Origin of the sequence: Streptosporangium sp. NPDC002544 (assembly GCF_040295965.1) — a bacterium.
Taxonomy (GTDB): domain Bacteria; phylum Actinomycetota; class Actinomycetes; order Streptosporangiales; family Streptosporangiaceae; genus Streptosporangium.
Genome location: NZ_JBEOWJ010000024.1, coordinates 1 through 57,671 on the forward strand (window position 1 = coordinate 1; position 57,671 = coordinate 57,671).

General features: G+C 71.2%; 47 protein-coding genes (1 of these 47 running past the window's edge). 30 read left to right on the forward strand and 17 right to left on the reverse strand.

Going from position 1 to position 57,671, the window contains the following annotated elements:
- Positions 1-130 precede the first annotated feature (130 nt).
- The 6 genes from ABT061_RS30935 to ABT061_RS30960 all read right to left on the reverse strand — a co-directional run bounded on the left by ABT061_RS30935 (position 131) and on the right by ABT061_RS30960 (position 6,374).
- Positions 131-493: a hypothetical protein gene (locus ABT061_RS30935; protein WP_350924586.1), complete on the reverse strand. Its 363-nt coding sequence runs from the start codon at positions 491-493 to the stop codon at positions 131-133.
- A gap of 100 nt (positions 494-593) precedes the next feature.
- Complete coding sequence (locus ABT061_RS30940) at positions 594-1,271, reverse strand: uracil-DNA glycosylase (protein WP_350924588.1); 678 nt, start codon at positions 1,269-1,271, stop codon at positions 594-596.
- Positions 1,272-1,353: 82 nt separating this feature from the next.
- On the reverse strand, positions 1,354-2,229 hold the full coding sequence (locus ABT061_RS30945) for a carbohydrate ABC transporter permease (protein ID WP_350924590.1): 876 nt from the start codon (positions 2,227-2,229) through the stop codon (positions 1,354-1,356).
- On the reverse strand, positions 2,226-3,677 hold the full coding sequence (locus tag ABT061_RS30950; protein WP_350924592.1) for an ABC transporter permease subunit: 1,452 nt from the start codon (positions 3,675-3,677) through the stop codon (positions 2,226-2,228). The genes ABT061_RS30945 and ABT061_RS30950 overlap by 4 nt, the downstream gene beginning before the upstream one ends.
- Before the next feature lie 12 nt (positions 3,678-3,689).
- Positions 3,690-5,009 (reverse strand): ABC transporter substrate-binding protein, encoded by a 1,320-nt coding sequence (locus ABT061_RS30955; protein WP_350924594.1) that lies wholly within the window; start codon positions 5,007-5,009, stop codon positions 3,690-3,692.
- A 108-nt stretch (positions 5,010-5,117) separates the two neighbouring features.
- Positions 5,118-6,374 carry an ABC transporter substrate-binding protein gene (locus ABT061_RS30960; protein WP_350924596.1) on the reverse strand — a complete coding sequence of 419 codons (1,257 nt, stop codon included), beginning with the start codon at positions 6,372-6,374 and terminating at the stop codon, positions 5,118-5,120.
- A gap of 136 nt (positions 6,375-6,510) precedes the next feature.
- Between ABT061_RS30960 and ABT061_RS30965 the strand changes: the two genes are divergently transcribed.
- From ABT061_RS30965 to ABT061_RS30975, 3 genes are all read left to right on the forward strand, one after another.
- Complete coding sequence (locus ABT061_RS30965) at positions 6,511-7,008, forward strand: PadR family transcriptional regulator (protein WP_350924894.1); 498 nt, start codon at positions 6,511-6,513, stop codon at positions 7,006-7,008.
- Positions 7,005-7,748, forward strand: coding sequence for an ABC transporter ATP-binding protein (locus tag ABT061_RS30970; RefSeq protein ID WP_350924598.1), 744 nt, complete (start codon positions 7,005-7,007; stop codon positions 7,746-7,748). The genes ABT061_RS30965 and ABT061_RS30970 overlap by 4 nt, the downstream gene beginning before the upstream one ends.
- A gap of 89 nt (positions 7,749-7,837) precedes the next feature.
- Positions 7,838-10,117 carry an ABC transporter permease gene (locus ABT061_RS30975; protein ID WP_350924600.1) on the forward strand — a complete coding sequence of 760 codons (2,280 nt, stop codon included), beginning with the start codon at positions 7,838-7,840 and terminating at the stop codon, positions 10,115-10,117.
- A gap of 41 nt (positions 10,118-10,158) precedes the next feature.
- On the opposite strand, the gene treS is transcribed toward ABT061_RS30975, so the two are convergent.
- Positions 10,159-11,856, reverse strand: a complete 1,698-nt coding sequence (gene treS, locus ABT061_RS30980; RefSeq protein ID WP_350924602.1) for a maltose alpha-D-glucosyltransferase — start codon at positions 11,854-11,856, stop codon at positions 10,159-10,161.
- 476 nt (positions 11,857-12,332) lie between these two features.
- On the reverse strand, positions 12,333-14,003 hold the full coding sequence (locus ABT061_RS30985; protein WP_350924604.1) for an asparagine synthetase B family protein: 1,671 nt from the start codon (positions 14,001-14,003) through the stop codon (positions 12,333-12,335).
- A 71-nt stretch (positions 14,004-14,074) separates the two neighbouring features.
- Between ABT061_RS30985 and ABT061_RS30990 the strand changes: the two genes are divergently transcribed.
- From ABT061_RS30990 to ABT061_RS31015, 6 genes are all read left to right on the forward strand, one after another.
- Positions 14,075-15,982 (forward strand): glycosyltransferase, encoded by a 1,908-nt coding sequence (locus tag ABT061_RS30990; RefSeq protein WP_350924606.1) that lies wholly within the window; start codon positions 14,075-14,077, stop codon positions 15,980-15,982.
- A gap of 30 nt (positions 15,983-16,012) precedes the next feature.
- A complete protein-coding gene (locus tag ABT061_RS30995; RefSeq protein ID WP_350924608.1) occupies positions 16,013-16,669 on the forward strand; it encodes a DALR anticodon-binding domain-containing protein in 657 nt (218 codons plus the stop codon).
- Positions 16,670-16,712: 43 nt separating this feature from the next.
- Positions 16,713-17,525, forward strand: coding sequence for a neutral zinc metallopeptidase (locus ABT061_RS31000; RefSeq protein ID WP_350924609.1), 813 nt, complete (start codon positions 16,713-16,715; stop codon positions 17,523-17,525).
- Between the two features lie 140 nt (positions 17,526-17,665).
- Positions 17,666-19,048 (forward strand): diaminopimelate decarboxylase, encoded by a 1,383-nt coding sequence (gene lysA / locus ABT061_RS31005; RefSeq protein ID WP_350924611.1) that lies wholly within the window; start codon positions 17,666-17,668, stop codon positions 19,046-19,048.
- Between the two features lie 60 nt (positions 19,049-19,108).
- On the forward strand, positions 19,109-20,401 hold the full coding sequence (locus tag ABT061_RS31010; protein ID WP_350924613.1) for a homoserine dehydrogenase: 1,293 nt from the start codon (positions 19,109-19,111) through the stop codon (positions 20,399-20,401).
- Positions 20,402-20,607: 206 nt separating this feature from the next.
- Positions 20,608-21,414, forward strand: a complete 807-nt coding sequence (locus ABT061_RS31015) for a polysaccharide deacetylase family protein (protein WP_350924615.1) — start codon at positions 20,608-20,610, stop codon at positions 21,412-21,414.
- 67 nt (positions 21,415-21,481) lie between these two features.
- Here ABT061_RS31015 and ABT061_RS31020 read toward each other — a convergent pair whose 3' ends face one another.
- Genes ABT061_RS31020 through ABT061_RS31035 form a run of 4 tightly spaced genes read right to left on the reverse strand, consistent with a single transcriptional unit; the run spans position 21,482 to position 27,373 of the window.
- Complete coding sequence (locus ABT061_RS31020) at positions 21,482-23,287, reverse strand: glycosyltransferase (protein WP_350924617.1); 1,806 nt, start codon at positions 23,285-23,287, stop codon at positions 21,482-21,484.
- Positions 23,284-25,206 (reverse strand): glycosyltransferase, encoded by a 1,923-nt coding sequence (locus tag ABT061_RS31025; RefSeq protein WP_350924619.1) that lies wholly within the window; start codon positions 25,204-25,206, stop codon positions 23,284-23,286. Before ABT061_RS31025 ends, ABT061_RS31020 begins: the two co-directional genes overlap by 4 nt.
- A complete protein-coding gene (locus ABT061_RS31030) occupies positions 25,206-26,903 on the reverse strand; it encodes a glycosyltransferase (protein WP_350924621.1) in 1,698 nt (565 codons plus the stop codon). The genes ABT061_RS31025 and ABT061_RS31030 overlap by 1 nt, the downstream gene beginning before the upstream one ends.
- Positions 26,900-27,373, reverse strand: a complete 474-nt coding sequence (locus ABT061_RS31035) for a hypothetical protein (RefSeq protein ID WP_350924623.1) — start codon at positions 27,371-27,373, stop codon at positions 26,900-26,902. The genes ABT061_RS31030 and ABT061_RS31035 overlap by 4 nt, the downstream gene beginning before the upstream one ends.
- A 213-nt stretch (positions 27,374-27,586) precedes the next feature.
- Here ABT061_RS31035 and ABT061_RS31040 point away from each other — a divergent pair, with 213 nt between their 5' ends.
- Together ABT061_RS31040 and ABT061_RS31045 are read left to right on the forward strand one after the other, a co-directional pair.
- On the forward strand, positions 27,587-28,723 hold the full coding sequence (locus ABT061_RS31040; RefSeq protein WP_350924625.1) for a glycosyltransferase family 2 protein: 1,137 nt from the start codon (positions 27,587-27,589) through the stop codon (positions 28,721-28,723).
- Positions 28,720-30,477, forward strand: coding sequence for a glycosyltransferase (locus ABT061_RS31045; protein WP_350924627.1), 1,758 nt, complete (start codon positions 28,720-28,722; stop codon positions 30,475-30,477). Before ABT061_RS31040 ends, ABT061_RS31045 begins: the two co-directional genes overlap by 4 nt.
- Positions 30,478-30,532: 55 nt before the next feature.
- Here ABT061_RS31045 and ABT061_RS31050 read toward each other — a convergent pair whose 3' ends face one another.
- Positions 30,533-31,330 carry an SAM-dependent methyltransferase gene (locus tag ABT061_RS31050; RefSeq protein WP_350924629.1) on the reverse strand — a complete coding sequence of 266 codons (798 nt, stop codon included), beginning with the start codon at positions 31,328-31,330 and terminating at the stop codon, positions 30,533-30,535.
- Positions 31,331-31,424: 94 nt separating this feature from the next.
- Here ABT061_RS31050 and ABT061_RS31055 point away from each other — a divergent pair, with 94 nt between their 5' ends.
- Positions 31,425-32,750 (forward strand): MFS transporter, encoded by a 1,326-nt coding sequence (locus ABT061_RS31055; protein ID WP_350924631.1) that lies wholly within the window; start codon positions 31,425-31,427, stop codon positions 32,748-32,750.
- Positions 32,751-32,776: 26 nt separating this feature from the next.
- Here ABT061_RS31055 and ABT061_RS31060 read toward each other — a convergent pair whose 3' ends face one another.
- The gene (locus ABT061_RS31060; RefSeq protein WP_350924633.1) at positions 32,777-34,333 is read right to left on the reverse strand and encodes a glycosyltransferase family 2 protein; all 1,557 of its coding nucleotides are present in this window, start codon (positions 34,331-34,333) and stop codon (positions 32,777-32,779) included.
- A gap of 237 nt (positions 34,334-34,570) precedes the next feature.
- On the opposite strand from ABT061_RS31060, the gene thrC reads away from it, so the two are divergent.
- From thrC to ABT061_RS31120, 12 genes are all read left to right on the forward strand, one after another.
- Positions 34,571-35,629, forward strand: coding sequence for a threonine synthase (gene thrC, locus ABT061_RS31065; RefSeq protein WP_350924635.1), 1,059 nt, complete (start codon positions 34,571-34,573; stop codon positions 35,627-35,629).
- A gap of 272 nt (positions 35,630-35,901) precedes the next feature.
- The gene (thrB, locus tag ABT061_RS31070; RefSeq protein WP_350924637.1) at positions 35,902-36,879 is read left to right on the forward strand and encodes a homoserine kinase; all 978 of its coding nucleotides are present in this window, start codon (positions 35,902-35,904) and stop codon (positions 36,877-36,879) included.
- A 466-nt stretch (positions 36,880-37,345) separates the two neighbouring features.
- Positions 37,346-39,370, forward strand: coding sequence for a transcription termination factor Rho (gene rho, locus ABT061_RS31075; protein WP_350924639.1), 2,025 nt, complete (start codon positions 37,346-37,348; stop codon positions 39,368-39,370).
- 129 nt (positions 39,371-39,499) lie between these two features.
- On the forward strand, positions 39,500-40,819 hold the full coding sequence (locus ABT061_RS31080; protein WP_350924641.1) for a sensor histidine kinase: 1,320 nt from the start codon (positions 39,500-39,502) through the stop codon (positions 40,817-40,819).
- 12 nt (positions 40,820-40,831) lie between these two features.
- Complete coding sequence (locus ABT061_RS31085) at positions 40,832-41,476, forward strand: response regulator transcription factor (RefSeq protein WP_350924643.1); 645 nt, start codon at positions 40,832-40,834, stop codon at positions 41,474-41,476.
- Between the two features lie 195 nt (positions 41,477-41,671).
- Entirely contained in the window at positions 41,672-41,890 is a 219-nt protein-coding gene (rpmE, locus tag ABT061_RS31090; RefSeq protein WP_343975689.1) for a 50S ribosomal protein L31, read from the forward strand.
- Between the two features lie 110 nt (positions 41,891-42,000).
- Entirely contained in the window at positions 42,001-43,053 is a 1,053-nt protein-coding gene (gene prfA / locus ABT061_RS31095) for a peptide chain release factor 1 (protein WP_350924646.1), read from the forward strand.
- A gap of 9 nt (positions 43,054-43,062) precedes the next feature.
- Positions 43,063-43,917, forward strand: coding sequence for a peptide chain release factor N(5)-glutamine methyltransferase (prmC, locus tag ABT061_RS31100; RefSeq protein WP_030906627.1), 855 nt, complete (start codon positions 43,063-43,065; stop codon positions 43,915-43,917).
- 98 nt (positions 43,918-44,015) lie between these two features.
- Positions 44,016-44,699: an L-threonylcarbamoyladenylate synthase gene (locus tag ABT061_RS31105; protein ID WP_350924648.1), complete on the forward strand. Its 684-nt coding sequence runs from the start codon at positions 44,016-44,018 to the stop codon at positions 44,697-44,699.
- On the forward strand, positions 44,696-45,916 hold the full coding sequence (locus ABT061_RS31110) for a carboxylate--amine ligase (RefSeq protein WP_350924650.1): 1,221 nt from the start codon (positions 44,696-44,698) through the stop codon (positions 45,914-45,916). The genes ABT061_RS31105 and ABT061_RS31110 overlap by 4 nt, the downstream gene beginning before the upstream one ends.
- Positions 45,917-46,025: 109 nt before the next feature.
- A complete protein-coding gene (locus ABT061_RS31115) occupies positions 46,026-47,444 on the forward strand; it encodes a hypothetical protein (RefSeq protein ID WP_350924652.1) in 1,419 nt (472 codons plus the stop codon).
- Positions 47,445-47,556: 112 nt separating this feature from the next.
- The gene (locus tag ABT061_RS31120) at positions 47,557-49,002 is read left to right on the forward strand and encodes a sugar transferase (RefSeq protein WP_350924654.1); all 1,446 of its coding nucleotides are present in this window, start codon (positions 47,557-47,559) and stop codon (positions 49,000-49,002) included.
- Between the two features lie 13 nt (positions 49,003-49,015).
- On the opposite strand, the gene ABT061_RS31125 is transcribed toward ABT061_RS31120, so the two are convergent.
- Positions 49,016-50,026 carry an LCP family protein gene (locus ABT061_RS31125; protein WP_350924656.1) on the reverse strand — a complete coding sequence of 337 codons (1,011 nt, stop codon included), beginning with the start codon at positions 50,024-50,026 and terminating at the stop codon, positions 49,016-49,018.
- 72 nt (positions 50,027-50,098) lie between these two features.
- Between ABT061_RS31125 and ABT061_RS31130 the strand changes: the two genes are divergently transcribed.
- Genes ABT061_RS31130 through ABT061_RS31150 form a run of 5 tightly spaced genes read left to right on the forward strand, consistent with a single transcriptional unit; the run spans position 50,099 to position 56,301 of the window.
- Positions 50,099-51,244 (forward strand): glycosyltransferase, encoded by a 1,146-nt coding sequence (locus tag ABT061_RS31130; RefSeq protein ID WP_350924658.1) that lies wholly within the window; start codon positions 50,099-50,101, stop codon positions 51,242-51,244.
- Positions 51,245-51,279: 35 nt separating this feature from the next.
- Positions 51,280-52,302 (forward strand): glycosyltransferase family 4 protein, encoded by a 1,023-nt coding sequence (locus ABT061_RS31135; protein ID WP_350924661.1) that lies wholly within the window; start codon positions 51,280-51,282, stop codon positions 52,300-52,302.
- Positions 52,299-53,585 (forward strand): O-antigen polymerase, encoded by a 1,287-nt coding sequence (locus ABT061_RS31140; protein ID WP_350924663.1) that lies wholly within the window; start codon positions 52,299-52,301, stop codon positions 53,583-53,585. The genes ABT061_RS31135 and ABT061_RS31140 overlap by 4 nt, the downstream gene beginning before the upstream one ends.
- The gene (locus tag ABT061_RS31145) at positions 53,582-54,838 is read left to right on the forward strand and encodes an MATE family efflux transporter (RefSeq protein ID WP_350924665.1); all 1,257 of its coding nucleotides are present in this window, start codon (positions 53,582-53,584) and stop codon (positions 54,836-54,838) included. Before ABT061_RS31140 ends, ABT061_RS31145 begins: the two co-directional genes overlap by 4 nt.
- Positions 54,835-56,301, forward strand: coding sequence for a tyrosine-protein kinase domain-containing protein (locus ABT061_RS31150; RefSeq protein ID WP_350924667.1), 1,467 nt, complete (start codon positions 54,835-54,837; stop codon positions 56,299-56,301). Before ABT061_RS31145 ends, ABT061_RS31150 begins: the two co-directional genes overlap by 4 nt.
- On the opposite strand, the gene ABT061_RS31155 is transcribed toward ABT061_RS31150, so the two are convergent.
- Positions 56,264-56,827: an arsenate reductase/protein-tyrosine-phosphatase family protein gene (locus ABT061_RS31155; RefSeq protein ID WP_350924670.1), complete on the reverse strand. Its 564-nt coding sequence runs from the start codon at positions 56,825-56,827 to the stop codon at positions 56,264-56,266. The two genes, ABT061_RS31150 and ABT061_RS31155, sit on opposite strands and share 38 nt — an antisense overlap.
- Before the next feature lie 10 nt (positions 56,828-56,837).
- Positions 56,838-57,560, reverse strand: a complete 723-nt coding sequence (locus ABT061_RS31160; protein WP_350924672.1) for a polysaccharide deacetylase family protein — start codon at positions 57,558-57,560, stop codon at positions 56,838-56,840.
- Positions 57,561-57,653: 93 nt separating this feature from the next.
- Between ABT061_RS31160 and ABT061_RS31165 the strand changes: the two genes are divergently transcribed.
- Positions 57,654-57,671: the start of a glycosyltransferase family 2 protein gene (locus ABT061_RS31165; RefSeq protein WP_350924674.1), read on the forward strand. It continues 867 nt past the right edge of the window; only the first 18 of its 885 coding nucleotides appear in the window; the start codon lies at positions 57,654-57,656; the stop codon falls past the right edge of the window.

The window sequence follows — 57,671 nt, forward strand, 5'->3', positions numbered from 1 at the left end:
GGGCCCCCCCGCCCCCCCGCGCCCCGGGGCCGGGTTGTCGTTTTGGGGGGCCGGGGGGCCGCCCCCCCGGGGGGGGGGGGGGTCGCCCCCCCCCAACCCCCCCCCCACCGGCGGGGTCACGGGGATGCTCTCAGTGCCGGTGGTTGTGACCGGCGTGGTCGTGGCCCGCGTGGTCGTCCTCGTCCTCGTCCTCATCCGAGGGGCCGTCGGAGGGCTCGACGCCCAGCACGGCCTCGCGGGGCTCGATCTGCTCGACGTGCTCGATCAATCCCAGGACGTGGTCCGGCTCGATCAGCCACTGCAGCGCCGTGGCGCCGGTCTCGTCGGCCGAGACCAGTTCGGCCTGCTCCTTGCGCTCGTCGTCGTCCAGGTCGGCGTCAGGGTGGTTGATCTCCTTCAACGCGGCGGCCTGCAGGGAGGCGATGTCCTGCACCTCCACGGTCAGCTCAACAGTCAGACGCAGATAGCGTTCAGTGCCCGATTCATCACTCATGGTGGAAATCCTAGTGCCTGGTGAGGGTCGGACAGGGCCTGGGACCTGCCCGTTGGATCTTTTGCCCGCTGCTCCGCGCCGTAAGATCCGCGGGACGGGGCTAGGGGAGCTTCCACTCCACGGGGGTCGCGCCCTGCTGCTGGAGAAGCTCGTTCGTCTTGCTGAACGGGCGGGAGCCGAAGAAGCCGCTACGGGCCGACAGGGGGCTGGGGTGGGCCGACTCGATGGCCGGGATCTTGCCGAGCATCGGGCGCAGGTTGCGGGCGTCGCGCCCCCACAGGATCGCCACCATCGGCTGCTCGCGTGCGACGAGGGCCTTGATGGCCTGCTCGGTGACCTCCTCCCAGCCCTTGCCCCGGTGCGAGGCGGGCTTGCCCGGCATGACGGTGAGCACCCGGTTGAGCAGCAGCACGCCCTGCTCGGTCCAGGGGGTCAGGTCGCCGTTGCTCGGCATCGGCAGCCCGAGATCCTCGGTGAGCTCCTTGTAGATGTTGCGCAGGCTGGCCGGGATCGGGCGTACGTCCGCGGCGACGGAGAAGCTCAGGCCGATGGGATGACCCGGCGTGGGATACGGATCCTGCCCCACGATCAGCACCTTGACCTGGTCAAAGGGCTGCTGGAAGGCGCGGAGCACGTTGGCCCCGGACGGAAGGTACTGCCTGCCCTCCGCCACTTCCCTCCGGAGGAACTCGCCCATCTCGGCGATCTTCTCGGCAGCCGGTTCCAGGGCCTTGGCCCACCCGGCTTCCACGACTTCATTCAAGGGACGTGCGGCCATGTGCAGGACCCTATCGATGTTTTAGGCCCGGTACGGCGTGTGCCGGAAATCAGCGCGCGCCGCACCGGGCCTGCCCCTGTCTTTACTTCACCGAGCCGGCCATCATCCCCTGGACGAAATACCTCTGGAAGGCGAAAAAGAGGATCAATGGGATGATCAGCGACAGGAAAGCACCTGGCGCAAGAATGTCCACGTTGGTCCCGAATTGCCGCATCTGGGATTGCAGAGCCTTGGTCATCGGCTGGTTCTCGGTGTTGGCGAAGACCAGGGCGACGAGCAGGTCGTTCCAGACCCAGAGGAACTGGAAGATGCCGAGCGAGGCGACCGCGGGCTTGGCCAGCGGGAACACCACGGTCGAGAAGATCTTCCACTCGCCGGCGCCGTCCATCCGCGCCGCCTCGAGCAGCGAGCGGGGGATGCCCGCGAAGAAGTTGCGGAGCAGGAAGATGGCGAACGGAAGCCCGAAGGCGACGTGGAAGAGGACCACGCCCGCGATGGAGCCGAAGATGCCGACCGTGCCGTAGAGCTTCGCGATCGGGATCAGCGCGATCTGGATCGGCACCACCAGCAGGCCGACCACCACCAGGAAGAGCGCGTCCCTGCCGGGGAACTCCATCCAGGCGAACGCGTACGCCGCCATGGCCGCGATGCCGATCACCAGGAGCGTCGCGGGCACCGTGATGAACACGGTGTTCCAGAACGACGCGGTGAACCCGCTCGCCAGCAGGTCGGAGTAGCTCTTGAGGGTGAACTCGGCGGGTTTGACAAGGGCGGTCCACCAGCCGGTGGAGTTGTTGGCCGTCTCCTCGCGGAGCGAGACCACGAACAGCCCGAGGGTCGGGACCAGCCAGAAGATGCCGATCAGCACCAGCGCCGCCTGGACCAGACCGCCGCCGATCCGGTCGACGACGCGGCCCGCCGCGCTGCGCGGTGGAGCGCCGAGGGTGGAGGTGGTCACTGGTTGTCCCTCCTGAACCGGCGGATGTTGAGAATCATGAAGGGCAGCACGAGGATCAGCAGGAAGATGGAGAGCGCGCTGCCCAGCCCCTGGTGGCCTCCGCCGCCGAAGGAGACGCGCCACATCTCCAGCGCGATCACGTTGGCCTGCGGCTGCACCGATCCCGGCGCGATGACGAAGACCAGGTCGAAGACCTTCAAGGTGTTGATGATCATCGTGACGAACACGACGAGCAGCACCGGGGCGAGCAGCGGGACGGTGATCTTGCGGAACACCTGCCACTCGGTGGCGCCGTCGATGCGGGCCGCCTCGAGCGCGTCGCGTGGGATGGCCGACAGGCCCGCCGCGATCAGCACCATGGAGAACCCGGCCCACACCCAGACGAACGCCCCGATGATCGCCGGGGTGATCAGGGTCGGCCCCAGCCAGGAGATCCCGTTGAAGGCCGCCTGGAAGTTCGACTGCGGCAGCCGCACCTGGTAGTCGCCGGGAGCGAGGCCGGTGAAGCGGAAGGTGCCGTCGGCCTCGGTGCGGGCGGTGGCCTTGACGGCGCCGTCCCGCACCGCCTCCACGGTCACTCCGACCAGCCCCTTCTCCGTCGGATCCACCTGGTTGACCGCTCCGCCGCCACCCTGGGTGAAGTCCACCCACACCGTCCCGGCCAGCTCGCCGGGACCGGGCCGGGCCGCCTTCGCCGGTGCGGCCGAGGCGAGGGCGTCCGGCTTCACGCCGACCAGCGGGACGAGCACCGCCTGCCCGGGGGCGGCGGGCCCCCTGCTCACCACCGCGCCCTGCTGGGCGATGACCGGTGCCTGGTCGTTCTCCCTGGGACGGGCGTCGGGATAGCCCTGGTCGGAGCCGAAGAGGCCGGTCACCGAGCTGATCACGGCGTTGGCCACGCCCCGGTCGGGGTCCTGCTCGTACACCAGGCGGAAGATGACGCCGGAGGCCATCAGGGAGACGGCCATCGGCATGAACACGATCAGTTTGAAAGCCGTGGCCCAGCGGATCCGCTCGGTGAGCACCGCGAAGATCAAGCCCATCACGGTGACCAGGAGCGGGGCCACCACCACCCAGATCAGGTTGTTCCTGATCGTGACCAGGGTGGCGGAGTCGCTGAAGATCGTGGCGTAGTTCCCCGCGCCGACGAAACCGTCGCCGTTGGCGTCGTAGAGGCTGCGGAAGATCGAGTAGATGATCGGGTAGATCACCATCACGCCGAGCAGGAGCGCCCCCGGCAGCAGGAACCAGATCGCCATGCTCGGCGGCGGTCCCAGCCGGGTGGCCCTCTTCGTCTTCACCGGCGCGGTGCCCCTGGCGGTGGCTGGGGAGGTGCGGACCTCGGTGCCGGCGTCGGGCGCCGGTCGCCGGGTGTCGTCAGGTCCGGGGGAGGACCCGCCGGCGGTGCCGCCGTGCGGGCCCTGCGGGCCGTCTAACCGGTCGGTCACGGCCTGTCTCCCTTACTTCCAGGCTTTCTTGGCCTCGGCCTCGAGCTTGGCCTGGATGCCCTTGACGTCCGAGGGGTCGCGGACGAAGTCCTGCAGGAGCTTCCACTGGCCCTTGCCGTCCGTGCCGCCGAAGGCGCTCGGCGCCAGGTCGGACATGTCGTAGCGGACCGCGTCGCCGGCGGAGATGATCGTCTCGGCGAGCTTCTTGGTCAGCTCGTCCGAGTAGTTGTCGGGCGAGACGTTGCGGTTGGGAGAGAGGTAGCCGGGGAGCTTCGCCCAGACTTCGCCACCCTCGACGGAGGCGAGGAACTCCAGCAGGGCCATCGCGCCCTCGGAGTCCTTCAGCACCACCGCGATGTCGCCGCCCAGCACGACCGGCTCGGTGTCACCGGCCTTCGGGAACGGGAAGTACTTGGCCTCCTCGCCGAGCTTCGCGCCCGACTCCTCGGCCGTGACGCCCACGAAGTCCGCCTCGATGACCATCGCCGACTTGTCCTGGCCGTAGACCTGGGTCACGCAGGTCGGGAAGTCGGTCTGCAGGGCGCCGGAGGAGCCACCGAGCAGGAACTCCTTCTTGCCGACGAGCTGCCCGATCTTCTCCAGCGCGCCGGTCACGCTGGGGTCGGTCCACGGGATCTCGTGCTTGGAGAGCTTGGTGTAGTTCTCCGGGCCCGCGCTGGACAGGTAGACGTTCTCGAACAGGTCGGTCAGCGTCCAGCCGGAGGCGCCGCAGAGGGAGAACGGCGGGGTGCCGGAGTCGGCGATCGTCTGGGCGGTCTTGATCAGGTCGTCCCAGGTGGCCGGAGGCTGCGCCCCCGCGTCCTGGAACGCCTGGTCGCGGTACCAGATGAGCGACTTGTGAGCCGCCTTCACCAGCACGCCGTAGGACTGGCCGCCCGCGGAGCCGAGCTCCTTCCAGTACGGGGTGTAGTTGTCGTCGATCTGCTTCAGGACCTCGGCGCTGAGCGGCTTGAGCGCCTTCCGGTCCGCGTACTGCTGGACCAGGCCGGGCTGGGGCAGGATCGCGACGTCCGGCGGGTTGCCGCCCTCGATGCGCGGGCCGAGGTAGGCGCCGGTGTCCTCGCCGGTGGAGGCGTAGGTGACCTTGGCGCCGGTCTTCGCCTCGAACGCCTTGAGCACTTGCTCGAAGTTGGTCTGCTCGGCGCCGGTCCACTTGGCGGCGACCTCGATGGACACCCCTTCGAGGGTCTTGGCGGCGGGCGCGGACGCGCTGCCGCTCGCGGCCGGTGCCGGGGCGGGCGACTCGCCCCCGCACGCGGCGAGTGCCAGGGCGAGCCCCGCCGTCGTCACTGTGGCAATGGTCTTGCGCATGCTGAACAGACCTCCTGAGATGTCAAGGTTTTGGAACAGGGGGATGGGTGAGGACGTGCAAACGGCCGAGATGGGGATGACGGCTCCTGACAGGGGGGTACCCCGGTGTCAGCGAGCCCGAATGATCTCGTCGAGCTGGTCTCTCATGGAGGCGACAACGTCGTCGCCGGCCTCCTCGAAGGGTGGGGTGAGCGCATTGGAGACCGCGCTGGCGATCACCAGGCTCACCTGGTTGTAGTTGGCACCCGCAGGTCTGGGCCGGGCGGAGAGGATGCTCTGCTTGAGGACCGGCAGGTAGGGGAAACGCTTGATCAGGGCGGGGTCGTCGTACAGTTCGGCCCACACGGGCGGGAACGAGCCGTCGGTGAGCACCCTTCGCTGGTTCTCCAGGCCGGTGAAGTAGCGGATGAAGTCGGTGGCCGACTTCTGCCGCTTGGAGAAGGCGCTCACCGCGAGGTTGTAGCCGCCGAGCGAGCCGGTGCCGGGGCCGTTGAGGCCGGGCAGCCGGGTCACCCCGAACTTGCCGGCGACCGCCGAGGTGGTGGCCGGTCCGTAGGCGTGCGGCCAGTTGCGGGCGAAGGCCAGCCGTCCCTCCTCGAAGGCGAGCTGTGCCTCGTCCTCCTTGAAGGAGAGCGACTCCTGCGGGATCCAGCCCTCCCGGAACCCGTCCACCAGGAAGTTCAGACCGGCCTTCGCCCTGGCCACGTCCATGGTCACCTTGGTGCCGTCCTGGCTGAGGATCTGCCCGCCCGCCGACTGCACGGCCTCGGTGAAGTTGACGGTCAGGCCCTCGTAGGCCAGGAACTGGCCGGCGTAGCCGCCGATGCCGTACCTCTCGTGCAGGGTGCGTGCCTGCGTGCGGAGTTCCTCCCAGGTCTTCGGCGGTTTGAACCCCTGCTTGGCCAGCAGGTCCTTGCGGTAGTAGAGCAGCCCGGCGTTGCTGGTGTACGGCACGGCCCAGAGCTTGTCCCGGTAGACCGCCGTGTCGACGACCGGCGGCAGGAACCGGTCGAGCGGGAACATCGAGCGCTCCAGCGGCAGGATCCAGCCGGCGTCGGCGAACTCCGCGGTCCAGATCACGTCCAGCCCGATCACGTCGTATCGGTCGCTTTTGGCCTGGAGGTTGGCGACCATCTGCGCCCGCTGCTCGTCGGCCGCCTCGGGGAGTTCGAGCAGGGTCGCCCGCTCCTCGGGGTGGGCCTGGTTCCAGCGGTCGAGCAGCGGCTGCAGGTAGGCGGTCGCGGGGCGCCCGATCACCAGGGTGAACGGGCCGGTCCCGCCGAACCGTTCGCCCTCCCGCTCTCCGGCCGCCGCGCAGCCGGCGACGAGAAGCACGATGAGCACGACGGGGATGAGTCGACGCACCGTGGCCTCCCGGTTTCCGACTGATTACATACATGTTAGGTAGATGCATGTTATGCATGGCGATAACATCGTCGTCAACGGATAAACCCGTAACGCTCACGTAACGAGCTCTCCGAGGAGGTGGGGCGTGCGGCTGATGCTGCTGGCGCTCCTCGCGAAGGAACCTGCCCACGGCTACGAGCTCAAACAGGCGCTTGAGCAGATCTTCGGGAGCGCCTACCCCTCACCGAACATCGGGCAGATCTACGTCACGCTCGGCCGCCTGGAGAAGGACGGTCTGGTGCGCGCGGTGGACGTCGCGCAGTCCAACCGGCCGAACAAGAAGGTCTACCACCTGACGGCCGCGGGCCGCGACATCCTCGACACCTGGGTGGACGAGCCCACCGAGGGCCCCAGGGTCAGGGACGAGTTCTTCATGAAGCTCGTGCTGGCCCCGATGACCGGCATCGCCGACAGGATGGCGATGATCAACCGCCAGCGCCGGCACTACCTCGGGCTCATGCGCGACCTCAACGAACTCGCGGAGCGGACCGATCCGGGCAATCGTGTCGCGCTCCTGCTGGTCGAGGGGGCCATGCTGCACCTCCAGGCCGACCTTGAGTGGCTCGAACGCTGCCAGGAGGAGTTGAGTTGACGCCCCCCGTGGTCGACACAGTCAATCTTGTCAAGATCTACCAGGACGGCGGGGTGCCGGTGCCCGCCGTGCGGGGGGTCGACCTGCGAGTGAACGCGGGGGAGTTCGTGGCGGTCATGGGGCCGTCGGGGTCGGGCAAGTCCACACTGGTCCACATGATCGGCGGCCTGGAGGCCAGGACCAGCGGCGAGATCTGGCTCGACGGGCAACGGGCCGACACGCTGAACGAGAGCGCCTGGGCGCTGCTCCGCCGCCGGAAGATCGGCTTCGTCTTCCAGTTCTTCAACCTCGTCGCCAACATGACCGTGGCCGACAACGTCGAGCTGCCCGCGCTGCTGGCCGGGGTCGGCGCGCGCGAGGCCCGCCGGCGCCGCGAGTACCTGCTCGGCGAGCTCGGCCTGACCGCGCGCGCCGACGCCGCGCCCGCCCAGCTGGCCGGGGGCGAGCAGCAGCGGGTCGCGCTGGCCCGCGCGCTGGCCAACAAGCCGAGCCTGCTGCTCGCGGACGAGCCCACCGGCAATCTCGACAGCCGCAACACCCGCGACGTCCTGCGCCTGCTCGGCGAGGTCCACCGCGAGGGCCAGACCGTCATCATGGTCACCCACGACGCCCGGGTGGCGAGCCTGGCCGACCGGGTGGTCTCCCTGCTGGACGGTCAGATCGTCGACGACGGCGGCGCCGGCCTGGTCCGCCGCCGTCCCAGGGGCAGCGCGGGCGACGTCGTCGAGCTGAGAGGCTGACCGATGCCCCTGCCGCCGGGGACCTTTCGCCCCGTGCTCCCGAACGCCGCCGGGTGGGCCGTGCGGACCCGGATCCGGAGGGCGTCGCGGTGAGCACCGTCCGAGCCTCCTACAGATGGATCCGGGCCGACCTCAGGGCACGCAGGGCGCAGGCGCTGCTGACGGTGCTGGCCGTGGCGGGGATCGTCACGGCGCTGATCACCTCCGCGACCCTGCTGGAGGACGGCACCAACCCGTGGCGCGGCCTGTTCGCCGAGTCCAGGGGCGCGCACGTGTGGATACACACCAGGGACGCCCCCGAGGTGGCCGCGCTGTCGAGGCTCCCCGGCGTGGTCCAGGTGGCCGGTCCCTACCGGTCGGCCCCGGTCACGCTCACCCTGGACGGGAAGAAGTCGCCGGTGGCGCTGCGCGAGATGTCCGCGACGCCGCCGAAGGTCGCCGTCCCGCTGATCCGCGAGGGGCGCCCGCTCCGCCCCGGCGACACCGACGGCGTGGTCGTCGAGCGCTCCTTCGCCAGGGCGCTCGGCCTGCGGGTGGGCGGCCCCTTCCCGGTGACCGGGCTCAACGGCGCCACCCACCCGCTCATCGTGGTCGGCCTGGCGGACAGTGCCGACCAGGGCTTCTATCCCGAGTGGACGCCCGGCCTGGCCTGGACGCTCGCGCCGGTCCTGGCCAGGGTCGAGCCCGCGCTGGGCCGCAGCGAGTCGGTCACCGGGCTGCGCCTGGCCGACGGCGAGGCCACGTTGCCCGCCGTCCACGGTGCCGTCACCCTCATGGAGGGGCAGATCCAGCGGATGTCCACCTGGCGCGAGGTCCGCGCCTCGATGGAGCTGGACAACCGGCTGCTCGGCCTGCTGCTCGCGCTGTTCGGCATCACCGGGCTGGTCGCCGCCGCGCTCGCCATCGCCAACGCGGTGGGCGGCCGGGTGCTGACCCAGACCCGTGACATCGCCACCCTCAAGTCCCTCGGCTACACCCGGGGCCAGGTCTTCGGCGTGCTCATGGCCGAGCACGGCGCGCTCGGGTCGCTCGGCATCGTCATCGGGCTCCTCTGCGGTCAGGTCGCCGCCTCGTTCGTCCTGGACGGGGCGCCGATCCTGCCGCTCTCGCCGGGCCCGCTGCTCGCCATCGCCGGCGGCACCGCCGCGGTGGTCTGCGTGGCGGTGGCCCTGCCGGCCTGGCGTGGCGGGCGCACCCCTCCCGTCCCCGCGGCCCCCGCGGCGCCGCTCCGGGGGCACCTGTCGCACCTGGCGCGGCTGGCGCTGCTGCTGCGGCTGCCGCCCGCCCTGGTCCTGGGCACCCGTGACGCCTTCACCCGGCGGGCCCCGGCGTTCCTGAGCATCTTCGGTGTCGCGATCCCGATGATGATGATCACCATCGGGCTCGGCTGCTGGGCCACCCTGGACGACTTCCTCCGCCATCCCGAGCAGGTGGGCCAGGCGGCGGCGCTCACGGTGCGCCCGGACGAGCTCCCCGCGGACGAGGCCCTCAGGATCGCCAGGGCCGACCCCGGGGTGCTGGCCGCCTATCCCGGCGCCGAGGTGCTCGCCCTGGAGCCCGAGCAGACCAGGAGCGTGCTGACCCGGGCCGCGGGCACCTCGACCGAGCCGTACCCGTTCTCGGTGGTCGAGGGCCGGATGTACGCCGCCAGAGGAGAGGCGGTCGCCGGGCAGGGGCTGCTCGACCTGCTGGGGGTGCGGATCGGCGACCGGGTCCGGCTGACCGTGGGCGGCACCCCGCTGATCGTGCATCTGGTGGGCCGGGTGGTGGAGCCGGACCAGGACGGGGAGGTGCTCTCCTTCGGCATCGACAGCCTCGCGGCCAAGGACGCGGTGCCGCCGCAGTTCTACAGCCTGGTGCTCAAGCCGGGCGCGGACCCGGTCGAGGTCCGGGCGCGGCTGCTGGCCGCCTCGGGAGAGGCCCTTGAGGTGCACCGGGTGGTCAACCCGGCGGAGCGGCTCGCGATCATCCGGGTGGTGATCGTGGCGCTGATCGGCGTGCTCGCCCTGCTGGGCCTGGCCAACCTCCTGACGGCCGGTGCCCTGGGCCTGCGCGACCACGCCTTCGACCTCGCGGTGCTCAAGGCCATGGGCCTCACGCCCAGACAGGTGGCCGCCACCCTGGTCACCGGGACCGGCCTGCTGATCGTGCTGGGCGTGGTCGCGGGCACCGCGGCCGGGGCCTCACTGGTCAGCGGGCTGATCGACCTGCAGGGCCACACCAGCGGCGTCGGCGCCGGCATCGGCCGTACGCCCTCGGCCCTGACGCTCGCCGTCGCGGTGCTCGTCGCGGTCGGCTCCGCCCTGCTGGTGACGCTGATCCCGGCGGCCCGCGCGGCCCGCGCCCAGGTCCCGGTAACGGCCAGATAGCCCCGGGACACGCGTCCCGGGGCTACCCTCGAAAGCCGTCCTCAGGGCTTGAGCGAGAACCAGTAGAAACCGTGACCCGGCAGGGTCAGCAGGTACGGCAGGGCGCCCACCGCGGGGAAGCGCACCCCGCCCCTGGCCTCGACGGGGGTCATCCCCGCGAAGCGGCGCAGGTCGAGCTCGACCGGCTGCGGATACTTCGACAGGTTGTTGACGCAGAGCATCAGGTCGTCCCCGTCCTCACGGACGAAGCTGAGCACCGCCGGGTTGCTGGACCACAGCTCGTTGTAGACGCCGGTGCCGAAGACCGGGTGTTCACGGCGGATCGCCAGCATGTTCCTGGTGAAGTGGAGCAGCGAGGCGGGGTTCCGCTGCTGCGCCTCCACGTTGACCGCCTGGTAGCCGTAGATCGGGTCCATCACGGCGGGCAGGTAGAGGCGTCCGGGATCGGCCGTGGAGAAGCCCGCGTTGCGGTCCGGGCTCCACTGCATCGGGGTGCGGACCGCGTCGCGGTCCTCCAGCCAGATGTTGTCACCCATGCCGATCTCGTCGCCGTAGTACATGACCGGGGAGCCGGGCAGCGAGAGCAGCAGCGCGGTGAACAGCTCGATCTGGTCGCGGTCGTTCTCCAGCAGCGGGGCGAGGCGGCGCCGGATGCCGAGGTAGGCCCGCATGCGCGGGTCCTTGGCGTACTCGGAGTGCATGTAGTCGCGCTCCTCCTCGGTGACCGTCTCAAGCGTCAGCTCGTCGTGGTTACGGAGGAAGATGCCCCACTGGGCGCTCTCGGGGAGCTTCGGGGTCCGCGACATGATCTCGGAGATCGGCTCGCGGCTGCCCCGCCGCACGCCCATGAAGATGCGCGGCATGAGCGGGAAGTGGAAGGCCATGTGGCACTCGTCGCCGCCGACCGCGGGGTCACCGAAGTACTCGACCACGTCCTCGGGCCAGCCGTTGGCCTCGGCCAGCAGCACCCGGTCGGGGTAGAGGCGGTCGACCTCGGCGCGGACCTTCTTCAGGTAGGCGTGGGTCTCCGGCAGGCCGGAGCAGTCGGTGCCCTCGCGCTCGAAGAGGTAGGGCACCGCGTCGAGGCGGAAGCCGTCGATGCCCAGGTCCAGCCAGAAGCGCAGGACCTCCAGCATGGCCTCCTGGACCGCCGGGTTCTCGTAGTTCAGGTCCGGCTGGTGGTGGAAGAAGCGGTGCCAGTAGTACTGCTTGCGGACCGGGTCGTAGGTCCAGTTGGACTCCTCGGCGCCGATGAAGATGATCGGCGCGTCGGGGTAGCCGGTCGGGCTGTCCGACCAGACGTAGAAGTCGCCGTACGGGCCCTCGGGGTCGTGCCGGGACGCCTGGAACCAGGGGTGCTTGTCGCTGGTGTGGTTCATCACCAGGTCGGTGATGATGCGCAGGCCCCGCCGGTGCGCCGACTCGATCAGCTCCACGAAGTCTCCGAGATCGCCGAAGTCCGGAAGGATCTTCATGTAGTCGGAGATGTCGTAACCGCCGTCACGCAGGGGGGACTCGTACAGCGGGAGCAGCCACAGGCAGTCGACGCCGAGCCACTGGACGTAGTCCAGCTTCTCGATGAGGCCGCGCAGATCACCCGTGCCGTCGCTGTTGGAGTCCTTGAACCCGCGGACCAGCACCTCGTAGAAGACCGCGCGCTTGTACCACTGAGGGTCGGCCGAGACGAAGTCCTCGGCGACGGACTCCGCGGAGGGGGAGGGGAGGGGGGATGGATTCATCGTGTTCTCGCTCACGGTGATAAAGGGCAGGACGAAGTCACCGGATGCTCCGGCTGATGATGTTTGGTGACCGCGCCGGCGGGAGCCGTCATCCCCACGAGCTCCATGGCCGCGGACGGGCCGAATTTGTGATTCGGGGCCATCCGTTGTGGCGCTTTCTGGGCCGAACACTACCAGCCGAGTGAACCCCTCGAAGCCCCCTTGGCGTGGTACGTCGCCCCCGCCCCACGGAATCGCGGCGCGCATCGCGCCATGCCCGCGTAATCGCCGCGTCGCTTACCGTTTTCCTGCCTGAAACACGACACGCCCCAACGTGGTGACCTCGGCTTATGCCCGCGGACCCGGCCGGGGCGCGCGCGGTGCGGCGGGGACGCGCTCCGGCGTTCTCGAAGGGGTGGCCGGACCCGATTCCGGGGGCGCGCGAAAACTCCGCGGGGCCGTGTGGTAGGGCCCCGCGGGGGGAGGGCGTCAGGAGGTCAGTTCCAGGGCGGGCTGAGGTCGGGGAGGCGGTCCTGGTAGTCGCCGAGCCAGGCGCCGAACAGCACCAGGCCGCGCACCCAGAAACGGTCGTTCCAGCCGTTGAACCGGGTCAGGCCGTCGGGGCCCTCGGCGATCACGGTGTGCAGCTGCTCGGAGAGCAGCGAGGGCACGGCGTCGGCGACGAGGGTGAGCATCCGGTGGCCGTACTCCCTGGCGGGCGCGGCGGCCGAGCGGAGCGGGACCCGCATGAGTGGCTGCTTGACCACGTTGGTGGAGGGCAGCGCGGCCACGCGCGGGTTGGCCGCGTACAGCAGCTCGCGGTAGAAGCGCCCCTGGTCCTTGCGGTTCACCCCGACGGAGAGCGCCGCGTCGAAGAAGCCGGGGTGCATGAACGGCGCCGTGAACGAGACCTCGGGGCCGACCAGGTTGACCGGGGAGCGGGCGATGCCCCGCGCCGTCCTGGTGTGCAGGACCGACAGCGGCAGCTCCGCCCGGTGGCCGTTGAGCATGGAGGTCGACTGGGTGAAGGCGTGCCCGACGCTGTCGGTGATCCACTCTTGCGCCCGCTCCGACAGGAAGGGCGTGGAGGGGGAGCCCAGCGCCAGCGAGCCGAGCAGCGCGGCCTTGCGCTCGGCCTGGCCGGTGGCCTCCAGCGCGGCCCCGCTGACCATGAAGTTCTTCAGCAGCGGCCCCCCGGCCAGCCCGTCGACCAGGGTCCGCCCGGCCCGGTGCACCTCGCGGGCGAAAGGGGTGTACCAGGCGTGGTGCGGGGTGAGGAACTCCAGCCGCCGCGCCGCGGCCAGCGCGTCGTCGGGATAGGCGGCGGCGTCCTGCGGGATCACCCGGTGGCGCACGCCCAGCTCGTGGGTTATCGCCTTGGCGAAGACGATGTCGGTGTCGGTGCCGTCGTCGGGGCTGGTCGTCCACGACTCCACGTCGGCGCCGCGGGCCACCGCCACCGAGCAGAGCAGCCGCGAGTCGTAGCCGCCGCTGACCGGTACGAGCAGCGGGCGCCCGTCGAGTTCCTTGTAGACCTCGTGCAGGATCTCCAGGATCTCCCCGGCGGTCCTTCCCGCCTCGTACGGCTCCTCGCGCAGCCACCGGGGCAGCATCCGCTCGACGGAGATCCGGCCCGACGCCCGGTCGAAGACCAGCGCGCTCGCCCCGGCCAGCCGCTTCACCTGCGTGTACGGGGTGTCGTCGCGCAACGGGAAGGTGAGCTGGATGATCGAGGCCCAGGCGTCCCAGTTGATCTCGTACGGGGTACGCGCCAGGGAGAGCAGCGGTTCGAGCAGCGAGGAGAAGTAGAGCGCCCCGCCGCGGAACAGGTAGTAGACGTCCACGAGGCCGAGGCCGCCGGCGTGCAGGGTGATCCGCTCGGCGTCGTCGATCAGGCCGGGCGTCTCGTAGGTCTCGGCCACGGTGATCCATTGTGCGTTCGACGGTGCCGCCCCGCCTGGCTTGCGCTCCCCCCAGGCGAAGGCCCAGCCGCGCTCGTCCCGCCGGTAGGGCGGCAGCGGGGAGGAGCTGAACAGGGCCGCGTTCTGGCTCTGGACGGCGGGTCTGACCCGCGGCCCCGCCCCGCGCAGCGTCTCCAGGACCGCCTCGTCGAGGTGCCCGATGCCGCCGCAGACGTACGGCCTCACATTGAACGTCGGCCACTGCACCGTGCTGACTCCTCTATGTCGCGATTGAGCAAAGGGTATCCTTTCGCCCGGCTGAGGAAACGGAGGACGGCGTGACGGGCGACCAACTCGAAAGCACACGGCAGGCGTTACGGGAGGCGGTGGCGCACGCGGAAAGGGCTTCCGAGCTGGCCCGTCTGCTTGACGCGGCACAGGCCAAGATCGCTGACGCGGAGCGGGTGGCCGAAGAACTGCGTGGGGTGCGAGAACTTCTCAGCGAGACCGAGGAGCGGCTGGAGGCGGCGAACGCGGCCGAGGAGAAGCTCCGCAAGGACCTGGCGGAGCAGCGTTACCAGGCCGAGGTGGCCAGGTGGAAGCTCTCCTCGGTGCAGGTGGCCCGCTGGTCCAGGCTCGGTGACGCGATCAAGACGGGCAAGAGCAACCCGGTGCGGCTGGCGCGTGGCCTGCGCGGGGCAGCCAAGCCCGCCAAACGCCCGACCGCTCCCAAACGCCAGCCGGTGCCGCGCAAGAGCGGCGACAAGACGGCGGTGCCCGGCGCGTCCTTCCAGGCCACCAGCTCCGTCAGAACCGTCGGCGGCAGGTCGGTCAAGCTCAAGCCGTTCCGCGTCCCGACCGGGCCGAACACCCGCCCGCACCTGACCGCCGCTGTGATCGCCTCACCGCACGGCGAGGCACTGCTGCGCTACGAGTGGCGCCAGAGCACCGGCTTCACGCCCAAGGACTTCGCCCGGGTGCTGGCGGCGGAGGTCCCGCACCTGCTGCTGGTCGAGTCGGTGACCGAGGGGCCGTGGGCACAGGAGCTGTCCCGGCCGGGCCAGGGGCTGCGCGCCCTGCTGTCCTGGTGCGCGGAGCGGGGCATCCGCACGGTCTTCTGGCACACCGGGGGCGAGGCCGCCGGATTCGTCGCCGCGGCCAGGCTGTTCGAGCACGTGGTGACCGCGCTGCCCAAGTCCGTGGGGGCCTGGGGCGCCGCGCTGGCGGCCCAGGAGCCCGAGCCGGGCCGCCGGGCGCCCTCGCTGGGAATCCTGCCCTTCGCCATCCAGCCGCGCGTGCACAACCCGCTGCCGCTGGCCGGGGACCGGTTCGAACGGGTGCTCTCGCTGGAGGAGCTGCTCCCCGGGCACCTGTCGTATCCGGACGTGCTCACCTCCTACCGCTGGCCCGTCGCGGTCGACTGCCCGCCGGGCACCGAGCCCTGGCGGATGGCCGAGCTGGCCGCCTGTGGAACCTCCATCGGCACCGAGCCCGACCCGCGCCGGGCCCACCTGGCGCTCCGCCAGGCGTACGCCTCGGGCACGATGACCAACAAGGTCGACGATCTGCTGGACGCGATCGGCCTGCCCAGCGGCCGGGCCACCCTGAACATCTCGGTGATCATGATCGACCGGGGCGACCTGGACCACACGCTGGCCCAGGTCGCGCCACAGAAGGGCGTCGTCCAGCTGGTGCTGCTCTCGGACGTCCCGGACGCCGCCGCGCGGGCCCGCGCCGCGCTGCCCGACCAGGTGCACGTCACGGTACGCCGCCCCGACCCCGGCCTCACCACGGGCGGCATGCTCAACCGCGCCCTCGACCTGTGCCAGGGGGACCTGGTGGCGGTCATGGACGCCCGTGACCGGTACGGAGAGCACTACCTGACCGATCTCAGCCGGGCGTTCCTGTTCGCGAGCGCCGACATCGTCGGCAAGGCGGCCTACTACGCCCACCTGCGCGACGTCGCGGCGACGGTGCTGCGCCAGCCCTCGGCGGAGTACTCCTACCTCCCCGACGTCGCGGGGGCCACCCTGCTGGCCCGCCGTACGGTGCTGCGCGGCATCGGCTTCGCCGACGTCTCGGAGAACTGGGCCGACGTGCTGATGCGCCAGTGCCGCGCGGACGGGATCAAGGTCTTCTCCGCGGACCGCTTCGGCTACGTCTGCCTCCGTGACCGCGACCGCTGGCTGCTCGGCTCGGCCCAGCTCGTCGACTACGGCCCGGCCGACCCGCACGCGCTGATCTGAGCGCGTACGTCCGGAGTCTAGGCTGACCAGATGAGGCCAGGCGCGCTCGGTGAGGTCCTCGGCCTGCCGCCGATCCCCAAGGGGACGTGGGCCGAGGAGGCGATCTACGTCTCCCCGGCCGCGCTGCGCCGGGGAGAGGATCCGGAGCGGATGGCCGACCGGCTTCGCGCGCTGCCGGGCATCGCGGCCGTCCGGGTGCCGGCCGGCGGTTTCCTGGAGATCGTGGTGTCCGTGCCCGGCGAGCTCGTCACGGAGATCGGCGGGCCCGTTCCACCCGTCACGGGCACGTCCCCGTGGGACGACCTCCCCAGGACGTGGGCCAACCCCGGGTTCGTCGTCAGGTACGCGCACGTACGGGCGGTCGCCGTGCAGCGCTGGGCGGTGGAGCTGGGCGTCGGCGGGGCCTTCAGGCCCGAACTGCTCGACGACCGCAGGGACCGGGCGGTGCTCAGGTCGCTGGCCGAGGTGCACGGCAGGCGGGTGAGCCGGGATCCCGGGTGGGCCGCCTACGCCGAGCACCTGGCCCTGGCCTACCACGACGCCTTCGAGGGGGCCGCCCCGCTTCCCGCCGGTGACGAGGAGCCGTCGGAGCTGCACACCGCCCGCGTACGCCTGGCGCGGGCGGTACGGGACGTGCTGGCCGAGGCGCTGGCGGCGCTTGGCGAGACGGCCCCCGACAGGTTGTGATAGACCCTCTCAAAGAAGATCAAAAAGATCAGGAGAGCGGCGAATGGGCGGTCCCCGCGACTGGGAGGCGTACGAGCCACGCCGCCCCGGGATGATCCGACGGGTGCTGCCGATGCTGCTCGCCTTCGCGGTGATCCTCGGCGGGCTCGCCTATCTGGGAGGCGACCTGCGCGAACTCCTCGGAACCGCGCCGGGCTCGCCCCGCTCGGCCGCGGCGACGCACCGCCTGTACGAGGAGACGGGGCCGATCGACGCCCGCTGCGGCACGCTCCCGGGAAACCTCGACGCCGACGCCCGCACGTCGCTGAAGGCCCTCGCCGGATGCCTGGACCGGATGTGGGCGGACACCCTGGCGAGGGCGGGCATCGACTACGCGCCGCCGGAGGAGGTGCGGCTGATCGCCGTCCCCGAGGCGGCCGCGTGCGGGATCGACGACTACGACTGGGCCGGGATCTACTGTCCCGACTCCCGCGTCGTCAACGTGCTGGTCGAGGACGAACCGGCCTTCCCGATGATGTTCACGCTCGCCCACGAGTACGCCCATCACGTTCAGGAGGTCAGCGGGATCGCCGACCAGAGGGGTTCCGAGGCCTTCGACGAGGCGTGGTCGCGGCGGCTCGAACTCCAGGCGGACTGCCTGGCGGCGGCGACGTTGCGCATCGCCACGCCGCGCCGGCTGGAGAGCCTGCGCGGCTTCGCCGGGCACGATTCCGGCGCCGAGGACGGCGCGGAGGCGGGCTACCGGCAGTCGCACGGCTCGGGCGCCAGCAGCGCCGAGTGGATGCGGCGCGGCCAGGAGGGCGGCACGGTGGCGTCCTGCAACACCTGGGGCGCTCCCGCCGAACGGGTCTCCTGAGGATCCTGTCGCGACGCGACATTAAAATATGTCGCCAAAGTGGTCAATAACGTAAAAAGTTCGCGTGTTCGAGGGCGATCGCGTCTCGATAGGTGGGCAATCGTCTCAGGGGGATCACCGGGTCCGATAGCCTCGATCGGGTGAGTCGATTCGCCCATCCCGCCGGTGACCGGCATGCCGAAGTGCTGCCCGAGGAGCGCCCTCCGCACGCACCCGCCGACCTGAACATGCTTGACCCGACCATCTGGCCGCGAACGTCGGACCGAGCCGACGGCTCGATCACGATCGGCGGCGTGGACGTCAGGGACCTGGTCGCCGAGCACGGCACCCCGCTCTACGTGGTGGACGAGGAGGATTTCCGTTCCCGCTGCCGCGACTACGCCGGCGCGTTCTCCGGGGGCGAGGTCCACTACGCGGGCAAGGCGTTCCTGTGCCGCGAGGTCGCCCGCTGGATCATGCAGGAGGGCCTCGGCCTCGACGTGTGCAGCGCCGGTGAGCTCGCCGTCGCGCTCAGCGTCGGCTTCCCGCCCGAGCGGATCACCATGCACGGCAACAACAAGTCGTACGCCGAGCTGGAGAGGGCCGTCGAGGCCGGTGTCGGGCACATCGTGGCCGACTCCTTCGAGGAGATCGCCCGTCTGGGCTTCCTCGCCGACAAGCACGGCAGGCGCCCCCGGGTGATGATCCGGGTCACCGTGGGCGTCGAGGCCCACACCCACGAGTTCATCGCGACCGCCCACGACGACCAGAAGTTCGGCTTCTCGCTGAGCTCCGGCGCGGCGGCGGAGGCGGCCAGGCGGATCCTCGCCCTGCCCCAGCTGGAACTCGTCGGCCTGCACTCCCACATCGGTTCCCAGATCACCGACACCGCGGGGTTCGAGGTGGCCGCGGGCCGCCTGGCCAAGCTCCTGGTGCAGATCAAGAACGAGCACGACGTCGTGCTGCCCGAGCTCGACCTCGGTGGCGGCTACGGCATCCCCTACGTCGACGGTGACATCGCGCTCGATGTCAAGGAGATCGCCGACAGTCTGCGGGAGATCGTCAGCAAGGTGGCCAGGACCGCCGGGCTGCCGGTGCCCAAGCTCACCGTCGAACCCGGCAGGGGCATCGCCGGGCTCGCCGGGGTGACGCTCTACGAGGTCGGCACGATCAAGGACGTCGAGGGGCTGCGCACCTACGTCAGCGTCGACGGCGGCATGAGCGACAACCTCCGCACCGCCCTCTACGGGGCCGAGTACACCGCGCGCCTGGCCTCCCGGGAGAGCGCCGCGGAGCCGATGCTCTCCCGGATGGTCGGCAAGCACTGCGAGAGCGGCGACATCGTCGTGCGCGACCTGTGGCTCCCCGGAGACCTGGCCCCCGGCGATCTGGTCGCCGTCGCGGGCACCGGCGCCTACTGCCGCTCGCTCGCCAACAACTACAACTACCTCCCCAAGCCCGCCGTGGTCGCGGTCAAGGACGGGGTGTCCCGCGTGATCGTCCGCAGGGAGACCGAGGACGACCTGCTGAGAGGACAGCTGTGAAACGACCGGGAGCGGACGAGAAACCCGCGCGTGGCGTGGGCGAGAGGGGGGCGTGATCGTATGGCGCTGAAAGTCGCACTTCTGGGATGCGGGGTCGTCGGCTCCCAGGTGGTCAGGCTCCTGCACGAGCAGGCCGACGACCTCACCGCACGCATCGGGGCACCGCTGGAGCTCGCCGGGGTCGCCGTGCGGCGCCTGGGCCGCAGACGGGACGCCGACGTGGACCCCGCCCTGCTCACCACCGACGCCGAGGCCCTGGTCACCCGGGACGACATCGACATCGTCATCGAGGTGATCGGCGGAATCGAGCCGGCCAGGGCACTCATCCTGGCCGCGCTGAACGGCGGCAAGTCCGTCGTCACGGCCAACAAGGCGCTGCTCGCCGAGGACGGCGCGACGGTCCACGCCGCGGCCAGGGCCGGCAACGCCGACCTCTACTTCGAGGCCGCCGTCGCGGGCGCGATCCCGCTGGTCCGCCCGTTGCGCGAGTCGCTCGCCGGGGATCACGTCCACCGTGTGCTCGGCATCGTCAACGGCACCACCAACTACATCCTCGACAAGATGGACTCCACCGGGGCCTCGTTCTCCGACGCGCTGGGGGAGGCCCAGGCACTGGGCTACGCCGAGGCGGACCCCACCGCCGACGTGGAGGGCTTCGACGCCGCGGCCAAGGCCGCGATCCTCGCCGGGATCGCCTTCCACAGCCGGGTGACGGCCGCCGACGTGCACCGCGAGGGCATCACCGAGATCACGGCGACGGACGTGGCCAGCGCCAAGGCCATGGGCTACGTCATCAAGCTGCTGGCGATCTGTGCCCGCTCGGAGGACGGCAGGTCGTTCGGCGTACGGGTGCATCCGGCGATGATCCCCAGGACGCATCCGCTGGCGGGGGTTCGCGAGGCGTACAACGCCGTGTTCGTCGAGGCGCAGTCCGCCGGCCAGCTCATGTTCTACGGCGCGGGCGCCGGCGGCGCACCGACCGCGAGCGCGGTGCTGGGCGACATCGTGGCCGTGGCCCGCAACGTGCTGGCGAGCACCCGGGGCTCGGAGGAGTCCACCTACGCGGACCTGACCGTGCACCCGATGGGCGAGACCGTCACGCGCTACCACGTCTCGCTGGACGTCGCCGACAAGCCCGGCGTGCTCGCCAGGGTCGCCGACATGTTCGCCAAGCAGGACGTCTCCATCCAGACCGTCCGTCAGGAGGGCCACGGCGCGGATGCCCAGCTCGTGCTGGTCACCCACCGGGCCAGCGACGCCGCGCTCTCGGCCACCATCGAGGGCCTGCGCGAGCTGGACATCGTCCGCGACGTGGTGAGCGTCATGCGGGTGGAGGGCGAGGACACCCCGTAGCGCGGTGACCTCCGCTCCCGGGACACCGGTGATTCGCACCGCCCGGTGCGTCCTCCGCGAAGCTCTTCGCGGAGGACGCACCGGGCGGTGTCATGCCGGGCCGGTATCAGGTTCCTGGGTATTTGATAACGGCTAAATCGGCGGTCTCTATAGGCTTATATGGTGTTTTTTTACGCTTTATTTGCTGTTCCAGGGGAGGGACCACCATGAAGATCTTTCGTCGGGTGGCCGTGTTCTCCGCGGCGCTGGCCATCGCGATGGCGCCGGGACAGATCGGTCAGGCGAAGACCGCGAAACCCGCCAAGAAGGTGGAGACCGTCGTCTCGCTCACCTTCGACGACGGTGACTCCACGCACCTGGCCGTGGCCCGCATGCTGGAGAAACGCGGCATGCGTGGAACGTTCTACATCAACACCGACACCATCGGCGGCGAGCTCAAGCTGACCCGTCGCCACCTCGCCGCGATAGCCGGGAAGGGCCACGAGATCGGCGGTCACACGCTGACCCACGTCCGCCTCACCGAGCTCACCCAGAGCGAGCAGGAGGGGCAGATCTGCGACGACCGCAGGAGGCTGGTGGCGTGGGGGTACCGGCCGGCCACCCTCGCCTACCCGTTCGGCGCGGTCGACTCCGACGCCAAGGCGGTGGCGAGGCGGTGCGGCTACGACGCGGCCCGCTCGGTCGGCGGGCTCAGGGAGTGGAAGTGCCCCGGCTGCCCGGCGAGCGAGACCACACGCCCGAAAGACCGCTACGAGATCCGCACGCCAAGCTCCGTCCGCGAGGACACCCTGCTGCGACACATGAAACAGCAGGTGCTCAACGCGGAGAAGAGCGGTGGCGGCCTGGTTCCGCTGGTGTTCCACCGGGTCTGCGACCGCTGCGGACTCTACTCGGTGGCTCCCGAACGGCTGAACCCCTTCCTTGACTGGCTGGCGGCGCGCAAGTCCCGCGGCACCGTCGTGAAGACGCTGCAGAGTGCCGTCGGTGCCCGCTACCGCCCCGTGCCCGGCTGAGGAACGGGCCCTTCGGGGCCTCTCCGCGATCCCCGCGGGTCCGTAGGGCCGGGGCACCGGAAGGCCGTCAGGAGCCCTCGGTGAGCCTGCGGAGGCCGCGGGCGGCGCGGCCGAGCAGGGAGCGTTGCCGGGCCTGGCGCAGGGCGACGGCCTCCAGGCGGCGCTGTTCGGCCTTCTCCTTCCACCTGACGGTGTCGCGGCGGCCCTTGGCGGCCGCCGCGCGCAACTCCTTGAGCTCGGCCTTGAGCGCGGCGATCTGCCGCTGGGCCCGTTCGGCCTCCCGCGCCCGCGACTCGGCCGCCGCGCGCCAGCGCACGGCCTCCCGGTTGCGGTTCGTGGCCCAGTAGGGGTAGGCGTGCGCCGCCGGCCGCAGCCGCCAGGACTCCGCGTCCAGCCAGGTCGCGCCGTGCAGTTCGGCGATCACGTCGTCGAGCGACTCGCCCTCGCGGGCCACCCGCCTGGCCCTCGCCACGGCGGAGGTCCGCTCCAGACGGGCGGCCAGAACGCCTGACTCGTCCTCGTCCAGCGCCACGAGCAGCAGGCCCTCGTCGTCCTGCTCCGCCCGCTCGACCAGCATGGCCAGCGACTCCGTCCCGGGTACCCACCCGGCCGGGCAGACGAGCCGGAACGGTGCGGGAGCCGAGGTCGGCGGGACCCGTTCGACGAAGGAGACGCGGCCGTCGTGGGCGTACTGGCCGCGCAGCAGCCGCAGGTCGAGCAGCGGGTCGTCCAGCGGCCCGCCCACCGGTTCATGGCGCTCGCCCGCAGGCGACGCCCACGGCCCGGCCAGGGTGACGTGCACGTCGGGCAGGCTGCTGGCCAGTGCCCCGTCGACGCTCGCCCTGACGTCCTCGAAGGAGGCGCCTCGGGCGTCCACCACGACGTCGACGTAGGGGACCAGCCACTGCCGGCCCGCGTCGGTGCGCAGGTGGCGCCGGTAGGGGACCCGGTCGGCGATGAACGGGTCGTTGTGCCGCCTGACGTCCGCGGGCCTGCGCATGGCGGTCGTCGTGCCCAGGTGCCAGCTCAGCGCCTCGGCGTCGGGGACGAACACCGCGCCCGTCTGGGTGAGCCGGTAGCCCAGCTCGGTGTCCTCGCCGAGCCGCAGGGAGGTGTCCAGCCCTCCGGCCTCCTTCAGCAGGGCGGCCGGCAGTGAGACCGTCGCGCCCACGTGGACACGGTGCAGCAGCGAGCTGGGCGCGCCGCGGAAGCCGCGGTGCGCGGCGACGAGCTCGACGATCCAGTCGTGCCCGTGCTCGGGGTCCTCGATGAAGAGGGAGTCCGCCTTGTCCTTGGCGACGGCGATCTGGACCTCGGCAGGGGTGGGCGGGGTGCCCGTCATGGCGGTGAAGCGCAGCGTCCCCAGCACCACCAGGTAGCCGGCCAGGTGGTGCCAGCGCATGTGCGCCTCGACGTGCTCCCGGTAGGAGACGATGTCGGCGTCCATCCGGTGGATCACCTCGCCGTCCGCGACGGCGGTGCCGGTCTCCAGGGCCCAGGCGATGCCTCGGCGGCCGGGGGCGCCGGGGACGATCCGGGTGCGTTCGGGGGCGATCTCGGGGAGCCGGAGCGGGGGCGCGCTGCCGTCGTCGACGACGATCACCTCAAGGAGGTGCGCGGGGTAGGTCTGCGCGGCGAGCGCGGCCAGGGTGAGATCCAGCCTGTCCTGCCCTCCCCGGGCGGGGATCACCACGCTCACCGGCAGGCGCGGCTCCCACGCGCCGAGGACGGGCGCCGGCAGCACCCCGTAGTCGTTGCCGGGAATCCGCGGCGCGGCGGCATGGACGGCGGCATGGACGACCGGAACCGGCGGCGCGTCCGGTGCGTCAACGGGCTCCCCGACCGGGACCCACGGTGTGCGCGGCGCGTTCACGGTGCCTCCGGGGGGAGTTCCATGAGCGCGCTGGGCCGGAAGCCGCGCCACTGGCGCTTGTTCCGGCGCAGGAACGTGCCGATCGGCTCACGCCAGGTGTGGTTGGCGACGTTGCCGCGCCGCAGGATGTAGCCCAGGCCCTGGGTGCGGTAGATCTGCCCGCCCGCGGCCTGTACGGCGTGCTGGAACTGGGCGTCGATCGTGCCGGGCAGGGGACGGAAGCCGCCCACGGCCTCGAAGGCGGAGCGTTCGGCGAAGATGGTCCCTCCGGCGATGAAGTTGGTGATCTGCTCGGTGACCTGCTCGCGGTGGACGGTCACCCCGATCGAGGCGAGGTAGACGAACTCCGGGACCATGCCCACCACCTGGGCCCCCGAGTAGGAGTGGGCCAGCAGCAGGTCGGAGATGAAGTCGGGCCCGTACCAGTCGTCGTCGTCCATCTTCAGCAGGAACGATCCCGACGCCCTGGCCGCGGCCTCGTTCAGCACGGCCCCGAACACGCTCTCCTCGTTCGCCTCGAACACGGTGACCGGCCGCTCGAAGGAGGCCAGCGCCCCGCTCACGCCGGGATGCGTCGCCGGGATGCCGTGCAGGGCGAGGATCACCTCGAACTCGGCGCCGCGCTGCCTGGCCAGCTGCTCCAGCGCGAAGCCCGCCATCTCCGGGCGGCGGGTGGCGAGCAGCACCGAGACCGGCGGCGAGGGCCTCGCGGGGGCGCCGAGCTGTTCCCAGCGGGCGCGGACGCCATGGCCGCGCAGCGCCTCGCGGCGCAGCCGGATGCTGTGCTCCTCGCGCTCCAGGTCGTCCTTGAGCGCGGGCTCGTCGACCGAGGTGATCAGTCTGGCCAGCTCGGGGCCGAGGGCGCCGGCCCAGCGCGGCACGGCCTCGGAGACCAGCGGCACCCCGGCCGCCGCCAGCCCGGTGACGACGCGGAGCGCGGCCACCGGGCCGCTGTGACCGCGCCGCCAGTCCACCCGTACCCCTCTGACCTGCCTGATCCGGTTGACGTCCACGTCCGTGACGGCGCCGGAGGCCGCGAAGGCGGTGAGGGTCCGGCCACCGCAGGTGATCGCCCAGCGGCCGGACTCCACGGACAGATCGGCGGTGCCGAGGGACGGCACGGTGACGAAGCCCATGGGGTTGACCGAGCGGTCGTCGACCGGTGGGACGGTCCGGGGTTCTGACAGGTCGCCGAGGCCGGCCTGGAGGATCCTGCCGCCGCCGGGGCGGCCGAGCCGCTCCCAGCTCATCAGCTCGGCGACCGGGCGGTCCACCGGGCTCTCGTCGCCGGACCAGGGCGGCGGCTCCTCGCCGGCCGCGCGCACGACCAGGTCGGCGCCGCGGGCACCGAACCTGTCGGGGACCGGCCCGCTCGGTGAGGACGGGGCCGCGTTCGGGTCACCGGGCCGCCAGTGGGCCGCTCCGGGGCCGGCCAGACCGGCGACGGGCGCGGCGACGGCGTCCATCCGGTGTCCCGCGAACGCCCTGGCGGTCGCGGCGAGCGTCCGCCCGGCGGGTGCCGGTTTGGAGAACCGCGCCTCGATCACCCAGGCGGGCGCCTCCGGCTGGTGGACCCGGAGTTCGACGAGCGACCGCCAGCGGTGGGCGGGAGTGGGCGAGGGCACCGGCGCGGTGTACCAGTGCGGCGTCTCTTCCACGGCGACGACCACCCGGGTGGCCATGGCCAGCAGTGACTGCAGGCTCGCGGCCCTGCGGAGGTCCGTCGGGGTGCGGGCGAGCACCAGGATCTCCGCGGCGCCCTCCTCCGCGCGCGGAATGCCGTCGAGGTCGCCGTCGAGGTCCATCGCCCCGTACGACTCCAGCTCGCCGAGTGTCTCGAAGCCCGCGCAGTAGACGAGGACGCGCCGCTTGCCGTTCCGCTCCCCGGCGGTGCGGACGAGATCGATCAGAAGGGACATCAGCCGTTCTTCCCCCGCCGCGGAGCCGTCTGCCGCCCGGCCGCCGGGATGATCCCTCTCAGGGGGCCACGCCGCCGCTCGTCCCGCGGGTGCCCGGCCTCCGCCCGCAGGCGCTCGGTCTCGGCGCGCAGGCTCTCCACCTCGCCCCGCAGCCGTTCCGCCTCGCGTTTCCACCGGGTGCTCTCGGCCCGCCACTTCGCGGGGTCCCCGGCGACGGGCTCCGCCTCCCCGGCGGTCGTCACGCCGAACTCGGCGGCGCTCACCCACAGGGAGCCGAAAAGCTCGTGGACGGCACCGTCGATGTCACCGTCGGTGTCAGCGTCGATGTCACCGTCCGGGGTGCCTCCGGTCACCAGCGCCGCCCTGGCGAAGGCGGCGGTGCGCTCCAACCTGGCCGCCCTGACCCCGGTGGCCCCCTCGTCGAGCACCGCGCTCAGCAGCCCGTACCCCTCGCTCTCGGCGAGTCTCACCAGCTCGGCCAGGCTGTCGGCGCCGAGTGCCCACCCGGCGGGGAAGGAGAGGCGGAACGGCGCGGGTGCCGAGCCGGAGGGCGCCTCCTCGGCGAAGAGGACCCGTGGCTCATGGGCGTACAGGTTGCGCACCAGACGCAGATCGAGCAGCGGCTCGTCGAGGGAGGGGTGGCGCCCGGCGGGGAGCCGAGCCCAGGGCCCGACCACGGTGACGGCGACGTCGATGAGGGTGCCCGCGAGCGCGCTGTCCACGCTCGCCCGCACGTCCTCGTAGCGGGCGCCGCCGACGTCGACGACGACGTGCACGTACGGCACCAGCCAGGTCCTGCGCGGGTGGGTGCGCAGCCAGCGCAGATCGGGGATGAGGTCGGGCAGCACCGACCAGTTGTGCCGGTGCACCTCCTTCTCCCTGAGCATGACCGTGGACGGGCCGAGGTGCCAGCCGCGGGCCTGCGGGTCGGGGATGAAGACCGCGCCCGCCTGCGCGAGACGGAAGCCGAGATCGGTGTCCTCGCCCATGTTCAACGCGGTGTTCACGCCGCCGGCCGAGCGGAGCAGTGCCACCGGGACCGATGTGCTGGCCCCCGAGTGGAGCCGGTAGGCCCCGGAGCCCGCGTCCCGCAGCCACCGGGTCTCCTTGAGCACGCCCGCCCGCCACTCGTGTGGCGCGGACCCGTCGAACAGTCTCTCCGCGTCCCCGGCCTGCACGGCCGAGAGGACCTCCCCGGCGCGGGGCCAGGTCCCGTCGGGGGTGAAGCGGACGTCGCCCATCACGACGGCGTAGGGGAGGAGGTGGTGCCAGCGCAGGTGCGCCTCGACGTGCTCCCGGTCGAGGATCATGTCGGAGTCGACCCAGTGCAGGATGTCGCCGGCCGCCGCCTCGGCGCCGGTCTGGCGGGCCCAGCCTCGCCCCCAGCGGCCTTCCGGTACCCGGACGAGGCGGGTGCCCGCCGGGGTGATCTCGGGGACGCGCAGCGGCGGGTCGCTGCCGTCGTCGACCACGACCACCTCCATCAGATGCGCGGGGTAGGTCTGCGCGGCAAGGGCGGCGAGCGTGCGGTCCAGAGCGTCCTGGCAGTCGTAGGCCGGGATCACCACGCTCACCCTGAGCCGGGGCTCCCACCGGCCCAGGTCGGGCGGGAGCAGAGGCCCGTAGTCGTTCTGCCTGACCCTGGCACGCGGGACGCCGGTCCGGCCGGCCAGGTCGTCGCCCCCGGCCCCGCTCACGCCTCTCCCCCCGGGGGGGCCTGTTCGGTCCGCGCCTCCACGGCGGCCAGTCGCGGCAGCAGGTCGTTGACCATCTCCGCCATCTCCTGGCGCTGCGGTATGGAGACCAGCCGATCCTCGCCCAGCGAGACCAGGATCGTCTGCAGGTCCTCGTCCCGCTTCCGCTCGTGCTCCCTGAGCAGTTCGACGATCTCGTCCAGCCGCCGGTCCAGCCGCTCGGTGGCGGTCTTGACCGTGGCCAGCTCCGCTTCGTAGCGCTTGATGCGGGTGTCGATCCGCAGGGCCTTGCCGTCGACCCTGCGCACCGTCGCGATCGCCAGCATCTGGACGGCGAACACCGTCGCGATCGCGCCGAGCACGACGGCCGCCGTGGCCGAGATGACATCGGTGCCCGCGAGCAGCGTCAGCGTGATCAGTACCACCGGACCGATGGTCGCCGCCAGAAGCGTCAGTTTTCGGGGCGTGGGCATCCGCGCTTACCTTCCATGCCGCTCTGTCATTACCTGTTCATTGATGGGGAGATAAATGAGGCTATCCGCTCTTCAAGTGCAAATATGGCTGGAAATGGGAAATTCCAAGGTTCCCGTGACCTGTGTGACAGCTGTGAGTGATTAATGGTGATCACACAGGTCAAGTGGGAAGTGTGGTGAGAAGGGATCTTCCTGCCTCGCTATCCTTCGGTCGTGCCCGCGCAGCCGATCTCCCTTCCCCCGTCCCTTCTCGCCACACCGGCGGGCTTCCTGCGGTCGGCGGCCGGGGAGACGGCCGAGCTGTCCTGGACCGGCGAGGGCTGGCTGGCGGCCGGTTCGCCGCTCGGCGACCGGCCGGACGCCGAGGAGGCGGCCCGCCTGCGCCCGCTGCGGGGACTGGTCGTCCGGTGGCCCGCCTCCGAGGTCCCGGTCGGCGCGGTCACCGGTCTGGCCGCGGCCGGGGTGCCGCTGCACGCCGCCGTCTCGCCGGACTGGGTGGATCCCGAACTGGCCCGCCTGCTCGCGGCCTGGGCGCCCGAGGAGGACGACGGCTCAGGTCTCCGATCGGTGACCGCCCTGCGCAGGGAGGAGCACAGCGTGCGACTACGCCGCCACGGGCTCCGCGACCGGATGGGGACAGGCCGGGCGGAGACGCCGCCCACGGTCAGCGTCGTGATGTCCAGCATGCGACCGCACCTGCTGGGCGCCGCGCTCGGCCAGATCGCCGGGCAGCGCCGGGTACGGGTCGAGGTCCTGCTCGGCCTGCACGGCGTCCCCGCCGCGCACGAGGAGGTCAGGCGGGCGCTGCGCGGGTGCACCCTGCCCGTCACGGTGGTCGAGGCCGAAGGGGAGACCCCCTTCGGGGAGGTGCTCAACCTGGCCGCCTCCAGGGCGGCGGGCGACTATCTGGCCAAGTGGGACGACGATGACTGGTACGGCCCCGAGCATCTGGCCGACCTGCTGCTCGCCCGCGCCTACTCCGGGGCGGACATCGTCGGCACCGCGGCCGAGTTCTTCTACCTGGAGCCGCTGAACGCCACGATCCGCCGTACCGACTACACCAGCGAGGTCTGGTCCGAGCACGTCGCCGGGGGCACGATCCTGCTCCCCGCCGGCACCTTCAGGGACGCGGGCGGCTTCCCCCCGCTGCCCCGGGGCGTCGACGCCGGGTTGCTGAAGGCCGCGCACGCCGCGGGGGCGCGCATCTACCGCACCCACGGCCTGGGTTATGTGCTGCGGCGTTCGGTCGGTGCCGAGCACACCTGGCGGCTCTCCCTGGCCCACTTCCTGCGCGTCGCGTCGAACCAGTGGCGCGGTTTCCGCCCGAGTCTGATCCTGGAAGCGCGATGACAGCACGGATAGCCGGTAACGACTACCGGAGCCTCACGCCGCCCGCCCTGGGGGCCTGGACGCCCTCGCTCCGGGTGAGCGTCGTCATTCCCGCCTACGGTGACCAGGAGAAACTCGACCTGGCACTCGCCGGGCTGGCCGTGCAAACCTACCCGGCCGCGCTGACCGAGGTCATCGTGGTCGACAACGGCAGCAGTCCGCCGCTGCGCCTGCCCGAACTCCGTCCGGAGGGCACCAGCCTGATCGTCTGCCCGATCCCCGGCCGGGCCCACGCCCGCAACGCCGGTCTGTCGGCCGCCACCGGTGACGTGATCCACTGGCTCGACTCCGACGTGGTTCTCGACCGCAGGTCGGTCGAGGCGCACATGCGCTGGCACCATGCCGCCCCGTACCTGGCGGTCACCGGTTACCTGCGCTTCACTCCGGCCCGGTTGCCCGCTCCCGAGGTGGTGGCCGCCGCCGACGACCTGGCCAAGCTCTTCGAGCCCGCCGAGCCGCATGCCTGGCTGGTCGACCTCGTCGAGCGCACCGACGGCCTCACCGCCAACCCGCACCGCGCGTTCAGCCTGCACGTCGGCGGCGCGACCTCGGTCAACGCCGAGCTGCTCGCCGCCGCCGGGCCGATGGACACCGACCTGATCCTCGGCCAGGACACCGAGATGGGCTACCGGCTCGCCCAGGCGGGTGCCGTCTTCGTCCCCGAGCCGCTGTCGCGCGCCTTCCATCTGGGCCCGACCATGCGCATGCGCGGCAAGGCCCCGATCGACCGGGTCAGCCACGCGTTCGTGGCCGACCGGATCCCCTCCTACCGCTGGCTCCGCTCCCATCCGAGCAGGCAGTGGAAGGTGCCGTACCTGGAGGTGGTCGTCGAGCCCGGGGGCAGGACGGGGCGGGAAGGTCCCGGATACTCCTACGACGAGGTCCGCGCCACGGTCGACGCCGTCCTCGCGGGTACCCTGCCCGACGTCGCGGTCACCCTCACCGGCCCGTGGGACCGCATCGGCACGGAGGGGCGCGCCCCGCTGAAGGATCCGGACCTGGACCTGGTGCTGATCCGCGGCCACTACGCCCACGAGGCCAGGGTCCGCTTCGTCGACGAGGCCTCCGTCACCTCCGCTGTCACCTCCGTCCCGTCCGAGGACTCCCGGCAGCCCCGCGCCGGTGGCACCGCCGCCCCCTACCGGCTCAGGCTGCCCGCCGGGTGGGTGCCCGGTGACGACACCCTGGCCCGCCTGCTCGACCTGGCCGGGGACGACGGCTACGGCCTGGTCTCGGTGCTGCTGGCCGAGGGGGGACAGGACGGTGACGGCGGTGCGGCCGGCGGGCCCGGAGCGGGCTCGGAGCGGATGATCGTCGCGGCGCGGCTGGAGCGCGCCGCCGCGTTCGGGCGTGCCGCGATCGTGCTGGAGGAGGGAGAGGACCTCGACGACGCCGTGGAGGACACCTTCGGCGTGATCTGGGTGGACGGCGAGACCTACGGGTTCGCGTCCGAGGCCCGCCCCATCGTCGGCCGCCGGGGTGCCCACCGGGCCAGGATCGAGGCCGAGGCCCAGGTGGCCCGTCTCACCAGGGAGAACGAGCGGCTCCGCGGTCAGGTGACCAAATGGCGTGACGAGGCGGGCCGCTGGCGAAAAAGCGCGGTCGAGCTGCGGCGCGAGGTCGGCACCCTGCGCAAGGAACTGGCCGCCGCCAGGAAGGTCGTCCAGTACGGGCTGCTCTCCTCGGTCAAACGGGCCATCACCCGCCGCCGCTGACCTTCCCGCACCGGTCTCTCTCCCCCCCCGCGGACGCCCGCTCGCGCGGCGCCGGTCAGCGTTCGTTCCCGACGGTGCCGACGCCGCCCAGGAAGTAGGAGCCGATGTCCCGGTACGGCACGGTGGTGCCGGGTTCCGGGCGCCATTCGGGCAGGTTGACGATGCCGGGCTCGACCACGTCGAAACCCTCGAACAGACGGATGATCTCTTTGCCGGTACGGGCGACGAAGGGTGAGGAGGCCCCGTCGTAGACCTGGGTGACCCCCTCCGCCGCCTCCGGGCGCGCGTCGATCGCGACGTGGGACAGGACGAGGTGGCTGCCGGGGGCCATGGCTCGGCGCAGGGTGGCGATGATGCCGAGGGGGTCCTCCTGGTCGGGAACGAAATGCATGATCGCCAGCAGGAGTATCCCCACCGGCTGGTCGAAGTCGATGGCCGCGCGCACGTCCGGGTGCTCCAGAATCTCCTCCGGCCGGCGTACGTCGCCCTCGACTATGGTCACATTCTCGTTCTTGCCGAGAATCGCCCGGCCGTGAACCAGGACCGTCGGATCGTTGTCGACATAGACGACCCGCGCGTCGGGCGCGACCTGGTGCACATTGTTCTGGGTGGGCAGGCCGGCACCGATGTCGAGAAACTGGCGGATGCCCGATCCGGCGAGGAAACCGACGGTCCTGCCGAGGAAGGCGCGGTTGGAACGGGCGCTGTGCCGGACCTCGGGGATGACCTCCAGAACCTTCTCCGCAGCCTCCCGGTCTGCGGGAAAGTGGTCTTTACCCCCTAAATAGTAGTCGTACATACGTGCGACGTTAGGAATGTGGGTTTGAACACCCTTGGGTATCTGGTCGGTCACACCCTGCTCCCTTATGGGGATATTTCTTGAATTGTATGGATCATAGTCATTCGGACCATTGGAGAAGCTCTACCGGAACTGGCAGGATCGCGCCATGGCCGTCACCCCCCCGCGCCGTGTCCTTGGCCTCCAGCTCGCCGACGGCATCGGCCGCGGCAACATGTGGGCCTGCCTGTCCATGGCGTTCGCCTCGACTATGATCATCTCTTTCCTGCCCGCCGCGCAGCCCTACATCCTGGGCGCCGTCCTCGGAGTGGGCAAGGCGGACCAGGGCAAGGTCGTCGGCCTCCTGGGCGTGGCCGCCGAGATCGCGATGATCGCCAGCCTGGCCTGGTACGGGGCACTGGCCGACCGGCACGGTCGCCGGCCCATCGTGGTGGCCGGGTTCGTGCTGTGCGCGCTGGGCACCGCGCTCTTCCCCTTCGCCGCGAACGCGACGGTCCTGGTGGTGCTGCGGGTGATCTTCGCCCTCGGCGTGGCCGCCCTCAGCGCGATGCTGTCCACGGTGGCGATCGACTACGTCCGCAACGGCTCCAGAGGAAAGTCGTACGGCCTGATCGGCCTGTTCAGCGGGCTGGGCGCGATGCTCGCGGTGCTCGGCCTGATCCGCCTGCCCAAGATCCTCGAGGACGGGGGGATGGCCCCGGCCGGCGCCGCCCGAGCCTCCTTCCTGATCATCGCCGCGGCCGTTCTCGCGGTCGCCGCGCTGATGTGGTTCACCCTGTCAAAGGAGGGGGTCCCCGGTGCCCCCGAGCGCCCCCCGCTGCCCCGCCTGGTCAGGGAGGGTGTCACGCTCGCCCGCGACCCCGGCGTGGCGCTGTCGTACGCGGCGGCGTTCGTCGCCCGCGCCGACCTCGCGGTGGTCGCCGGCTTCCTGTCCCTGTGGGTCGTCGACCACGCCACGAGCGAGCGCGGCATGTCCGGGGCGGAGGCCCTGGCCAGGGCCGGAGCCGTGGTCGGTGTCGCGCAGACCGTGGCCGTGCTCGCCGCCCCGCTGTTCGGCTGGCTGGGCGATCGCATGCGGCGCCAGGACGTGGTCATCCTCGCCCAGACCGTCGCGGCGCTGTCCTATCTGTCGACATTGCTGATCAGCGACCCACTCGGCTCCGGGATGATGCTGGTGGCCGTGCTCATCGGCCTGGGGGAGATCGCCGGGATAACCACCGCGGGACCGCTGCTGGCCCAGCAGGCACCCGCCGGGGTGCGCGGCTCCGCCTACGGGGTGCAGACCCTCTGCGGCGCCCTGGGCATCCTCACCGTCTCCGCCCTGGGCGGCCTGCTCTACGACGCCTGGCGCCCGGCCGCGCCGTTCGTGGTGTCGGGCACGCTCGGCCTGCTCGTCGTCGCCTTCGGGCTGGTCGTACGGCGCCGGGTCACGCCCCTGCCGGAAAGCCGCGAGAGCGTGGGCGTCCCGGCCTGATCCGCCCCGACCGGCGACGGTACGGCTCAGTTCCTGAGGGAGGTGCGGAGCCTGCCGAGGAGCGTGCTCCACCCGCCCCGGGCCTGGTGCCGCCCCTGCCCGGCGCCCTGTCTCACCGCCTGCGGCGCGCTCTTCCGCTCGGGGGCCGGAGCCTGGGGCCGGGGCGCGGACGGGGCGGGGGGCGCCGTCTCGGCGGGCCAGAACTCCGGCCGCGCCCCGCGCCGTACACCGTGGGTGGCCCTGACCGAGGCGGCGACGGCGGCGACGTCGTCCGCGCCGAGCAGCCTCGCCCGGCCCAGCGCCTCGGTCCGCTCCAGCGTCGCCTCGCCGTCGGCGCCGAGATCGACGACGAGCATGCCGGAACGGTCGCCCTGCATCGCGGTGATCATCCGTTCCAGCGAGTCACGCCCCAGCGGGACCGAGGTCGGAGCGGTATAGCGGAACGGGATCGGGGCGGGGGTTTCGGAGACCTCGTCGGCGAATCGCACCCGCTCGTCGTGGGCGAAGTGCTCACGCAGCAGCCGCAGGTCGAACAGAGGGTCGTCCAGCACCGGCCGGCGGTCCGCGGACAGCTTCGACCAGGGGGCGACCAGGGTGACGACCACGTCGCCGAGAGACCCGTCGAGTGCCGCGCTCACCGCCTCGCGCACCTGTTCCCCCGGCCCCTCGGCACCGAGCACCACCTCCACGTACGGGACCAGCCAGTGGCGGCCACGGTCCTTGCGCAGGTCGCGGCGGAGCGGCACCCGGTGGGCCAGGTAGGGGGCGACGACCTGTACCGCCCGCTGCCGGTTGCGGCGCTGGGCGGGGAGTCCCAGGTGCACGGCCTGGGCCTTCATGTCGGGGATGAAGACCACGCCGTGCGCGGCCAGCCGGTAGGCGAACTCGGTGTCCTCGCCCCGCAACACCTCCGCGTCCACCCCGCCCACGGCGCGGAAGATCTCGCGCCGCATGGAGACCGTCGGCCCCGTGCACACGTGGTAGGGGTTGCGGCTGGCCCGCAGGCCGTTGGTGCGGGAGATCGTCTGCTCGGTGGAACTGGGCAGGGCGTCCGCCAGGTCGAAGACGGACTCCAGCCGGCCCGCACGCACACCGTCGTGCACCTGGGCCGCCGTCAGCGACGGCTCCTCGACGAACTTCTTCGCGCCGATCGTGACCAGGTAACCGGCCAGATGGTGCCATCGGGCCAGCGCCTCGATGTGTTCGCGGCAGATGACCATGTCGGCGTCGAGGCGCTGGATGATCCGCCCGTCGGCGAGGGCGGCGCCGGTGTTCACCGCGTGGGCGATGCCCCAGCCCGAGGGGTCGGTGGTCACGAGCCTGGTGCCCCGCGGGACGATCTCCGGCAGCCGCAGTGCGGGCTCGCTGCCGTCGTCGACCACGATCACCTCCATGAGGTGATCCGGGTAGGTCTGCGCCGCCAGGGAGGCGAGGGTCAGATCGAGCCTGTGCTGTCCGCCGCGGGCTGGGATGATCACACTTACCGAGAGCTCCGGATCCCACGCGCCGAGCGCGGGCGGGTCCAGGGGGGAGTAGTCGTTGTGCCGGATCGGTGGCAGGTCCGCCGCCGCGCCGCCCGTCATGATGTGGCACCCCTTGTCTGGTTCGTAGCCCGTCAAGTGTTCGGCCCATCGCTTGTCAAGGCCTGTCAAGCTCCGCAGACCCTACCGGCCCATTCTTAGGGTTTCCTGTAGGCAGGACGCCCCGGGTGTCCATTCGGTGGACAGCGCATCCCAAGGCTGAACAGGTTGCCCGTAGACTCTTTTTCCAACACCGCAGGTAGCACGCGCACGGATTGGCCGCGCGCGGGAGGAGCAATCATGACCAGGGCGTGGCGTGGCCTCATCGAGGAGTACCGTGACCGACTTCCGGTGACCACGGCGACGCCCGTCGTCACGCTCCTGGAGGGCGGCACCCCGCTCGTCCCGGCGAACCGGGTGTCGGCGCTGACCGGCTGCGAGGTCTACCTGAAGGTCGAGGGCCTCAACCCGACGGGAAGTTTCAAGGACCGTGGCATGACCATGGCCATCAGCAAGGCCGTCGAGGACGGGGCGAAGGCGGTCATCTGCGCCTCCACCGGCAACACCAGCGCCTCCGCCGCCGCCTACGCGGTCCGCGCGGGCCTGACCTGCGCCGTGCTGGTGCCCCGGGGCAAGATCGCGATGGGCAAGCTGGCCCAGGCGCTGGTCCACGGGGCCCGGCTGCTCCAGGTCGAGGGATCCTTCGACGACTGCCTGGAGATGACCAGGAAGCTCTCCGAGAACTACCCGATCGCGCTGGTCAACTCGGTGAACCCGTTCCGGCTCCAGGGCCAGAAGACCGCCGCCTTCGAGATCGTCGACACGCTCGGGGACGCTCCCGACATCCACTGCATCCCGGTCGGCAACGCGGGCAACATCTCGGCGTACTGGATGGGTTACACCGAGTACGCGGGCGACGGCATCGCGACGAGGACGCCCCGCATGTTCGGCTTCCAGGCCAGCGGTTCCGCGCCGATCGTCAACGGTGCGCCGGTGACCCACCCGCACACGATCGCCACCGCGATCCGCATCGGCAACCCCGCCTCGTGGCGGCTCGCCGAGGCCGCCCGCGACGAGTCCGGCGGCGTCATCCAGGCCGTCACCGACCGCCAGATCGCCGCCGCGTACAAGCTGCTCGCCCAGGAGGAGGGCGTCTTCGTCGAGCTCGCCTCCGCCGCCAGCGTGGCGGGCCTCCTCCAGGCCCACAGCCAGGGCCTGGTCGAGCCGGGGCAGCGCGTCGTGTGCACGGTGACCGGAAACGGCCTCAAGGACCCCGACTGGGCCATCTCGGGCGCCCCCGCCCCGGTGACGATCCCGATCGACGCGCACGCCGCGGCCATCGCCCTCGAACTCGCCTAGGTCCTGTGCCACGGATCCTGTCGTGGCGAGGGCCGGTCGGGCGGTACCCCGCGGGACGGCGGAGGGAGCCGTGGTGTTCCGCGGTGACCGGCGGCAACATGGCGGGGCACCGCCCGGCCACGATGGGCGGAAGATCCGAGGGGCGGGGCCCAGTGAACCCGGCACGCCGCGACCGCCCCGGTATCGCACCTGGAAATCCCACAGAACCGGGCAGATAGGAGAAGCCACTTGTCCGCCATGGCCACGCCATCGAGCCGTGCCCCGGGAGATCTATGATCAGCGGCAAGGTGACCGTCCAGGTCCCCGCGACCTCGGCGAACCTCGGCCCGGGATTCGACACGCTGGGTCTGGCACTTGGCCTCCACGACGAGGTCGAGGTCGAGCTGTTCGAGCCCTCGGGGGGCTCCGGCTCCCGGAGCGTCGTCATCGAGGTCGACGGAGAGGGCGCCGGCGAGCTTGACGAGGGGGAGGGGCACCTCATCGTCACCACGATGCGCACGACCTTCGACCGGATGGGGCTCGGGCAGCCGCCCGGGATCAGGTTGCGCTGTCTCAATCGCATTCCGCACGCCCGCGGCCTCGGGTCGTCCTCGGCCGCGATCTGCGCCGGGATCATCGCCGCCCGCGCGCTGGCCACCACCCCGTGTCAGGACGGCTCCGCCCCCGCTCACCGGCCGGGGGCGCGGCCCGAGTTCACCGACGACGAGGTCTTCGCGCTGGCCACCGAGATCGAGGGCCATCCCGACAACGTGGCGCCGTGCCTGGCGGGCGGGCTCACCGTCGCGTGGACGGACGGAACGGGCGCGCCGCACCTGGTGCGGCTGCTCCCGCACTCCGACGTCAGGCCCGTGGTCCTCATCCCCGGGTACCGGCTGTCCACCGAGGTCGCCCGGGGGCTGCTGCCCAAGGCGGTGCCGCACGCCGACGCCGCCGCGAACGCGGGGCGGGCCGCGCTGCTGGTCGCGGCGTTGACGGCCAGGCCGGAACCGGAACTCCTGCTGGCCGCCACCGAGGACCGCCTCCATCAGGACTACCGCGCGCCCGCGATGCCGCTCACCGCCGATCTGGTACGGCGGCTGCGCGGGGCGGGCGTCGCCGCGGTCGTTTCGGGAGCGGGGCCCACGGTTCTTGCGTTTTCGACCGTGAATACGCAGGATTTGATCGCAGCAGAAGTGGGTAATGACTGGCACATCCGGCCACTGGATGTCGAAACCCGGGGTGCCCGTGTTGTTTCTCCTGAGACACGCTGACATCTCTCGACCTTCAGGGAATAGCTGTGTGCGCTGGTGATGTTAGGCTGATAGCCGCACCAGGTGCCCCGCGTTGGGTGCGTGCTTGTCAGCCACACATCGCTGCATCATGTCTCACTCCGTGAGGCGTGATCGCCGCAGTGGCCTCCCCGAATCCGTCGCCTCCGAATGCTCCACATTCGGCTGGGGCAACGAAGAGGCGGCGTTTTAGGGGACATGCGCGTTCGATCTACCTCGACATCTGGTTGCCGGTAGCAATCCGGGGGGGTGTCCTCCAAGTCCCACCGTCGGCGATTCTCGATGGTGACGGCCTGGATCAGCCCTTCTCCGACAGTGGCGGCGGCTCTCCATGGGCCGTCGAGGATCGCAACGTGCAACCCGACCCGGTCTGTCCCACCGGGTCGATCGCACCACCGGGACGATTGGCTGATCATGGCCACGCCCGACCCCTGGGAAGGACCCATTAGTGAGCGACACCACCGAACTCCTCTCCGACGTCACCGGCACGGCGCCGACGTCCGGCGACACCCCCACCCGCCCCGCGGCCAAGCCGCGCCGTCGCTCCGGCACCGGCCTGTCCGCCATGGTGCTGCCCGAACTGCAGGCCATGGCCTCCGGTCTCGGCATCAGCGGGACAGGGCGGATGCGCAAGAGCCAGCTCATCGCGGCCATCCAGGAGAAGCAGGGCGTCTCCGCCGAGAGTGCCCAGGCTCCCGTCACCGCCAAGGAGACTCCGGCCGTAGCCGTCCCCGCAGCCGCGGCCGAGCCGGTCGTCGAGCGTCCGGCACGCACCCGCAGGGAACGTTCCCGCCCCGCCGTGGCCGCCGAGCCCGTTGTGGAGCAGGCGCCGCCCGCTCCCGAGCCCGTGGCCGCCGTCGTCGCTCCCGAGCCTGTCGTGGAGCAGCAGACCATCGACGCCGTCCCGGCCGAGGGCCGCGGCGAGCGTGGCGAGAGCCGCCGCGAGCGCGGTGAGCGTCGTGGCCGTGGCGGTGAGCGCGGCGAGCGCGGTGAGCGCGGTGAGCGCGTCAACGACCGCCGCGAGCGTGGCGACAACCGCGGCGACCAGCGCGGAGACCAGCGCGGAGACCAGCGCACCGACTCCCGCGCCGGCGACGCCGGCCAGAACCGTGGTGAGCGGGTCAACGACCGCGGCGAGCGCGGCGACCGCGGTGAGCGCGGCGACCGTGGAGACCGCGGCGACCGCGGCCCGCAGAACCGGGGGCCGCAGGACCGCAGCGACCAGCACGGCGTGGGCGACGACGACGACCGTCGCGGCCGCCGCGGCCGGTTCCGCGAGCGCAACCGCCGTGGCCGCGACCGCTTCGACAGCAACGAGCCCGTGGTGGGCGACGACGACGTGCTGATCCCGATCGCCGGAATCCTCGACATCCTCGACAACTACGCGTTCGTCAGGACCAGCGGTTACCTGCCGGGTTCCAACGACGTCTACGTCTCGCTGGCCCAGATCCGCCGTAACGGCCTGCGTAAGGGCGACGTCGTCACCGGCGCCGTCCGCCAGCCCCGCGACGGCGAGCGCCGTGAGAAGTTCAACGCGCTCGTCCGCCTGGACACGGTCAACGGCATGGACCCGGAGCAGGCGCGGCAGCGCCCTGACTTCAACAAGCTCGTCCCGCTCTACCCGCAGGAGCGCCTGCGCCTGGAGACCGAGCCGAACATCCTGACCACCCGGATCATCGACATGGTGGCGCCGATCGGCAAGGGCCAGCGTGGTCTCATCGTCTCCCCGCCCAAGGCGGGCAAGACGATGGTGCTTCAGGCGATCGCCAACGCGATCACCCACAACAACCCCGAGTGCCACCTGATGGTCGTCCTGGTGGACGAGCGTCCGGAAGAGGTCACCGACATGCAGCGGTCGGTGAAGGGCGAGGTCATCCACTCGACCTTCGACCGCCCGGCCGAGGACCACACCACGGTCGCGGAGCTCGCCATCGAGCGCGCCAAGCGCCTGGTGGAGCTGGGCCACGACGTGGTCGTGCTGCTCGACTCGATCACCCGTCTGGGCCGCGCCTACAACCTGGCGGCCCCGGCCTCCGGCCGCATCCTGTCCGGTGGTGTCGACTCCACCGCGCTCTACCCGCCGAAGCGCTTCTTCGGTGCCGCCCGCAACATCGAGAACGGCGGCTCGCTGACGATCCTCGCCACCGCGCTGGTCGAGACCGGCTCCAAGATGGACGAGGTCATCTTCGAGGAGTTCAAGGGCACGGGCAACCTGGAGCTCAAGCTCAACCGGCAGCTTGCCGACAAGCGGATCTTCCCCGCGGTGGACGTCGACGCGTCCGGCACCCGCAAGGAGGAGATCCTCATGGGCAAGGACGAGCTCCAGATCATCTGGAAGCTCCGCCGCGTGCTGCACGCCCTTGACATGCAGCAGGCTCTCGAGCTTCTCCTGGAGAAGATGAGGGAGACCAAGTCCAACGCGGAGTTCCTGCTCCAGGTGCAGAAGACGACCGTCAGCTCCGAGCGCGACTGACCGTTCACCGCACGTTGAACGCCCCGGCCCTCAGGCCGGGGCGTTCGGCGTCTCCAAAGCGCTTGTCTGACCCGGGTCTTCGGGATATCCCTACTTCAGGACGCATCTTCGCGGACGACAGGGGGGCGCGTGACTGCCGAGACAGTGGTGAGCACGCCCGTGGTCAGGACGCCGCTCCGGCGGCGCGTGCCCTTCGGGCCGAACGGTCCCCTCGGCATGTTCGTCGACCCGATGACCTGGCGGGCCGTTCCCTACCTGCTGGTGAGCCTGTTCCACGGCCTCGCCTGGTTCGCGTTCCTCGCCTCGGTGATCCCGCTCTCCCTGGCGCTGGTGATCGTGTGGATCGGGCTGCCGCTCCTCGCCCTGACCATGCTGGCCTGGCGGGGGGTGGCGATGCTGGAGCGCCGGTTCCTCCGGCTGGCCTTCGGCGTCGACATCCCCAGCCCCTACCGGCCATCGGAGGGCGACAACCTGTTCCTGCGCTGGAAGGACATGTTCGTCGACCCCGCCACCTGGAAGGATCTGCTCTACCTGCTGTTGCTGCTGCCGATCGGGATCGGGGAGTTCACGGTCTCGGCGGTCCTGTGGACGCTCGGGCTCGGCCTGACCGTGGCGCCACTGCCTCTGCTGCTGGTGGGGGAGCCGATGACCCCCATCGGCGAGCTGCCGATCGACAGCGGGCCGAAGGCGCTGCTGTGCATGCTGATCGGGATCGGGTTCCTGCTCGCGGCCCTGTACGCGACCCGGGGGATGGCCTGGCTGCACGGCCTGCTCGGCGCCGCCCTGCTGGGCACGGGGGAGAAGAACCGGCTGGCGGCCCGCGCCGCGCACCTGCGGGCCAGCCGGGCCCGTGGGGTGGACGCGGCCGAGGCCGAGCGGCGCCGGATCGAGCGTGACCTGCACGACGGCGCACAGCAGCGGCTGCTGTCGGTGGCCATGGACCTGGGCCGGGCCCAGGCCAAGCTGGACTCCGACCCGACCGCGGCCCGGGAGCTCCTCGACCAGGCGCACAGGGGCACCAAGGCCGCCATCGCCGAGCTGCGTGACCTCGCCAGGGGCATCCATCCGGCGATCCTCACCGACAGGGGGCTGAACGCCGCCCTGTCGTCGCTCGCCGCGCGCGCGCCCGTACGGGTGGATCTGGCGGTGGAGGTCTCGCACCGGCCCCCGCCGGCGGTGGAGAGCATCGCGTACTTCGTCGTGGCCGAGTGCCTGACCAACCTGGCCAAGCACTCCGAGGCCACCGAGGCGTCCATCCGGGTCAGCCGGCAGGAGCAGCGGGTGATCGTCGAGGTCTACGACAACGGGGTCGGCGCCGCGGTGCCGCGGCCCGGAGGCGGTCTCGCCGGGCTGGCCGACCGGGCGGCGACCATCGACGGCACCCTGAGCGTCGACAGCCCGCTCGGCGGCCCCACGATGATCAGGGCCGAGCTGCCCTGCGAATGGTGAGGGCCTGAACACATGCGGGTGGTGATCGCCGAAGACTCGGTGCTGTTGCGCGAGGGGCTGGCCAGGCTGCTGGCCGACGGGGGCATCGAGACCGTCGGGGTCGTGGGCGACGGCCCGGGACTGGTGGCCGCGATCGTCGAGCACGATCCGGACCTGGCGATCGTCGACGTCAGGATGCCGCCGACGCACACCGACGAGGGACTGCGCGCGGCCCTGGAGGCCAGGAGCCGGCGGCCGAGGCTGCCGATCCTGGTGCTGTCGCAGTACGTCGAGGAGCAGTACGCCACGGAGTTGATCGGCGGTGGCGCCGCGGCGGTCGGCTACCTGCTCAAGGAGCGGATAGCGGACGTGGCCGAGTTCCTCGACGCGGTGCGCCGGGTGGCCGCCGGGGGAACGGTCATCGATCCGGAGGTGATCGGGCAGCTGCTGGGCCGCCAGCGCAGGGGAGACCCCCTGGAGTCGCTGACCGCGAAGGAGCGAGAGGTGCTGGCCCTGATGGCGGAGGGCCGTTCCAACGCCGCGGTCGCCGGGCGCATGCTCGTCACCGAGGGCGCCGTGGAGAAACACATCTCCGGCATCTTCGGCAAGCTCGGCCTGGAGCCCGCCACCGACGACCACCGCAGGGTTCTCGCCGTGCTCGCGTATCTGGGCAGGTGAACGCCCGCAGCCCCGGTCTCTCCAGGGCGGGGAATGTCTTGTGGCCTGGGATGGTTGCAGGATCTGGCACACTGGTAGCCGAACCGCAGCGGTTCCGGTTCCCGCCCGCGCGCACCTCGGTGTGCCAGCGCGCAAGCCTCATCGGCGAGAGACAGTGGCGACCCGGCGGCCGCGTTTTGGAGAGGAAAAGACGACATGAAGCCCGACATCCACCCGGAGTACGTCGCCACTCAGGTGACGTGCACCTGTGGTAACTCCTTCACCACCCGCAGCACCGCCAAGAACGGCGTGATCCACGCCGACGTGTGCTCCGCCTGCCACCCCTTCTACACGGGCAAGCAGAAGATCCTGGACACCGGCGGCCGGGTGGCGCGCTTCGAGAAGCGCTTCGGCAAGAAGTCCACGGGCCAGTAGCCCCCATCCCGACGCCGGCTCGGAACGACCCTCCCGCGAAAGGGGGGTGCCCGAGTCGGCGTTCGTGGTGATGAGGCAGGCTTAGAAGGGCTTTCAAGGAAGGACGCACGGTGAACCTCGACGAGCTGCTCAGTGAGTACGCCGAGCTGGAACTCAAGCTCGCCGACCCCTCCGTGCACGCCGACCAGAAGCAGGCACGCACCTTCGGCAGGCGCTACGCCGAGCTGACCCCGATCATCAACACCTACCGCGAGCTCGAGGGCGTCCAGGCAGACCTCGGGACGGCGAGGGAGCTGGCATCGGAGGACGAGGCGTTCGCGGAGGAGGCCAAGGAGCTCGAAGCGCGGGTTCCCGAGCTGGAGGAGAAGCTCAGGCACCTGCTCGTCCCGCGTGATCCCAACGATGACAAGGACATCATCATGGAGATCAAGGCGGGCGAGGGCGGCGAGGAGTCCGCGCTGTTCGCCGGGGACCTCCTGCGGATGTATCTGCGGTATGCCGAGCGGATCGGCTGGAAGACCGAGCTCATCGACGCCACCCACTCCGACCTCGGCGGTTACAAGGACGTCACGATCGCCCTGAAAGCCAGGGGCGACGAGGGCGTCTGGTCGAGGCTCAAGTTCGAGGGCGGTGTGCACCGCGTCCAGCGGGTGCCGGTCACCGAGTCCCAGGGGCGCATCCACACCAGCGCCGCCGGGGTGCTCGTCTACCCGGAGGCCGAGGACGTCGACGTCCAGATCGACCCGAACGACCTCCGCATCGACGTCTACCGCTCCAGCGGTCCCGGTGGTCAGAGTGTCAACACCACCGACTCGGCTGTGCGGATCACGCACCTCCCGAGCGGGGTGGTCGCCTCCTGCCAGAACGAGAAGAGCCAGCTCCAGAACAAGGAGTCGGCCATGCGCATCCTGCGGGCCCGCCTGCAGGCGATCGCCGAGGAGGAGGCCAACGCCGCCGCCATGGCCGAGCGCAAGTCCCAGATCCGCACCGTCGACCGCTCCGAGCGCATCCGCACCTACAACTTTCCCGAGAACCGCATCTCCGATCACCGCGTCGGTTTCAAGGCGTACAACCTCGACCAGGTGCTCGACGGGGATCTCACGGCCGTCATCCAGTCCCTGCTCAACGCTGAGATGGCGGAGAAGCTCGCCAACCATTCATAGAACGCGCCCATGACCTTTCTGCTGGACGAGATCGCCCTCGCCACCGCCCGGCTCGCCGAGGCAGGTGTGCCGTCGCCGCGCACCGACGCCGAGGAGATCGCCGCATGTGTGCACGGTGTACGGCGCAGTGAGCTGCACACCGTGAAGGACTCCGACTTCGACGCCCTGTTCTGGGAGGGCGTCGCCCGCAGGGAGTCCCGCGAGCCGCTCCAGCACATCACCGGGCGGGCCTACTTCCGCTACCTGTCCCTGGAGGTCGGGCCGGGGGTGTTCGTGCCGCGCCCGGAGACCGAGATCGTGGTGGGCTGGGCGATCGACAGGCTGCGGGAGATGGACGTCGCCTCGCCCGTGGTCGTGGATCTCGGCACCGGGTCCGGCGCCATCGCGCTGTCCATCGCCCAGGAGGTCGCGCTGGCCACCGTGCACGCGGTCGAGGTCGACCCGGACGCCTACGGCTGGGCCAAGCGCAACATCATCGAGCACGGTCAGGGCCGCGTCCACCTGCACCCGGAGGATCTGGCCGACGCCCTCTCCGAGCTGGACGGCCAGGTCGACCTGGTGGTCTCCAACCCGCCGTACATCCCGCCCGGCGCGATCCCCCGTGACCCCGAGGTCCGCGACTACGATCCGCACCGTGCGCTGTACGGGTCGGGCAGCGACGGCCTCGACGAGGTCAGGGCCGTCGAAAGGACCGCCAGGCGCCTGCTGCGCCCCGGTGGCTTCGTCGCCGTGGAACACGCCGATCAGCAGGGCACCCCGGTCTATCTGATCTTCTCTGAGGAGAACGGCTGGCGCGACGTCCGCAGCCGCCAGGACCTGACGCGCAGGGACCGCTTCGTCACCGCCCGCTTCGGCCAGGAATAGGATGCACGCCGTGAGCGAGGGGATCCTGGCCGTCGGTGACGTGCCGGTGGACGAGGAGGTACGCGAATGCGCGTAGCGAGCGATCCTGAGGAGGCACAGTGAGCCGACGTTTTGACTGCATCGATGCCGAGCAGCGCGCCGCGGGCCTGGTAGAGGCCGCGTCCGCCCTGCGGCGGGGGGAGCTCGTGGTGCTGCCGACCGACACCGTCTACGGTATCGGCGCAGACGCCTTCGCACCCGCCGCGGTCACCGCCCTGCTGGAGGCCAAGGGGCGCGGCCGTGACATGCCGGTGCCTGTGCTGGTCGGGACCGTCCGGGCGGCCAACGCCCTGGTGGAGAACCTCGGTCCGTACGGCCAGGATCTCGTCGACGCCTTCTGGCCGGGGCCGCTCACGCTGATCTGCCGCGCGAACCGGTCGCTCTCCTGGGACCTGGGGGACGCCAAGGGCACCGTCGCCATCCGGATGCCGCTGCACGCGGTCGCCCTCGACCTGCTCAAGGAGACCGGTCCGATGGCCGTCTCCAGCGCCAACCGCTCCGGTGCCCCCGCCGCGACCAGCGCCGCCGACGCGGAGAAGCAGCTCGGCGACTCGGTGTCGGTCTATCTCGACGCCGGGCCGTGTGAGAGCGACACCCCTTCGACGATCCTGGACCTGACCACCGCGGTGCCCAGGTTGCTGCGGCGCGGGGCGGTCGCGGTGGAGAAACTGCGCGGCGTGATCGGCTACGTCGCCACCGACGCTGGTCCCGAGCCTGACGGTGGCACAGAGTCCGGCGGGTGAACGTGGACCCGAGCGTTCCCGTCCTTCTCGTCAAGATCGGGCACTACCCGCTTCACCACGGGGCGGTCGGCGTCGTGCGGACGCTGGGACGGCTCGGGGTCGCTGTTCACGTCATCGCCGAGGGTCGCCTGACCGCGGCGGCGCTCTCCCGTTACCGGGCCGGCCAGATCGTCTGGCCGACCACCGGGGCCGAGCCCGCTGAGCATCTTGTGCGGGGGCTGCGGGAGATCGCCGCGTCGCTGCCGGGAAGGGCGGTGGCCGTGGCGACGGACGACGAGGCGGCGATCCTGCTCGCCGAGCACGCGGAGATCCTGTCCGAGCACCTTCTGCTGCCGCCGGTCCCGCGTGACCTGCCGCGCCTGCTGGCCAGCAAGCACGACATGTTCCGGCTGTGCCGGCGCCACGGCATACCGGTTCCGGAGTCACGGCTGATCACCTCGCTCGACCAGATCGACGAGATCGCCGGGGAGCTCACCTTTCCCGTCGTGCTCAAGAACTCCGAACCGTGGCTCCGGCTGGCCGCGCCGGCGGTCAGCCGTTCCACGGTGGTGGAGACGCCGCTGGAGCTGCGCGAGCTGGCCGCGACATGGCCGGCCGCGCCGTACACGCTCGTCCAGGAGTACCTGCCGCGCTCGGAGTCGACGGACTGGATCGCCCACGTCTGCTGTGACGCGCAGGGGAACGCGGTGGTCACCTTCACCGGGGTGAAGGTACGGTCGTGGCCGCCGCACGTGGGGGTGACGACGTACGCCTACTCGGTGGCGAACCCGGAGCTGGTGAGCCTGACCACCAGGCTCTGCAAGGAGACCGGCTACGCGGGCGTCGCCGATCTCGACTGGCGGCTCGACCACCGTGACGGAAAGTACAAGCTTCTTGATTTCAACCCTCGGGTGGGAGCGCAGTTCCGGCTGTTCGAAACCGACGCGGGGATCGACGTGATCCGGGCCCATTACCTGACGCTGACCGGCCAGGCGGTCCCGCCGGGAACACAGGTGGAAGGGCGCAGGATCATCGTCGAGAACCTGGACGTTCCTGCCCGGGTCGCCTATCGACGCGCGAGGCGCGCCTACCAGATCCCTGAGGGGGGCGGGAGGGAGTTCGCCTGGCTCGCCGCCGACGATCCTCTCCCGGGACTGGCCACGGCCGTTCGCAGCGCCCGTCCGATCGCGCGGCGGGTGATCGCGCGGTTCTCCGGCCGGAAACCGTCATCCATGTGAAGAAAATAATCACCTGTTGCTGATAGGAATTCTGGTCCGTATGTGACCCTGATGGCCCTGTCATCCGTCATCTACCGGGTGTTCGGCGCGGTGAGAGGACGACAGCGGAATGGTTATCCGACCGAGCGGTCCGTCGCAGGCGGCCGTGGTCCGTCTGATCAGGCGGAACGCGTTCTTCGCCGGTGCCCTGGTGGCCGGGACGGTGGTCCGCGCGGGCATCACGGTGACCCAGCTTCCGGTGCTGGCCAAGAACGACAGTTACGCCTATATCGCGCTGGCCCTGCGGCCCCAGCCGCATGTGGTGCGGCCCAGCGGTTACCCGCTGTTCCTCTGGCTGCTCAAGCCGTTTCACAGCTTCACGCTGGTGGTCACGGTCCAGCACCTGCTGGCCCTCGTCTCGGTCACCGGCCTCTACGCGCTGCTGCGGCGGCGAACCTCGCTCCCTGGCTGGGGGGCGACGCTCGTCGTCCTTCCCGTGATGTTCGGCGCGTGGCAGCTCAAGATGGAGAGCGCCATCATGAGCGAGGCGCTTTTCGTTCCGCTGACCATCGGGGCCGTGGTGGTGGTGCTCTGGTGGCGCTCGCCCCCGGCCTGGGCCGTCGCGCTCTCGGGGGTGCTCCTCGCCCTCGCCACGCTGGCCCGCGCGGCAGGGTTGCCGCTGATCCTGCTGGTGGTGGGATACCTGGTCGTCCGGCGCGTCGGCCCGCGCCCGGTCATCGCCTTCACGGTCGCGGCCGTCCTGCCGCTGGCCGGCTACGGACTGTGGTTCCGGGCGTGGCACGGCAGCGTCGCGTTCACCCGGAGCAACGGGATCTTCCTCTACGGGAGGGTCATGGACTTCGCGGACTGCGAGAGGATGGCCCCTCCGATTCCCGAGCGGGGGCTCTGCACGCAGGCGCCGCCGGGAACCCGCCCGAAGTCGGACACCTACATCTGGTATCCGGGCACCCCCCTGCAGAGCATGGGCGTCGACGTCTTCAGCGAGGACGTCAACAATCTGGCGTCGAGCTTCTCCTGGCGGGCGATCCGTGAGCAGCCCCTCGACTTCGCCGCGACGGTCGCCAGGGACACCGGCGCCTTCTTCGCCGAGCCCTGGATACCGATGCCGCCGACGGCCGAGGAACTGGGGTACGACTCCGGGGTCAACGCGACCTACGTGCCGGGAGCCGATCCGGTGCGGGACGTTCGCGCGTACGAGGGAGGGGATCTCCTGGTCGCCACGGCCCTGGGCCACGACGCGGTGGAGCCGCCCGCGCCCAGGGCGGCGGGTCTTTTGAAGGTGGAGGGATACGCGACGGGCCTGCTCCTCGGCGTGCTGCTGGTGGCGGGCGCGGCCGGAGCGGTCAGGTGGAGGCGGCCCGAGATCGCCCTCCCCTGGGCCTTCGCGGTGGCGCTGTTGCTGATACCCGCGGCGACCTCGGTGTTCGATCGACGCTACGCCCTTCCGGCCATCCCGCAGGCGCTGCTGGCCGTGGCCCTCCTCTGGGGACGGGAGGGGGATCCGGAGCGGCCGCCTATTCCCAGGTGACAGGCCAGAAAACCAAGCTTGATGTGATTTTTGTTGTTTTTGGTGGACAGGTAAACGCATGATGCGGATCGCACGTCCTTCTTGTGCTTGTCCAGCAAGAAGGTGAGAGCGTATGAGTGCGACGTCGACCGAGCGCAGAGCGGAGCACCCTCCGGCTGCTCCGCCCGTTCCGGGGAACGGGCGGAAGCGATCGATCACACGCGTGCTCGTCGCGGGTGACCTCTGCTGTGCCCTGGTGGCCTATGCCGTGGTGCTGGGAGCCAGATGGTGGTGGGGCGGCTACGTCCCCTGGTTCGAGATGGTGTTCTCGGCGGGGCTGGTGATCGCCTGGCCGGTGGCGATGTCGTTCGTGGGGGCGTACCGAGGGCGAGTCCAGGCGGGTGGCCTGGAGGAGGTCCGCCTGGTGTTCAACGGTGGCCTGGGGCTGGCCGCGGTCGTCGCGATCGGTGCCTACGTCACCAAGCTCATGATCGCCAGGAGCATCGTCATCGCCATGCTGCCCATGGCGATCCTGCTCACCCTCGCCTTCCGCCGCGCCCTGCGCCGGCACCGGCACCGGACGGATCCCCGGGAGGCGGTCGCGCGGGTCGTCGCCGTCGGGCACCGGGTGGCGGTGATGGACCTGGTGATGCAGCTGCGTCACCAGCCTGGGTACGGCATGAGCGTGGTCGCCGCCTGCCTGCCCGAGGGGGCGGAGCTCGGATGCGTCCCCGACGTCGACGGGGTTCCGATCCTCGGCGACTTCACCAACGTGGCCGAGGTGGTGGCCAGGACGTCGGCGGACGCGGTGGCGGTCCTGGCCTGTCCTGAGCTGGACGGCGTGGCTCTGCGCAGGCTGGCCTGGAGCCTGGAGGTCACCGACACCGATCTGTTCGTCGCCCCGTCCCTGATGGACGTCGCCGGACCGCGGGTCAGCGTCCGCCCGGTCGCCGGCATGACACTGCTCCACGTGGACCACCCCTCTTTCGGAGGGATCAACCAGATCGTGAAGAACGTGTTCGACAGGGTGGTGGCCGCCGGGGTGCTGGCCGTTCTCGCGATCCCGATGTTGGCGATCTTCGTCGCGGTCCGGGCCACGAGCGACGGGCCGGCGCTGTTCAGGCAGACCCGGGTGGGGAAGGGCGGGCGCGAGTTCCAGATCCTCAAGTTCCGGACGATGGTGAACGGCGCCGACCGGCTGGGCGGCCTCGATGTCGAGGCGGCGCTGCTCAAGATGCGGGGCGACCCGCGCGTCACCCGGGTGGGAACGTTCCTGCGCCGGTACTCCCTCGACGAGCTCCCGCAGCTCGTCAACGTGGTCCGCGGGGAGATGTCGCTGGTCGGGCCGCGCCCGCTGGTGCCCGCGGAGTTCGCCCTGTACGGCGCGGACATCCACCGCAGGCTGGTGGTCCGGCCGGGGATGACCGGCCTGTGGCAGGTCAGCGGACGCTCGGACCTCTCCTGGGAGGAGCGGATGCGGATGGATCTCCGCTACGTCGAGAACTGGTCACTGATCCTGGACCTGCAGCTGCTCTGGAAGACCTGGGGGGCCGTCGCGCGTGCCCGGGGAGCCTACTGACACCAACGGGCACTCAACGGATCTCGTCGACGGCGTTGGCACTGTCGCTCTCCCGGATGTAGTCGTCGACGCGGTCGTCCTGGATCGCCTGGCTGAGGGCCCGCACCTTCCGTGTGTCCAGGTACACGACGCTCTGCGAGCCCTCCATGCCGCTGCCCCGCACCGGCATGGTGGTGTACTGGAACCCGTCGGCGCCGGCCAGATCGAACAGCCGCGACCTGATGATCGCCGGGGTGACCCCCGAGTCGACGCTGATCGCCTTGGTCAGGGCGCGCAGCAGGTTGTTGACCTTCACGGGGTTGGTGAGGGTCTCGGCGCTGAGCACCTTGCCGGCGATGGAGTGCAGCAGCGCCTGCTGACGCTTGATCCGGTCGAGGTCCCCGCCGGGGAGGTTGACGCGCTGGCGGACGAACTGCAGGGCCTTCTCGCCGTCGAGGTGCTGGCGGCCGGCCTTCCAGGTGACGCCGCTGAGCGGGTCCCGGACGGTCTCCGTCACCTCGACGTCGACCCCGCCGATCGCGTCGGTGGCCGCGGAGAACCCCTGGAAGTCGATCGCGGCGTAGTGGTCGACGCGGACACCGGTGAGCTTCTCGACCGTCTTGATCAGCAGGGCGGGGCCGCCCCAGGAGAAGGCGGCATTGATCTTGGCTCTGCCCTTCCCGGGAATGGAGACCCACGAGTCCCGCGGGATCGAGATCACGCTGATCCGGTTCCCGGCGTCGGCGAGGTGGATCAGCATGATCGTGTCGGTGCGCTGCTCGCCGGGCCGCCACAGCCGGGTCCTCGCGTCCTTGCCGGTGGTCGTCCTCTCCGAACGCGTGTCGGTCCCGACGAGCAGCCAGTTCTCACCCACCCCCAGCTCGGCGGGGGGCCGATCGGCCTCAGCGGTGGGGATGGCGTCGGGAATCCGCACGATGTCGCTGTCGAGGCTGCTCTGGAAGACATAGAGCGTTCCAGCAGTGCAGGCACCCATCAGGATTCCGGCGGTTCCGGTGATCAGCAGGAGGCGGAGGGCGCGATGCATCGGGGGTGCCCCTATCGAGTCAGACATACCAAAAGAAGTGCCATGCAACCTGCGATACCTTATGTCGCGCTGGTGGCAGTTAGCACGGTCAACTCGTTCATCACTCGCGTCACGGAGGTCTTGGTGGGGCTTGACGCCGTGAAGCGGCCCGCGCCCGGCGGCACCCGCCCCGGGCAGGCGGTGCGGGTGCTCCATGTGACCGAGTGCTGGGGCAGCGGGGTGGCCAGCGCCGTCCACGCCTACGTCGAGGCCACACCGGACCACGAGCACTGGCTGCTGATGGCGCACGACGCGGCCGACCCCCTGCTGGGCGAGGATCGCCTGCTCAAGGGGGTCAGGGTCTTCTCCGACGGGCACCTGGCGAGGATCCGCGACGTGGCCGCCGCCTACCGGGAGATCCGTCCCGACATCGTGCACGCCCACTCCTCCTACGCGGGCTTCTACGTCCGCTCCTGCCCGCCGGTTCCCACGGGGCGGATCGTCTACAGCCCGCACTGCTACGCCTTCGAGCGGACCGATGTCGCGCTTCCCGTCCGGTACGGCTTCCGCCTGGCCGAGACGCTGCTCGCCTCGCGTACCGGCGTCGTGGCGGCGGTGAGTCCGAGGGAGGCCGAGCTCGCGGCCCGGCTCCGTGGCGGCCAGCGCGTGGTCTACGTCCCCAACGTCGTCCCCGAGACCCCGGCGGCGGTGGAACCGCGGGAGCCCGGGGAGCGGCCGGGCCTTGTCGCGGTCTCGGTCGGCCGCGTCTGCGCGCAGAAGGACCCCGCCTTCTTCGCCGCCGCCGCCCGCGCGAGCGACGAGTCCGTCAGGTGGGTCTGGATCGGCGACGGAGACCCCGCCCTGCGCCGTGTCCTTCAGGACGCCGGGGTCGTCGTGACGGGCTGGCTCGCCCGTGAGGAGGCGCTGGCCCTGCTCGGCACCGCGGACGTCTACGTCCACACGGCGAGCTGGGAGGGCGCCCCGATCTCCGTGCTGGAGGCGGTCGGAGCCGGCCTGCCCGTGGTGGCGAGGGACATCCCGGCGCTGCGCAGCCTGGGCGTACCCGACCTGGTGACGACACCGGCCGGGTGCGCGCGGGCGGTGGCCGACCTCGGGGACCGCCCGCGGCGCGAGGAGGCGGTACGGAGGCTCGCCGGCGCGCTGGCGGGGCAGCACACCTCCGGGCTCCAGGCGGACCGGCTCGCCCACGCCTACACGCTCGTCACGGGGGCGGCGTGAGGGTCGGGGTGAGCGGTAAGGTGCTACGCCGGAACGTGGGAGGAAACACCTCCTACACGCGGACCCTCTACACCGCGCTGGCACCTTTCGGGATCGAGTGCGAGGCCCTCGTCCCGCCGGGCGACGGGCTCGGAGGAGCGGTCAGGCAACTCGCCTACGCCGCCGCCGACGGCCTGCTGTGGCCGGCCCGCCCGGGAGGGGCCGACCTGCTGCACTTCCCGGCCGACACCGGGGCGCTGATCGGCTCCCGGGTACCGATCGCGGCCACGGTGCACGGCGTCGAGGACGCTCCCGTCCCCGGGCTGGCCCGCGCGCTCTGGAAGCGCACCTGGATGGCCAGGGTCGGCAGGCTCACCCAGGTCGCCGGCGCGGTCATCACCGTCTCGCGCCATTCGGCCGGCGAGATCGGTAGGGTCTTCCGCGTCCCCGCGGCCCGCGTCCACGTGATCCCGCACGGGCTGGACGCCGGTCGTTTCCACCCCCGGGAGGCCGGCGACGACGCCCTCCTCGAACCCCTGCGGCTGCCCGGCGGGTTCGTGCTGTACCTGGGGAACCTGGACCCCCGCAAGAACGTCACGGCCCTGGTCGAGGCGACCGCGCGCCTGGGCGTCCCCCTGGTGGTCGCCGGAGGCGGGTTCCTCGGGTCGGGCCAGGTCGAGCGGGCACTGGCCGGGGCACCGCACGCCCGCTACCTCGGCCAGGTACCGCACGAGTTGGTGGCGCCCCTGATGAGGGCGGCCACGGTGTTCGCCTTCCCCTCAGGTCACGAGGGTTTCGGGATGCCGGTGCTGGAGGCCATGGCCTGCGGCACCCCGGTGGTGACCTCCGACCGGGCGGCGCTGCCCGAGGTCGCGGGTGACGCCGCCGTACTCGTATCCGATCTTGACGCGCGCGGCATCGCGGCGGGTCTGGAGACCGTCCTGTCCGACGACCGCGCCGCGGCGGATTTGCGGGCCCGGGGGATCGTCCGGGCCGCTCTGTTCTCCTGGGAGGAGTCCGCGCGGCGCCACGCCGAGGTGTTCACGGCCCTGGTCGAGAGCGGAGGTACCCGGGCGTGAGCACCTCGCGGTTGCCGCTGCGCGAGGGCGCCTGGTGGCTCCACCCGGCCTGGACGGCGATGCTCGCCACCATCCCCGGGCTGCTGGCCGTCTGGCTGATCGGGGACGACAGCTTCCGGGAGTGGTGGCGGACGCCGAAGATCTTCGACGACGGCAAGGTGCTCACCGTCGTGGTGTTCATCGGCGTCTTCGTCGTGGGCTGCATGCTGCCGTCGCTGTCCAGGCCGGTCCGGGCCACCGACATACCGGTCAACGCGCGCCAGCGCCGGGTCCTGCTCCTGGCCGGCCAGGTGGCCGCCGCGCTCACCGTGGTGGGATACGCGGCCTGGCTGGCCTCGGCGGTCTCGAGCGGGCTCAGCCTCGCCGACCTCGTGAAGGTCTTCTCGCTGAGCCCGGGCTCCGCGGACGCGGTCAAGGACGAACTCACCACCATCGGCGGGGTGACCACGCTGACCCAGCTGGGACCGCTGGCCATGGTCTGCCTGCTGCTTGAGCGGAGGCTCGGCGGTGGCTCGCACACCGCGATGTTCGTGATGCTCACCGGGTTGACGCTGGCGCGGGTGGTGCTCAACTCCGAGCGGCTCGCCCTGATGGAGATCGCGCTCCCGGTCCTCGCGCTGATCTCGACGCTGCGGCCCGGCGACGGGCGGCGCCACCACCGCTGGCTGTGGGCAGGGCTGCCGCTGCTCGCCCCGTTCGCCCTGGTGACGCTCTTCGGCACCTTCGAGTACGTGCGCAGCTGGTCCCACTACTCCGCGATCGTCCAGATCGACTACTCCGAGTTCGTGCTGCGCAGGCTGACCGGCTACTACGCCACGGCGTACAACAACTCCGCCATCGTGGTCGACCGCATCGGCCCCGGCCTCGTCTGGCCGTACTACACGGTGGGGTTCCTGTGGAACTTCCCCGGCCTGTCGGCGCTGCTGACCCCGGAGTCCGTGCTGGGTTTCCACCCCGCCCGGGTCTGGCCCGGCCTGCTGTGGCAGTTCGGCAACCCCGAGTACAACAACACGGGCGGCATGCTCGCCCCCCTCGCCGACTACGGGCTGGCGGGCGGCATGCTCTTCTGGGCCGGGACGGGGCTGGCGATCGGCCTCTGCTACCGCTGGATGCGCTCGGGGGAGATCCGGGGCCTGATCCTCTACCCGCTGCTGTACGTGGGCCTGGTCGACCTGGCCAGATATTTCTACTGGGGTGAGGGCCGGGCCTTTCCCACGCTGCTCGGCGCCGTCGTGCTGGCCATGTTGCTGCACCGCCGCCGGGACCCCGGGGAGGAGAGGTGACCGCGGCGCGCCGGGGGCTGTGGACCCTCGCCGACCACGTGATCTGCAGCGGAAGCAACTTCGCTCTCATGATCCTGGTGGCCGGCAACGTCTCGGTCGTCACCCTGGGAGAGTTCGCACTCCTCTACGGCTTCTACGTGGTGGTCGTGGAGCTGTCGCGGGCGGCGGTCAGCGAGCCGCTCCTGGTCAGGCGGCCCGAGGGAGACGCCGCGGTGCGCCGGGCGCTGGCGGACAGCTCCGGTTCCGCGGCCGTGTTCGGTGCCCTCGCCGGGGTGCTGCTGCTGGCCCTGTCCCCCTTCCTGGTCGGCTCGCACTGGCGCTCCGCCGTGGCGCTCGCCCTGCTATTGCCGGTACTGCTGGTCTGGGACGCGCTCAGGCTGGCGTTCATCGCGGTCGGCTGGCAGCGCCGCGCGGTGCTGGTCGACGTGGTGGGTGGGGTGGCGCAGGTCTCGGCGGCGTTCGCCGCGCTCCAGGTGGAGGCGAGCCTGGGCTGGCTGGTCGCCGGTTGGGGGTTCGGCGGTCTGGTCGCCGCGTGTCTGGCGGCCGCCCAGGCCAGGACGCTGCCCCGGCTCGGAGCGCCGCGCCGCTGGTTGAGGGAGTACGGCACGCTGGTCCGGCCCTACTTCGTGGAGACCGGGGCGCTCTCCCTGGCGGGCTATGCCGTACTGATCGTTCTCGGGCACATCGCGGGGCCGGCGGCGGTGGGGGCCTGGCGGGCCGCGCTGACGCTGTTCGGCCCGGCGAACGTGGTGATGGCGGCCGGTCGGGTCGCGGCCGTCAGCGAGCTTTCCCGGCTCAGGACCGCGGGCCCCGGCCGGATGCTCCGCTCGGCGGCCGTGGTCGGGCTGCTGTGCGGGGTCGTGGGCGCCGCGGCCGGTACCGTCGCCGCCTTCCTGCCGGACTCCGTCGGCCATGCCCTGCTCGGCGAGTCCTGGGCGGACGTGGGGCCGCTCGTCCCCGCCTTCACCGCCCTGCTCGTGATCGAGGGGATCGGTCTCGGACCCTATGGTGTGCTGCGCGCCATGGAACGGGTCCGGACGCTGTTCGTCCTGAGGGTTTCCGTGGCGGCGGGACGCGTGCTCGCGGTCAGCGCGGGGGCGGCACTGGCCGGCGCCGCCGGCGCGGCCACGGCGAGCTCGCTGATCGAGGCCACCGGGTTCCTGGTCGCCATGGCCCTTCTCGCGGCGGTCCTCACCACCGCGCCTTTCCGAACGTCGCACGTGACCCCCCAACAGTCGAGAGAGCACCCGTGAACGCCAGAGAGCTGATCGCCGGAGCCCGCAGGAACCTGCTGCTCGTCATCCTGCTCGCCGTCCTCGGCACGGGGACCGGGCTCGGGATCGGCCTGCTGCAGCCGAAGGAGTACAGGACCACGACGACGCTGTTCGTCTCCATCGCGCAGGGCGGCCAGTCCAGCATCGACCAGAGGTACCAGGGCACCCTGTTCACCCAGGAGAGGGTGCGCTCCTACGCCGCGCTGGTCACCACCCCGGTGGTGACCAGGTCGGTGGTCAGGACCCTCGGGCTGTCACTGAAGCCCGAGGAACTGGCGCAGAGGCTGGAGGTGGACGTCCCGGTCGACACCGTCCTGCTCAACATCACCGCCAGGTACGGCGACGCCGAGGCCGTGGCGAGGATCGCCAACGCGGTGACCGCCCGGCTCGTCGCGGTGGTCGCGGACCTGGAGACACCCGATCCGGACCAGGGCTCGGCGATCCGCGTCAAGGTGGTCAGGGACGCGGCGGTGCCGGAGCGGCCGAGCAGCCCCAGGGTCGTCCTGAACATAGTGCTGGGATTCGCGCTGGGACTCGTCGGGGGCGTCGGCGCGGGCGCCCTGCGCGAGGCGCTCGACACCCGGATCCACAGCGAGGCCGATCTCGCGAGGCTGAGCGACCAGCCCCTGCTGGCCATGGTCCCCAAGGATCCCGACACCCAGGTCGCCCCGCTCGTCGGCGATCGTTTCAGCTCACGCGCCGAGGCGTACCGCAAGCTGCGCACCACCCTGCGCTTCGTCGGCGTCGACCAGCCCGCCAAGGTTTTCCTGGTCACCAGCCCGCTCCCCGGCGACGGGAAGTCGACGACCGCGGTCAACCTGGCGGCGGCCCTGGCAGCCGAGGGTGCCCAGGTGGCCCTGGTCGAGGTCGACCTGCGCAGGCCGAGGCTCGCCGACATGCTCGGGCTCGTCGGCGAGGCGGGTCTGACCAGCGTCCTGACCGGGAGGGCCGAGCTGGCCGATGTCGCCCAGTCGACGGCGGGAGCGCACCGGATCACCGTGCTCACCAGCGGCCCGCTGCCGCCCAACCCCAGCGAGCTGCTGGGCACCCAGCGCATGCGGGACCTGCTGCGGCGGCTCGCCCAGGGCTTCGACTACGTCATCCTGGACGCCCCGCCGCTGCTGCCCGTCACCGACGCGGCGGTGCTCGCGCCGGAGGCGGACGGGACCATCCTGGTGACGCGGGCCAAGAAGACCAGGCGCGACGATCTGCGTGAGGCACTGACGGTGCTGGAGGGGGCCAGGGGCCGCGTCGTGGGACTGGTCTTCAACTGCGGGACGGTCACCAGGTCCGACCGGTACGGTCCGTACACGCGCGACACCGCCAAGCCCCAGCTGGGGGACACCTTCCAGGACCGGGAGCCGCCTGCCGTGGTGCGGCGGCCGAGGAGGGGAGACTCGCCGCTCAGCGGGGACCGAGCAGTTCCCCCAGGGCGCGGCTGAGCGAGTCGCCGATCACCCGGGAGCACTCCTCGTACTCCCTCGGCGGCCCACCGTACGGATCGGCGATTTCGATCGATGGATGCCGGCCAGGGGCACCCCGGCGCCTGGCGGCGGTCCTGACCACGGCGTGCGCACGCCCGACGGTGTCGGAGCGGTGGCGGACTTTCCGGCCCGCCGACAGATGGGCGAACTCGCGGAGGGTGAAGGTCCGGTGGATCGCGGTCGGATCCATCGTCACCGCCGTGCCGCGTTGCCCCGTCTCCATGGTGAGGATGAGATCCGCGTCGCCGACCAGGGCGCCGTCCAGCGGTCGCGAGAGGTGCTCGGAGCCGTCCAGCCCGAGGTTTCTCAGCGTGTCGAGCGCGTGCGGAGCCATGGGGTGCCCCGCTCTGGCGTGGGTGCCCGCGCTCGACACGAGGATCGGGCAGGAGGAGAACCGGAGCATCGCCTTGGCTATCGCCTCGGCCATCGGAGAGCGGACGATGTTCGCCGTACAGACGATCAGAATCCGGAAGTCCTCTCTCACCTCGTCTATTTTAGCGGTGAGCCTGGAGATCGATACCGAAGCGATCCTTGAGAATGCCTCGAATGTTGGGGTAGGTCTTGTTCATCCGATGCGCCAGCACCCGGCCGTGCAACCCCGCGGATCTCGTCTCGTCGAAGGGCTCGATGCGCGGCATCGCGAACAGGCCCGCGTGCTCGGTGTGCCAGAGGGCGCAGGCGTAGCCGAACCCCGCCTCCGCGACCGCCTCCACCTCGCGGGCGCCGTGCTGCCCGTACGGGTAGCAGAAGCCGCCGACCTCCTCACCGGTCAGGTCCTCCAGCATCGTCCTGCTCGTCACGAGTTCCTCGGCCAGCCGCCGGTCGCCGTCCACGGTCGGCAGCCGGGGATGGGTCAGCGAGTGCGAGCCGATCTCCATGCCCGCGGCGGCCACCTCGCGAAGCTGCTCTCGGGTCATCACGTCCCGGGGGACTCCGGGGTCCCAGGAACTGTCGCCGCCCACGTGGCCCGCGACGACGAACACCGTGGCGGTGAAGCCGTGCTCCGCCAGGGTGGGCACGACGGTCGTGGCGAAGTCGGCGTAGCCGTCGTCGAAGGTGAGCCCGACCAGCCCGGCGGCCTGGCCCCTGGCCTCGGCGGCGCGCAGCTCACGCATCGTGACCCCGCGCAGCCCGCGGTCGCGCAGCCAGCGCATGTGGCGCTGGAAGCTGGCCGGAGAGACCGTGATCCGGAGCGGATCCCGACTGAATTCGGCCACGGAATGATAAACCCACACCATCGGCGATTTGTTCACGTGAATCATCCCGGGAGGCTCCAATCGCATCTCTTTGCGCTGGCCTACCATATCGGCGTGAATTCCACTCCACGG

Excerpts from the sequence above, each read along its gene's own strand:
- ABT061_RS30935 (WP_350924586.1), bottom strand. The coding sequence starts at position 493 with ATGAGTGATGAATCGGGCACTGAACGCTATCTGCGTCTGACTGTTGAG.
- ABT061_RS30940 (WP_350924588.1), bottom strand. The coding sequence starts at position 1,271 with ATGGCCGCACGTCCCTTGAATGAAGTCGTGGAAGCCGGGTGGGCCAAG.
- ABT061_RS30955 (WP_350924594.1), bottom strand. The coding sequence starts at position 5,009 with ATGCGCAAGACCATTGCCACAGTGACGACGGCGGGGCTCGCCCTGGCA.
- ABT061_RS30965 (WP_350924894.1), top strand. The coding sequence starts at position 6,511 with ATGCTGCTGGCGCTCCTCGCGAAGGAACCTGCCCACGGCTACGAGCTC.
- treS (WP_350924602.1), bottom strand. The coding sequence starts at position 11,856 with ATGAATCCATCCCCCCTCCCCTCCCCCTCCGCGGAGTCCGTCGCCGAG.
- ABT061_RS30995 (WP_350924608.1), top strand. The coding sequence starts at position 16,013 with ATGAGGCCAGGCGCGCTCGGTGAGGTCCTCGGCCTGCCGCCGATCCCC.
- ABT061_RS31000 (WP_350924609.1), top strand. The coding sequence starts at position 16,713 with ATGGGCGGTCCCCGCGACTGGGAGGCGTACGAGCCACGCCGCCCCGGG.
- ABT061_RS31010 (WP_350924613.1), top strand. The coding sequence starts at position 19,109 with ATGGCGCTGAAAGTCGCACTTCTGGGATGCGGGGTCGTCGGCTCCCAG.
- ABT061_RS31015 (WP_350924615.1), top strand. The coding sequence starts at position 20,608 with ATGAAGATCTTTCGTCGGGTGGCCGTGTTCTCCGCGGCGCTGGCCATC.
- ABT061_RS31025 (WP_350924619.1), bottom strand. The coding sequence starts at position 25,206 with ATGTCCCTTCTGATCGATCTCGTCCGCACCGCCGGGGAGCGGAACGGC.
- ABT061_RS31035 (WP_350924623.1), bottom strand. The coding sequence starts at position 27,373 with ATGCCCACGCCCCGAAAACTGACGCTTCTGGCGGCGACCATCGGTCCG.
- ABT061_RS31045 (WP_350924627.1), top strand. The coding sequence starts at position 28,720 with ATGACAGCACGGATAGCCGGTAACGACTACCGGAGCCTCACGCCGCCC.
- ABT061_RS31055 (WP_350924631.1), top strand. The coding sequence starts at position 31,425 with ATGGCCGTCACCCCCCCGCGCCGTGTCCTTGGCCTCCAGCTCGCCGAC.
- ABT061_RS31060 (WP_350924633.1), bottom strand. The coding sequence starts at position 34,333 with ATGACGGGCGGCGCGGCGGCGGACCTGCCACCGATCCGGCACAACGAC.
- thrC (WP_350924635.1), top strand. The coding sequence starts at position 34,571 with ATGACCAGGGCGTGGCGTGGCCTCATCGAGGAGTACCGTGACCGACTT.
- thrB (WP_350924637.1), top strand. The coding sequence starts at position 35,902 with ATGATCAGCGGCAAGGTGACCGTCCAGGTCCCCGCGACCTCGGCGAAC.
- ABT061_RS31085 (WP_350924643.1), top strand. The coding sequence starts at position 40,832 with ATGCGGGTGGTGATCGCCGAAGACTCGGTGCTGTTGCGCGAGGGGCTG.
- rpmE (WP_343975689.1), top strand. The coding sequence starts at position 41,672 with ATGAAGCCCGACATCCACCCGGAGTACGTCGCCACTCAGGTGACGTGC.
- prmC (WP_030906627.1), top strand. The coding sequence starts at position 43,063 with ATGACCTTTCTGCTGGACGAGATCGCCCTCGCCACCGCCCGGCTCGCC.
- ABT061_RS31115 (WP_350924652.1), top strand. The coding sequence starts at position 46,026 with ATGGTTATCCGACCGAGCGGTCCGTCGCAGGCGGCCGTGGTCCGTCTG.
- ABT061_RS31120 (WP_350924654.1), top strand. The coding sequence starts at position 47,557 with ATGAGTGCGACGTCGACCGAGCGCAGAGCGGAGCACCCTCCGGCTGCT.
- ABT061_RS31125 (WP_350924656.1), bottom strand. The coding sequence starts at position 50,026 with ATGCATCGCGCCCTCCGCCTCCTGCTGATCACCGGAACCGCCGGAATC.